Origin of the sequence: Methylobacterium cerastii (assembly GCF_022179125.1) — a bacterium.
GTDB lineage: Bacteria > Pseudomonadota > Alphaproteobacteria > Rhizobiales > Beijerinckiaceae > Methylobacterium > Methylobacterium cerastii.
Map to the genome: position 1 here is coordinate 1 of NZ_BPQG01000095.1, position 44,452 is coordinate 44,452.

The following is a 44,452-nucleotide window of genomic DNA, read 5'->3' on the forward strand; positions in this document are numbered from 1 at the left end:
CACCACCGGCGCATCGTTGACGCCGGTAATCACGAAAACGGCAGTCTGTGCGACTGGAGCCGCTATGCCGTCCGACACCGAATAAGTGACCGTTACAGCTTGTGTCTCGCCTCGTGCTAATGCCTGATAGGCAGCATTCGCAGGATCGATAGCAAAGGTCTTTGAGGATTCATCGTAAGTCACACCTGCGGGAAGAGATGACTGAATATTGACAATTGATAGAATCCCGTCATGGTCCGGATCAAAAGAATCCTGCAGTGCGTTTATTCTTACAACATTTCCGTCTTCAAAGCTTGCGGCAGAAACCGGGCCTCCCACTACTGGAGAGTCGTTTGCACCATATATCTGCGCGACAAATGTGGTCTCTGTTCCGTATGAGTTTAAAATAGTATAACTATCGTAGCCGATTTCTCCGGCACTTAAACCATTCATAGTATATGGATTTGTTTGGTATAAATACACTCCATTTGTGTAAAGATATAGATAACCAAACGTTCCTACTTTATAGGTGTAACCATCGGAAGAACTAATTCGGTCATATGTCTTTAAACTATACGGAGGTCCAAAATTGTTAGCATAAGATAGCCGATCAAAGACTGCGTCAAAGCCTTCAAATTTCGCTGTATCATAGTAGGTTACGTCAGCCATTTGTTATCTCAGCTAAAATACAGGACCGCAGCGTTCTTTCTATAGGGTTTTAAATTGCATCCTCAAATTGTCAGGAATGTGGCTATCACACGTTCCCCTGAGGTATGTTTTGAGCCTGTCAGCCAGTTTTCGCAGACGTGTCCTAACGCCAGTCCAGGGCGTTCCACTACGTGGAAATTGACCATGCCAGTTTTCTCAGATTTTTCGGTCTTTGTGATCACCAGCACATCCTGACGCAAGGTGACTCCCGGTTCCGGATACCGTGGAAGGATTGCCTCGAACGCGATTTCCCCGGCCCCAAGGCTCTAGAAGGCCCGTGCCGACGCCACTTTACCGCTTCCACTGCACCGAGGACGAGGCGAAGGCCGCGGAGTGACGGGCGCCACGGGGGTAGCTGTGCGCACCTCTGACCCGCGGCCGTTGAACGATTGTCAAACAGGCTCGGAGGCGGGCATGCGTTGTTCCATGGCGTGACAGCCTGCTGAGCGGCGAGGGTGGGTGGCAATGGCGATCAATCAGGATGCAGTGGAGCGGTTGGCAGAGGCGTCGGCTCTGCGGGTGCTCGTTCAGACTGTGGCGGTGCTCGTGTTCGAGCAGAGTGGCTTGTCACCGGATCGGGTGAAGGCGCTCGGGGAACGGCTAAGCGCCGATATGGGATCGGTCGAGGTCCCCGGCGCCAGCGTGGCCGACCTTGACGCAATCCGCGAAGCCAATGCGCAGGCGCTGGTGGCCGCGTTCGCGAGCGTTGCCGATGGTATGCAGGGCGGCGAGTCCGTCCGGGACGCCGAGTAGGGACGAGCGGCAATGATGACTGCAAAGGTGATCGGCGGTGTCGCGGCGATCTTTTCCGCGATGTGGTGGACGATGGCGGCCTTAGTGAACACGTCTTGGGCCCGCAGGCAGTTCGAAATCTCGGACTGGGGCGTCCTGCAGCTACAGGCGAAGTTCAACGCGTTGGCCGCGGGCGCCGCCGCTGTGGCGGCCATCGTTGCCTTCTGGACTTGAGGGGTAACTCTTGCTTGCGTACGCCGCGCCCGGCCCTGTCTCGGCGATCTCGATGACCTCCAGCGTGCGGGTGACGCCGACGGCGGCCATCTCGCGGGCCACCTCGCCGTGGAGCGTGTCGCGCTGGACGTGATGCTCGGCAGAGCACCGCCCGATTGGTCGGCCTGCACGGTCGAGGTCTACGACGCGTCGGGGCGGCATGTTGTGTCGAAGCCGTTCGCAGACGTGCTGACCGTCTGGCAGGCACGGCAGGGATGACGATGGCCGATCGCCGCCGTCCCACCTCCGGCGAGACCCATGGCATCACTGGCACCCATCCGACCCGCGCTCTCCGACGTCCAGGTCTGGCGCCACGCTCTGGAGGCCATGAAGGCGACAACAGCGCCTTGCCCGGCAATGGCGGGCCGACGAGGATGAGGCCGGGTTTGATGCCGCGCTAAGGCGGATTGCGCGGCCGAAGGCGCCTACCGAAATCTAACAGGGCTGATAGATCGGACCGCCATTGCAAGACCGCGTGCGGTCAGGATCAAGATTGAACGCAGTCGTTCGGCTTGAGCCCGTACCGGTGCCGGTCCGTGAGACGCACCCCGACGCGGCGCAGGCGAGGATGAGGATTGCGATCAGACTCTTGCGCATCATGCCCCCGCCTCTCTGACAAGCAAGGCGTCGCATCGGAATAGGGCGCAACTGTGCCGCCGAACCTCCATCGGAGGCCATATGCGTCAACGGTATAATCACCAAAGAAAAAGCCCGGCGCGGCGTGTGCCGGGCAGGCAAAAATAGCGCTCGGCGCTGACTTTCGAACCAATGCCCCCTGCAATCCGTTTCTGGCCGTTGGTCAAAGGATTGAAAAATATGAAGATGCTACGTGCTGTGCTGGCTGTAAGCCTGACGATCATCTGCTCGGTGGCGCCCGCTTCCGCACAGCCCTACGGCGGCCGGGATTACGGCTACGACCGTCGTGATGATGGCTACCGGGGTCGCGATCGCGGGTATGACGATCGAGGCCGCGGTGGTGGATATGGCTTCGATGAAGGCGAGTACCTTCGCTGTAACCCCGACGTCCGTCGTGCCGTAAACCGCGGGCAGATGGAGTCGGGGGCAGCGCACTACCGCACCTTCGGTCGGCGTGAGGGCCGGCGTTTGAGCTGCTGAGCTTTTAACGAAAAAGCCCCGCGCGGCGGATGCCGGCGGGGCTGAAGGTTGCCTTGGGAACATAGGGTAGACGCCTCAAGAATGGCGTTTCATCCCTCGGGTGGGGCTTGCCGAGTAGAGCTAGCTACGTGCTCACACCCCTTCGAAGGCATTCAGGACCATCGCGCCACCGAGCCACTCCGTCGCTTCATCCAGTGTTGGAAAGGCGTACTCGATCTCGGTGAAAGGCATCGGGCGGCGATCGGGCGTCACGTTGTCGAGCAACTCTGCGTGCCAGGCACGATGCCCGCCATCGGGCGAGACCTCGCGAACCACACTGCCGACGATGACGCCGTCGAGGACGAGGTCGTAGCTCCCGGCGGCGAGCCGGTGCAGCGTGTAGTTCATCGATGGCCCCCGAACGCTTCGCCGATCGATCGCGGCGCTTGGACGGCCGTGCGCACGAAGGCATCCGCGAACGGTGTCTCCGCGCGGCGCGCTGCGATGGCGCGGATCTGCTGGACGCTATCCGGCGCCGACAGGATGTCCGCCAGTGCCGCGTTGTTGCGCCCGAGGTAGGCACGCTTCGATGCGTCGCCGACGTTCGCCAGCAGGGAGCGGCCCTGCGTCTTCAGCGCCGTCATCGCCTGTTGCGGCAGGCTCTCACCGCCGATCTCCGCCCGGTACTGCGCATTGAAATCGGTCGGCGACCCCTGCGGCTTCCGGGTGCCCGTGGCGCGCAGGATCTGCATGAGGTCGTCGACCGCCGCAGGCGCGGCCGGGCTGTCCGGCAGGGCGCGCAGCACCGCGTCGAGGTTGGTCGCCTGCTGACGCGTCCCGGCGATGTCCTTGGCGAATTTCGCCCCGCCGCCCTGCGCCTCGCCGCCGACGAGCCGGCCCATGCTGGTGTCGGCCTGGTCGGCGAGCCGCTGCCGCACGAGCTGCGCCGTTCCCTGTGGCTCCTCGCGCGCCGTCCGCATGATGAGGTCGACGAGCTCGCGTTCGCCACCGACCCGAGGCTTGGAAGGCAGCACCATCCCGCCCGCGGCTTCTGTCGTTGCGGCGCGTGACAGGTCGCCGATCGCGCCCTGGCGCTGCGGCGCGAGCGCTTCGTCGGCCGCACGCACGCCCTGCAGGCGCCGCTGCAGGCCCGGTACCGTGTCGAGGACGTCGGACCGGTCGCGGATGCCGAGCGCCAGCGCATCGCCCGAAACCGTGCCGCGGGGGTCCGTCGCCGCGTCCAGCAGCTTCGTGCCGAGGTAGTTCTCGAACCCGGCACGCGCCTCCGGCGGCGCGACGGTGTTGAAGGTCCGCACCGCCGTCGGGCCGCCGGCCTCGATCGTCGGCGCCGAGCGCTCCGCTGGCAGGGTGAAGGCGCGGCCGAACTCGTCGCGCTCGATGACCTTGGCCAGCGCCTGGTTCTCGAAGGGACGTAGAGGCACACTCGCCGCCGCGAAGTTGCGCGTAGCCTCGGCATGCTCCGGCACCGCGGCGAGCGACTGGTCGAGGCGGTCGCGCACACCGATCAGCACGCGCTGTGCCGTGGGCTCGGCCTGCGAGATCAGGTCGCCGATCGCAGCGCGAGCTCCCTGAAGCCCCTCGACGCTCAGGTCGAGCTCCCGCGCACGGCCCGGCCCCGAGCGGGTCCACAGCGTGTTGCGCGCCGCGTTCAGCGCCTTCGCCACCGGCCCCTTCGCCGTCCGCAAGGCGTCGTCGATGTGCTCCACGACCGCGGAGGGGTTCGCCTGGCCGAACCGGACGTCCGGGATCTCCTCCCGCACCGTCGTCGACTTCACGTAGGGCTGCAGCGGCCCCTGCATCGCGCCGACCGTGCGCTCGTAGGCGTCGAGCGGGTCGGCGTGCTCGCCGCGGACGAGGGCGCCGAGGACGCGCGAGCGGATGTCCGGGTGCACCGTGTCGTAGTCGATGCCGGCGCGCCCGAGATCTTCCCGGAAGCGGCTGTCGGCGAGCGAGACGGCGGTGGCGTGCTCATCCGCCATCCGCCCGTTCAAGCCGCGCCCCACCGCCACCGCCTCGGCGCCGATCGGATAGGACGGCACGCCGCGGCGTTCGTTCGTGAGCTTGCGCATGAGCTCGCCTCGGATGTCCCGCGCCATGCCGCCGTCGGCGTCCGGCTTGAGATAGCCGTGCTCGATCAGGTGCTCGCGCCAGAAGCTGTCCAGCGGCTTGCCGCCCTCCCGCGCCACGTTCCCGGCGCCGGGGACGTTGAAGCGGTGGAAGTCCTGAGACCGCAGGTCGCCGTCGAGGGCGAGACCGCCGTTGCGCGCGATGAAGCGCGCGAGGCTCTCCGGCCCGGCGCCGGCGTTCGCCGGGTCGGCCTTCGTGATGCCTTCGAGCGGGCGCGGCGCGGCGTCGGTGAACTGCGGACGGCTGAACGCCGGGTAGGTCACCTGCGGGTCGCCGGGTCGCTCAACGGCAATCCTGCGTTCGATACCGATGCCTTCCGGCGCATTGTTGGCGGCAGCATAGTCCTGGTCAGCCAGCGCAGCGCGCATCCCCTCGCGGCCTCGGTAGACGTCGTGCAGACCATCCTGGATCACCGGGCCGGCCTGCGCCGGCGTCGTTCGCGGGCCGACCTGCCGCACGCTCTCGGCGAGCGCCCGCCCCTCGGGCGAGTTCGCGATGGAGCGGCGCGCGGCGTCGGCTGCCAGCGGCCCGAGCGTCGAGGGCTCCACGCTTTGCGGGGCGATCGTATCCAGCGTCCGGCCGGTCGCCGCCTGCACCTGCCCGGGGCGCGCCGCCATCATCTCGGCCAGCGCGGCCGACTGCGGCGAGCCCTCCACGAAGCGCTGCACATCGGCGAGCTTCGTGCCGTTGTTCGTGACGTGCTGCAGGACCTCCGGCCCCGTGAGCGGCACGCCGATCCGCTGGCCCGTCTGGGCGAGCGCCTCCGCCTGGTCGAACTGCGCCGGCGTCACGCGGGACGCCGCCGTTCCGATCGCCCGAGCCGGCGCGTCGGCGCGCGCCGCAACGGCCGCCGTCCCAACGTTGCCAGTGATCGCCGCCATCAGCCGGGCGTACGGCTCGGCCTCCGTCCCCTTCGTCGCCTGCCCGGCCGTCTCGGACAGCACCGCCGGGACGACGGTCTCAGCGACCTTGCGGACCACACCGCCCGGCCCGATGAGCGCGCCGGGGGCGAACTCCGCGACCGTCCGAGCGTACTCGCCCGGCACGGTCTCGGGCTGGTAGAGCGGCCCGGTCACCGCCTCGACGTGCCCGGTCAGGCTCTCGGGGGTAGGGAGAAACGGCACGTTGCGGATCTTCTCGGCCGCGTTCGGGAAGCCGAGCGCGTCCAGCGCCTTGCCGCCGAGGTAGCCGTCCACCTGCTGGATCATGCCCGGCAGCCCGAGGAATCCGGTGACGCCGTTCACCAGGCCCGTGACGATGCCGCCGCCGATATCCCCGGCCGCATCGTAGCGCGGCGCCGTGGCAGGCTTGTGGGCTGCTACCGGCGCAGCGGCGGCCACTCGGAAGTCGGCCCACGGATCGGTGGCCGAGGCAGCGCCCCTATCCCCCGGCGAAGAGGGGGTAGCGGGTGTCGGCGTGCGGAACTCAGCCCACGGATCGTCAGCCATTACGGGACCCTCCCGGTCGTGCCGTCAGGAAGAATGATCTCGGTTCCACTGGGGAGACGCCTAGCCTCCGCCGGCGACGAGACCTGCACGGGTGCGGCTGCCCGCGATACCGCGGCGCTCGATGCGCCTGGCGTGGACGACGTGGCGTCGGCGGTGCCGCCGGCGAAGCGAGCGAAGGGCGAGGACAGCGCGGCGATGCGCCGGTCGGCCTCGTACTTGTCGAGCGTCCCGGCCTGCGACTGCCGGGCGATCTCCGCCGCCTGCTGCTGCTGCCGCGCAGCGGCGCGCAGCGTCTCGACGATGATCCGGTTACCGCCGGGCGTATTGCCGAGGGACGGCAGGCTGTCGATGAAGTTCTTCAGCTCGCGATCCGACTGTGCGCCCGAACCCGGCACGCGCAGGCCCGGAGCGAGGCGCTGCACGATGGCGTTCGCCGCCTGCGCCTGGTCGAGCTTGCCGCCTGTCAGGGACGAGGCGACGTCGCCGAGGCCTAGATCCTGCGCGTACCTCGCTACCTGCAGCTTCCGATCAGCCAAGGCGCCCGTCGGCACATCCGAGAGCAGCCCTTCGAGGCGGTCGAGGTTGCCGTTCATCGCCCCGGCCGCCGCGCCGGCCTTCGCGATCTCGTCGTGACGGGTGGCGAGCGCCCGATCGCTGGTGTCCCGGTACGCGTCCGGTGTCGCGCCGCGCCCGTCGGCGGCGATCGCCGACGAGAGCTCGGCCACCCGCGGGTCGTTCGGGTCATGGGCCTGCAGCGCCGCGCGCTCGGCCTGCAGCCGCGAGACGTTCGAGGGCGCGACGGCCGCGGGCGCCGGCGCCTGCCCGATCGACTGCGGCGCCGTGGTGATGACAGGGCCGTTGGCACCCTGGACGCTCGGCGTCGGCGTGCTGCCGAAAACGATGGCCTGCCGCAGCTCGGGGGTCATGCGGCCATAATCGGCGGCCTTGGCCTGTTCGAGGCTCGGCGGGCTCTCGTTGCCCTGCAGCTCCCGGCCATCCGGCAACACGGATTTCTGATCCGGCTTCAGCGTGAACGCGCCGCTGACCGTCCGCGGTAGACCCGTCGCCGCCGACGTCTGCTGCGAGAGGTAGACGGTCTCGCCCTCCTTGGCAGTAACCGGCGCAGCGTAGGCAATGGCGAGCTTGCTCTGGTTGTCAGCGTTGTTGGTCTGAAGCGCCCGCGCGTTGTCGGCGGCGTTGGTCCGCAGCGTCGTTGCGTTGTTGGCGTTGACCGCTGTCATGCTCTGGTTCGGGCTATAGGCGCCGGCGATCCCAGCCCGGCGGTCAAACACCGTCGTGTCGAGGTTCGCGTCGCCGGCTTGGGCGTAGAGTTCAGCGATCCGCGAGGCGTTGGCCTTGTCGGTCGCGGCCTTCTGGTAGGCGTAGGTCTCCGCGCCCGTCGGCGGCGCGAACGCCTTGCCGAGGGCACCGAGCCCCTCGTTGAAGCTATCTGTGTTAATGGCGGGTCTGGGGACACGATAAGTCGGCATCGATCATCTCCGAAGTGGTCTCGGAACGGGGCGCTGACGCCCGCTCCACGCTCAGGGTTGGCCGGTGGCGGACGCCGCGCACCGCGATGGCTTCAAGCGAAGCGTCTTCGACCCGACTGGCGAGTTGAAGGATCAGCGCGACCAGGCCGCGCAGGAAATCGGGATGCCATTGGGTCCGGGCGTCGGCCGGCTCGGCCCAGAACCGCAGAAGATCGTCGAGGCAATCCGAGTTCGACGCCTGATCCTCAATGCTCGGCACGAGCATTGGGTTGGCAGCAGCGAGGGACCGTTCCGCGGCGTCGACCAGCGGCGCCAGGCGGCGATAATCCTCAGCGGGCAGGACGCCGGTCACAGCGCCCCGGCAGGCAGCCCGCATCGCCATAGCGAAGGCCGGCCCTGGATCGCGTGAGCCCGCTGCGCACTCGAACCCGTAGGCGGCGAGTTCGACCTGCTCGGCCACGGTCGTCATCGCGGCCCCTTCGGCGATCCGGGGAACAGAACGACCACACAGGAGGTGGGCGAGGGCAGCGTCGGGAGTAGCGGCAGAACCGCGTCAAGAGAGGCGCCGCGAAGCTTTCGATTGAGGTCGTTGGCGCGCCGCATGTTGATGATGTCGAACCAGAACATCGCGAGGACGGTGTCGCAACCGACGGGGACATGATCCCCGCGCCCCTCGTCGAGGGGGATCGCCCAACCGTTTGCTATGCCAAGAGCTGCGCGGTAGCCGAGCTCAATCTGTTCCGCCGAATACCGCAACGACAACAGGCGCTGGCTCGTCTTGTGAGCGGCGATCAGGTTGACCCTGAGCTGGTCACGATTGAACGCGTCGATGACCCTCGGATTTGCGCTCCGCCGCAGCGCCCCAAGGGCAAGTTCAAGGTTGAAGACGTGTTGTTCGTACGTCGACGCGTCGGCCGCTCTACGCATCTCCCAGAACGCGTCGAAGTAGTCTGGCGGCTGGTATTCATTGTCCGCGGGGTCGTGCATCACGTCGCCGATCAGTCTCGCCCAAGGATCAGGCCGGCGTCGTGCGCCACGGCCGGCAGCGCTGATGCGCGATCTCTTGGTTCGAACTACGGGCCTCGCGCCATCGAGCGTCGAGGAGGTGATGCGGCCGCCCGAGCTCCGCGCTTATCGGGACATGCGCAGACTAGCGAATTCCAAATGGACGATCAACGACTAACTGCAATGATCGGCATGTATTTTTATAGATTGATACGGTCTATCGGGCTTTTGGTGCCAATTTCATGCTCCGGACATCTTGTCCAAAATCTTTTCCGGGGCGCAATTTTGTACGAAGGGGTGCACCGGCTGCGACATTTTGGCCGAAGGTATACCGGGGGCGTGCCCAGGGTAGGGTGCCGGTCTGATGCCAGCGCGAAAGTCTGACGGGCCAGGCTATAACGATCAACGACTTAGTTTATTCAGCGTCTGACGCATCCGACAATCATCAGACTAGTTTTAGATAAGTCCCTGAAGGTGACAGACTCATTGTCCTTATGGATTATTCAATTGCCGACGAACCCCACGAGAATGCAACAATGCTCGAAATCTACACCCTCCCCGATGTGCGTCTTTACGCTATCAGCAACATCCTGGGCGCGGCGCTCGAAACGATCCTCACGAGCGAGGAGATCCCGGCGGAGCTTGGCGGTCGGCTCACTGGCCTCATCTCCGTCGCGCGAGCCGAGGCGATCCGGCTCTCGGACGAGCTGGACCCAACGGCCGTGACCATCCTGCCGCGAACACGCCTCACCTCCCTTGAGGGGAACGTCGTGGCCTTCCCGCGACAAGCCTATTGACGATCGTTCCGCGTCGTATCATTGTATGCAACGTCCGATGCACATAACGATACGGCGCGGAAAATGGCCAACGGTCGCTTCGTCTCCTACCTTCGCGTCAGCACCGATCGACAGGGCCGCTCAGGTCTCGGCCTTGAGGCGCAACGCGCCGCTGTGACGGATTACCTGAACGGCGGCGCGTGGTCGCTCGTCGCCGAGGTCGTTGAGATCGAAAGCGGTGCGAATGCCGACCGCCCCGAATTGGCGCGAGCTATGGCGCTCTGCCGAGCCCACCGCGCGACGCTCGTCGTTGCGAAGCTCGATCGGCTAGCGCGTGACGCGCATTTCCTTCTGGGCCTCGACAAGGCCGGCATCGACTTCGTTGCGTGCGACATGCCGTCGGCGAACCGCATGACGGTCGGGATCATGGCCGTGGTCGCCGAGGAGGAGCGGCGCATGATATCTGCTCGAACGAAGGCAGCGCTCGCCGCCGCGAAGGCACGCGGCCAGAAGCTCGGTGGCTTCCGCGGCAGGGCGGGAACGGCAGCGGATACAGCTCGCGCCCGGGAAGCCCGAGCCGGCAACGCCGACTCCCACGCCGAAGCCCTGTCGCCGATCATCGCCCGTATCGATCCCGCTGGCACGGCATCGCTGCGCACGGTCGCCGCGGCGCTTGAAGCCGAAGGCATTCCGACCCCGAGCGGTCGCGGGACTTGGACGCCGACCGCCGTGGCACGACTGAGGGCACGCCTGCAGCCATCCAGCACATAACCCGCCAGTCAGTCGAAGACGCCGTCGCCAGGCGCCTCATCGTCGGCCACTGGTGCGTCGAGGGCAGCGAGGAGGGCACGCGCCTGCTCAGCCCGCCGCGCCAGCTCCGCCCGAGACATGCTCGACAAGGGCGCTTCGGCCTCGTCGTCGGCTGCGCCTTCGAACACGCCTCCGATACGGCAGATGAGGTTCGCACCATCAAGGCGCTCGGCTGCCCGTGCCTTCTCATCTCGGCAGACCGCTAAGGCCGTGTCATACGCCGCCTCAAGACCCTCGGTCCGAGCACGCGCCCGAACGCGCTTCACGACTTCGCCGGCCGCAGCGGCAGGTTTGGCTCGCGTCATCTCGATCTCCTATCCAAAAACGCCGATCCCATCGCGTAGGGCAATCTGCAGCGGCGAGAGCTCAGGGGCTGCGCGGCGGAAGGCGTCGTCGACACCGTCCCGAGGCGTCCGTTTGACCGTGGTGGGTCGTGCCTTCCGGACCCGCGCATCCTCACCGTCGGAGGGCCGCGACTTGGCCATCAGATCCGCGAGCCACCGAGCGGCGTCGCGATCATGCCGGCGCCGTTGACGCTTCGTCGGGCTACCGGGCGTGTGCGAGGCCTGCCAGGCTTCGTATCGAGTCCGTTGCTCCGGCGTCATCGTCTCGACGCGGTCGACAGCCTCGCGCCGCCGGCGCTGCTTGTAAGCGTCGCTCCGCGGCTTGCCGGTCGGAACACCGCCTGGACAGGCCGGCGTGTGCCAGCCGAGCGGCCCGGCCCCTTTCGGTGTAGCGCCGCCGTGGAATTTACAACGGGTGCGGCCTTTGGCCGGCAGGAGCTTGCACGGCTCGCCAGTGGACTTCGCCCGGGCGCCGCACTTCGGCAGGCTGGCCCGGCTTGCGTTGACGGCACGTAGGGCTTGGCGGCCGATCTCTCGCGACGCATCCGAACGCGACCAAGCCGAGACCCGGCGCGGGTGCTTGTCCGGCCCCCGCCGTCGCGGAGCGCGCGGACGCTTGTCCGGTCCTCGCTTTCTCATAGCGAGCGCCCGTGAGGTATATCGGACCACATCCCCCATGGGGCGATCCGACGAGCCTCGGCGCCGACATTGCCGCATGTGCGCGCGCGGAGAGATCTCGACAGAAAATAGAAAAAATGCCGCTGATAATTAATTGATTTAAAAAGCAACCTGGATCTCGCGCACGCATGCGGCAATGTCGGCAAAACGAGCCGAAATCGCTCCAAAACCTGCCTCCGATGTGGTTCAACGCGCATCGGAAATTCTCCGGCGAGCCTCGATTGCGTCCTGCAGGCGCCTGCGCTCATGCGTCCGACGGGATTTTTCCCGTTCAGCCCGTTCGGCGAAGCGTTCGAAAATACGAGGATTGACCCGCCAACTTGTCGGACCTTCCGGCGAGGAGGCCGCGACGTTGACCCATCCGGCGGTTTCCAGATCTCGCATTGCGGCCATCGTGATCCGGCGATTGCCCTGCAGCGACCGCCGCGCCTTCTCGATTTCCCGGGGCGTCACATGCTCGATAGCGGCGCGGGTCAGCAGCCAGCCTGCGATCCATCGCGCCTCGGCGGTGCTCTCCGCCGGGTCGTGATACTCGGCGTAGAAGCGCCACGCGTGCCGGAGCAGGAAGAAGCAGAAGCGGGACGCCTTCGTCGCCGTCTCGGCCGACACCCGCGCACTGAGCGGTACGCACCCAACGAACGCCCAGGTTTCGAGGGCATGGAAGATCAGGAGGATGCGGGACATCAGCCCCTCCCACTTGGACACGTGGCCCTCCCACGCGGCCGAGCTGCCGGGCAGGCGCTGCAGCTTTCGGATCTCGGCCCAGGTCTCGGCCATGACCGTGTGCGCCTCGGCACTGAGCTGCACCGTCCCGCCGGACGACTTGTCTATGGCCGCGAGCGCGCGGATGGCGCTGGCGTACTCGCTGAGCGCTGCTTCGTCCGGGGGCATATCGAGGCTCAGCCGGTCTGCCTCGTCGTCGACCACGAATACGAAGCGCTGAAGCATGCCGTCGCTTCCGAGGTCGCGGGCCAGCGCGCGGATCTTCTCCGGTTGCGTCGAGGCGAGGAGCCCCATCAGCGCTGAGGTCGCGCGCACCGTCCCGCAGACCCGTTCCAGGCTAATGTCGCCGCCGTCGAGCAGCCGAAGCTGATGGCTCCGATCGCCGTCGCCGTTCCGCTTGTACGCCCCCATCGCGCCAAGGAACGACGCGAGCTCGTCCGGCGCCCGGATGATGCCGCGCGGGTTGTCGGCATGGATGCGAACCTGCTTCTCCAAGGTCGCGTCGTCGACCACGTGCTGCCGTGTGACCGGCCGTGAGTTTGTCGGCTGCGGCAGCGCCTTCCGGTGCTTCCGATCAGCCTCGGCAGTTTCCCATGCGTCGAGCGCCCGGCGGCCCGAAGCAAACAGCTCACGATCGATCACCTTCAGGGGCTCAAGCGCCGCGGCGATCAGCGGGGATTTCTTCCGGCCCGGCCGCGCCACGATGACAGCAGGAAAAGCCGCCGGCACCTTCCACCGATCGTCGAACCGCCGAGGTTGGATCGTCAGGGCGTTGCCAATGGCACCCCCGACGACCGTGATGGCCGCGATCGCGGCGAAGGCCTCTGGCACCCCCTTGCGCAGGGCCTCCGTCTTCACGAACCCCTCGATGACGCTCGGCAGGCACCCGGCAGGGGGTGTGGCCAGGTCGGCCGGATCGTCGTCACAGAACAGGTTGACGGGCTCGCCGAAGGCAGAGGCTTCGGTGCTCGGCGGCGCCCCGTCATCGTCCTCGATCACGTCGAAGTAGGCTTCGGGCCGATGCGGCGCGACCCGCTCCAATGCCCGCGCGATCGTCCGACCAAGGTACGCCAACGCTTGCGCGTCGCCGTGTTCGGCCTTCGCCTCGAACTTCTCGGGCGAGTAGGCCGCGATGACGGCCGCGACGTCTGCCATCTCGACGATGCCGGCGCGGACGCACTCGCTAGCGATGGCGAAATCGCGCTCGGACCGATCCGTCACCGGGCCGTCGGGCCACAGAAGGCGAGCGAATGCCGGCCGGGCGGCACAGGCTGCGGCGACCGTCTCAGCTAAGGCGGGGTCTAGGCGGTCAGGCTCGCCGAGGGCGTCCCACGCCGCCGATGGGTCGAAGTCCAAGGCACAGGTCGAAGCGGGCTCGACGGCGATCGGCGGCGCAATCCGAGCGAGCGCGGCAAGCGAGTACCGGCGCCCTGCGCCCATCACCCTGCCGCGGGTCGCAGCCGACACGCGCCCCTTCGCCCGCTTCTTCGCGTGCGGCAGGTTGATCGTGTGGGGGATGCGCAGGAGGTGCTCCACGCTCTGCACGGCATCGCCACCGAAGCGCCGAGCCAGCGCCTTGCCCTGCGCCTCGACGGCCGCGATGTTCTCCGGCGTGGCCGGGAGAGGTTCGGCGAACAGCCACACGGCCTGCACGCCGCCGCCGCTGTCTATGATGACGGACGGGCCGCTATCGTTGTCCTCGCCCCACGCTTCGAGCTGATTTAGCAGTCGTTGCCGCTCGATCGCGAACCCGCCAGGTGTGGCCTCCACAGCCGCGCCAGGATCGAGGTCGACAGGAATGCCGTGCAGGATCGCGACGTCCGACTTCAGGATGGTGCCAGCCTTCCCGCGCTGATCCGCCGGCGCGACCGGTTCGTTATGCCGGAAGTGCAGGTTGGCCACGCCTTGCCGGGCCGAGATCCACGCTGTGAGCTGCGCCCGCTCAGCGGGCAGCATGAAGGTGGCGCCGATCAGTGCTCCATCGGGCACAATGGCAGCGACCGCGATCCGTCCATTCGGACGCAACGTGCAGAGGAAGTCGACGGCTCTTGCCGTATCGTAGGGCAAACGCGAGCTGATTTGCTCATCGGCTGCGCAGTCGCTGTATTGCGGCGTCGGCTCGTCTGGATGTATATTCGGGCTCAGCATGAAAAGACTTTCGCCGGACGCCTGGCCACAGGCGCGAGGCACGCGAGGATGAGACGACGCGGCGGCTTTCCCGATGGCACGGGAGGGCCGCCGTCTCGGTTTCAGGCGTGGCTGGCAGTTCCTCGGGGCGATCGGTACGGGCGACGTCAGGCAGCGTGGCTAGAAAGCTCGGACGTCGAGGTGACACGGCGGCTCAATCGGCCCTGCACCCATGCTCGGCAGGCGCTCGGCGTGTAGAGCGGGAACCGGCCAAACTTCTGGTATTCCGGGCCGCCGCCAACGACTGCGAGCTTTGCCAGAGTGCTGGCGCAGCAGGAGACGCCGAAGGTCTCTCGGATGAACGAAGCCGCCTCGACGCGGCGCATCAGTCTTTCGGTATGGGCGGTCTCGGACATCGGCAGGTTCTCTCCGCAGGTTGCGCCGCCAAGGACGGTGCGGCGGGTTCCGTCAGATTGACCAGCATCGCCGGTAATCGCACCTTCCAAGTGCGCTCAATCGCGCTCACGATCTTTGAGCGCTCGGCGGATCGTGGCATCGCCGGCTTCCACACCTGCCGCTTGCAAGTGCGCTCTGATCTCGGCGTTTCGCCGCTTGGCTGGGTATCCAAGTGGCCACCGCCCCTCCGGCCACATGGTCGAAATGGCCTCGATCACCGCGCGCCGCCGGTCAGTTTTCGCTGCGCCCCCGGCCCCTCGGCTAGTCGCAGCGGGGGTCAACGACATTGCCCCCGGGAACGCACGTTCCACGTCCGCTGCGATCACCTCGACGTCGTACCAGCACCGTTGTGCCTCGCTTGTGCCTGCGAGAAAGCATTCCAGCCCTGGCGCATCCCTCTCGCCGTCTAGGTGGAGGTCTCGTGCTTCGATCGTGAGCGCCTGTCGATGGCTCGGCATCGCACCGTTCAGCGCCGGGCACCCATCGGCCCTGACCGTTCCGTCGGTGCCGCGCGCGTCGGTTGCGCTCCCGCGCGCCACGATGCGCTCGGCCAGCGGCTGCCAACCGTCACGTAGAAGCGTCCTGCCGTTGCTCTCAACCAGCCCGGTCCGAACGACCAGCGACATCGTTGTCCACGGCTCGCCAGCCGCGGCAGCACGGCCGATGTCGTCAACGAGCGATCCGTCGCGCGTGAAGACCCACGCGACAGCCTGCAACAGCGACCACCGCTCGGTCGGCAGGGTTGCGCTCATGCCGCCGCCACCACGTCGGCCTCGACAGCGCCGGCGAGCGACGCGGCGATCGTTTCGGACACGCGGTCGGCAGCAGCGACCAGCACAGCATCGAGGTGGTGGATGTAGCGGCTCGTCATGGTGCTGCCAGCGTGACCGAGCATCGCGCCGATCGTGCTGTCGCTGTAGCCGAGGTCGCCGGCTGTGCTGGCGAAGGAGTGACGCAGCGTGTGCGCACCGACGCCCGTCAGCCCTGCCCGCTTCCCGTAGCGCTCGATCGCATCAGGCGCACCGCCGAAGCCGCCCCTCCCCCGTGTGGATGGAAGGACGCACGCCCCGGGGCTGCGCTTTTGGATCTGCTCGAGCAGCCGAACAGCGGCGGCGCCGAGCGGCCGAACAGAACGGCCTTCCTTCGTATCGGCCAGGCGCAAGCAGGAGCCGGCGACGTCGACCTCGATCCACTGCAGGTTCGTGATCTCGCGCAGACGGCAGCCCGTCAGGCAGAGGAGCCGTATTGCATCGGTCGACTGCCAGCTCTCGCCTTCCCGGTCCGCGGCGGCGAGCACGCGGCCGAGCGATCCGAACTCGTCTGGCGTGAGCCGGCGATCCCGCTTCTTGTCCGCCGGGCGCCGCACGCCCTGCACCGGGTTTGAGGCGATGATCCCCTCCCCTATCGCGTAAGAGAGGATGCCACCGAGTAAGCCGGCTGTCCGAGCAGCCGCACCAGCGCCACCCTCGACGAGGACCACACCTCGCGCTTTGGTCTTGTAGGTCTTGCTGGTGCGGCCGGTCTGAACGTCCCGAACGAACCGCTGCACGTCCGAGCGCGTCAGATCCTGGACGAGCCGGTTGCCGAGCAGCGGCAGGATGTGGTGCACGATGCGCCCGCGATCCGAGACGAGCGTCGTGGCTTTCTTGGGCTTGCCGCCCCGGCCGAGCACAAGTCCGGCCTTCGTTGCATCGAGGTAGCGAGCGCAAAGCTGTGCGATCGTCAGCGCGCGCCGCTGTGTGGCCTTATCCTCGGCAGGGTCTTCGCCCTTTGCCACCCGCCCAAGAAGCGCGAGCGCTTCTTTCCGAGCTTGGTCCGGCGTCACCGGGCCGTGCAGCCCGATCGTGACCCGCCGGGAGCGCCCGGCGTTGCGGTACTGCACGAGGTAGCTGCGTCGGCCGGATGCAAGGATGCGCACCCCGAAGCCGGGGAGCTCGTCGCACCACAGGAAATAATCTTTGGGCCTGACTTCTGCCGCTTCGACCGTCCGCTTGGTCAGCTTCGCCATCACACCCATCCCGCTTCCGCGGAAGCACCACGGAAGCACCCGGCATCAATCACAGCGAATATCCCGCCATGGCCACCGATGGCTCATAGTGCCGTAAACCTACCGAATTCAGTGGCTTAGTAAAGCGCTGCAACTCGGGCGAACCGGCAGGAATGACCGGAAAATGCCTCCTGCCATCCCCTCGAAGGCGACGGTGGCGACGCGGGTGACCATGCGGAAGGGGGCCTTCGGCTCGACGGAAACTAAGCCTAGGCGGCCATCCCTAGCCTGACAACCTCGGGAACCGGTTCAGGAACCGGCTTCTGGCGCGGCTGTTCTCTGCCGGTCGACAACCACAAACGGAAACCGCTATGCGCCTGACATCCACCGCCCTCGCCCTCGTCTTCGCCGCCGGCCTGACCGGTGCCGCGCTGGCCGACGAGAAGCTGCCGCCGGACCAGCAGGCCAAGGTCGAGGCCATGCTCCGCCAAGAAGGCTTCACCAAGTGGAAGGAGATCGAGCTCGACGACGGCATGATCGAGGTCGACGACGCCGTCGACGGATCGGGCAAGCAGTTCGACCTCAAGCTCGATCCGAAGACGATGGCCATCGTCAAGCGCAAGGCCGAGTAGCGCAAGGCCGAGTAACGGGAGGGACGAAGCGGGCGCCGTGCGGCTCTGCCGACCGGCGCCCGATAGGCGGAAATCCGACGCTTGGTACCCATAGCCAAACGTCCGACAACGACCCTCAGCAGCCCTCCAGACCCCTTCGATCGACGACCGCATTCGGCGACACAGCGGTCGTTCGAAGTCCCGATGACGGCAGAGCGCTGGTCGGAGGGGGCTCGACCAGCGCACCAACCTGGAATGGCGATGGTCGATCAGGCCCGGTCGTCCAACTCCGGCACACCGCTCTGACGGTCGGCATAGGCGGCGAGGAAGGTCGGCCGCTGCTGCCAGCGCTTCCAGAATGCGTCGATGTGCTCGAAGCGTTCGTCCAGCGGCGTGGCGTTCACGGGGAATTTCGAGAAGGCGATCGCGGTCGCCATCGTGATGTCCGAGAAGGTCGGCGCTTCACCGCCGAGCAGCCATTCGCGCCCGTCCGACAGGTGCTGGTTCACCAGGCTCGCATGGGCCAGCGCTTCCTTGCGGCAATGCTCGCCCCAGGCCGGGTTGCTGGTGAGTTCGAGCTTTGGCCCCAGCCCCTGATGCAGGACGTGGAACGCGGTCACGATCCGGTAGAGGATGTGGACCCAGATGCGGTTGTCCCACATGGTGTCGAGGCCCTGCTCCAGGGGGCTATCACCCATGATCCGCCGACCGGGGAAGGCCTGATCGAGGTACCGGACGATGGCCGCCGTCTCCGAGATGACGCTTCCGTCCTCGAGTTTCAGCGTCGGCGTCTCGCCCCACGGGTTCATCTTCAGGTGCCGCCACTGCCGCTGCTCGCCGACCGGCGACATGTCGTAGACGCGCTCGTCGAACCGATCCGCGATGCCCTTCTCGTGCAGGAAGATGCGCAGGCGCTGTGGGTTGGGGAACGCCGAGGGCGAGGTGAAAAGCTGGAGCTTGGAGGCGGTTTGGCTGGTCATCTGACTCTCTCTGTCTGCCAGTAGGCAGACAGAGCGTTAGGCCTTCCTTTCCGAGCGGTCAACGCCTATCTGCCAACAGGCAGGTAATTTTCTTGCGGAGGATGGGCGCGATGAGTTCGGGGTATAAGGAGGCGATCCTTGCCGCTGCGAAGCGAACCGCCATGGCGCACGGCTACAGCGGATTGAATTTCCGCGATTTGGCAGCCGAGGTCGGGATCAAGGCCGCAAGCGTCTACTATCACTTCCCCGGCAAGGCCGAACTCGGAGCGGCGGTCGCGAAGCGTTATTGGGAAGACATCGCCACCGATCTCGAAGCCATCTCGGACGAAGCGGCCGACCCACTGGACGGACTGCGTCGGTATCCTGAGATTTTCCGGGTGTCTTTGCAGAACGACAACCGCATGTGCTTGTCCAGCTTCATGACGGCGGAATACGATGATCTACCCGATACCGTGAAACACGAGGTGCGCGCATTCGCCGACGTCAACGTCGCGTGGTTGAGCAAGTTGTTGACGGCGGCGAGTGTCGTGAAGGCGGCGGACAGCGAAGGCCGGGCTCGCGCCATCTACGCGGCCGTCGCGGGTGCTCAACTCATGGCGCGGGGCCGCGCCGATCTCCCGCTGTTCGACACCCTGATCGACAACTATCGCGCGGCCGGCCTCTTGCCTGCGTAGTTGTCCGTCCATTCTCGAAGAAAGCCCGCTCTGGATCGCGAAATAAGCGTTCAATGCTTAGTCTCTGAATTACCGCTTCCCACTCAAATTCTGTCGTAAGCCCTCATCCACCAGACGGGCTCGGGGCAGACCTCCCGATCTTCTGTAGTGGGCCGAAGACGAGCCCGCGGTGTCGCTCCCCCCGTCAGAGTGTGACCTTCACCGAACGGGCGCCGCCCGGCGTTCGGCGAAGGCCTCGGCGGTGGCGCGGATCACCTCGGCCGCGCGTTCCGCCCCGGCGCGATCCACGTCGAGGTGGGTGGTGACGCGGATCTGGCTGCCGATGGCGCGGATGCGGACGTCGTGCGCGAGGCAGGCCTCGGCGAAGGCCGGGGCGGTTACGCCGAGGCCGGAGACGCCGAAGCACAGGATGTTCGATTGCCCCGCGCTCGGGTCGAAGCTCAGGCCCGGCGCGTCGGCGATCGCGTCGTGGATCAGCCGGATGTGCGCGTTGTCGGTGCTCAACTGCGCGACGTGGTGGTCGAGGGCGTAGAGGCCGGCGGCGGCGATCACGCCGGATTGGCGCATGGCGCCGCCGAGCCGGTACTTCCAGCGCCAGGCCTCGACGACGAAATCGCGGGAGCCGCACAGAACCGCGCCGACCGGGCAGCCGAGGCCCTTGCTGAGGTCGAGCCAGACGCTGTCGAACCCTTGCGCGTAGTCCTTCGCCGCGATTCCGGTGGCGGCCACCGCGTTGAGCAGGCGGGCGCCGTCGATATGCGCCTTCAGGCCGTGGGCGCGGGCGATGTCGCGGATCGCCCGCATGTCGGCCAGCGCCCAGACCGAGCCGCCCGAGAAGCTGGTGGTCTGCTCGATGGAAACGAGGGCGGTGCGCGGCGCCGTGCGGGCCGGCGGCCGGATCGCCGCCGCGAACGCCTCGGGCGTGTAGAGTCCCGCCGGCGTCGGCAACGCCTTCACCGACACGCCGCCGATCGCGGCCGAGCCTGCGGCCTCGGTGTTGTAGATGTGGGACTGGTCGTCGACCACAATCTCGTCGCCGGCCCGGGTCTGAACCAGGATCGAGACGAGGTTGCACATCGTGCCGGACGGCATGAACACCCCGTCCTCCTGGCCGAGCAGGGCGGCGACCCGGTCGCAGAGCGCCCGCGTCGTCGGGTCGGAATCCGACTGCTCGTCGCCGACCACCGCGCGCGCCATCGCCTCGCGCATGCCCGGCGTCGGCCGCGTCTGGGTGTCGCTGTAGAGATCGATCGTCACGGGCAGGCTTGCCTCCGGTCGGCGTTGCGGCGCCATAGTGCATGGTCGCGCGGTCCCGCGAAAGCGCGGCGGGCACGCTTTCCATCAAAATGAATTTTGAATACGTTTAGCGGAGGCGACCGGAATCGGGCGTCGGGAGGGCTGAGCAGGTGGCGGTCGAGACGGCGCCCCAGGGTGCGAGACAGGACGTGCGGCAAGAGACGCGGCAAGGCGCATGGCAAGAGACGCGGGAAGGCGCACGGCAAGGCGCGCGCGTCGCCGGGCGGAACGGCGCCGGCCTGGCGCGGCGGCTGGCGGAGGCGTTGCAGGGCGAGGCCCGGTTCGACGCCTTCACGCGCGGGCGCTACGCGACGGACGCCTCGATCTACCAGATCGTGCCGGCCGGCGTGGTGCTGCCGAAGAGCGCCGCCGACATCGCCGCGACCCTGACGATCGCCGCCGAGCATGGGGTGCCGGTGATCATGCGGGGCGGCGGCACCTCGCAGAACGGGCAGCCGATCGGCTCGGGGCTGGTGGTCGACTGCTCGCGCCACTTCAATCGTCTCCGCGCCTACGACGCGCAGGCCGGCACCGTCACCGTCGAGCCGGGCATGGTGCTGGAGCGCCTGAACACCCGCGTGAAGGCCGACGGCTGGTTCTTCCCGGTGGAGCCCTCGACGGCGACCCGCTGCACCGTCGGCGGCATGGCCGGCAACAATTCCTGCGGCGCCCGCTCGCTGCGCTTCGGCAAGATGAGCGACAACGTGCTCGGCCTGGAGGCGCTGTTCCACGATGCGGAAGCCTTCGGCTTCGGGCTGACGGGCAACGAATCCGGCGGCGTCACCGGCTCGGCCCGCGCCGAAGACCTCGCGCGCCGCATGATGGCGCTCGCCGAGTCGGAGCGCGCGGAAATCCTGGCGAAGTATCCGAAGGTCCAGCGCCGGGTCGGCGGCTACAACCTCGACGCGCTGATCGAGGCGCGGCCGAACCTCGCCCACCTGCTGGTCGGCTCGGAGGGGACGCTGGCGGCGACGACCTCGGTGACGCTGCAGCTGTCCCGGCTGCCGGCGCACCGGGTGATGGGGGTGTGCCACTTCCCGTCGTTCCGCTCCGCGATGGAGACCACGCGCCACATCGTCGACCTCGACCCGGTGGCGGTGGAGCTCGTCGACAACAACGTGCTGGTGCTCGGCGCCGACATCCCGCTGTTTCGCGCGACGCTGGCCGACATCACCCGCGGCACGCCGAACTGCCTGCTGCTCGCCGAGTTCGCCGGCGAGGACCTCGCCGCGCTCGAGCGCGACCTCAAGCGCCTCGACGCCTGCATGGCCGACCACGGCTTCCCCGACGCGGTGGTCGAGATCCACGAGCCGTCGCGCCAGAAGTCGGTCTGGGAGGTGCGCGAAGCCTGCCTCAACATCATGATGTCGATGAAGGGGGACGCCAAGCCGGTCTCGTTCATCGAGGATTGCGCGGTGCCCCTCGAGCATCTGGCCGACTACACCGACGCCGTCACCGACGTGTTCACGAAGCACGGCACGCGCGGAACCTGGTACGCCCACGCCTCCGTCGGCTGCCTGCACGTCCGCCCGATCCTCGACATGAAGCTCGGCGGCGACGTCGCCAAGATGCGCGCCATCGCGGAGGAGACCTCCGAGCTGGTGCGCCGGTTCAAGGGCTCGTATTCCGGCGAGCACGGCGACGGCATCTCGCGCTCGGAATACATCGCGCCGCTGTTCGGGCCGCGCCTCGCCCGCGCGTTCGAGACCGTGAAGGACGCGTTCGACCCCGAGAACCGCCTGAACCCGGGCAAGATCGTGCGCCCGCTGTCGATGGACGACCGCGCGCTGATGCGGTTCGGGCCGGACTACCAGGTGGTCGCGCCGCGCGAGACCGCGCTCGACTGGCCCGAGGCCGGCGGCTTCGGCGGCGCCGTGGAGATGTGCAACAACAACGGCACCTGCCGGAAGCTCGCGGGCGGAGCGATGTGCCCGTCCTACCGCGTCACCCGCGAAGAGCAGCACCTGACGCGGGGCCGGGCGAACTCCCTGCGGCTGGCGATCTCGGGCCAGCTCGGCGAGGACGCGTTCACGTCGCCTGAGATGAAGCGCACGATGGACCTGTGCGTCTCGTGTAAGGCGTGCCGCCGCGAATGCCCGACCGGCGTCGACATGGCGCGGATGAAGGTCGAGTTCCTGCATCATTACCACGCCCGCCACGGCCTGCCGCTGAAGGACCGGCTGATCGGCGCGATGCCGCATTACGCCGGCGTCGCCGCGCGGCTGGCGCCGCTGCTGAACCTGCGCGACCGGGTGCCGGCGCTGGCGCGGATGTCCGAGCGCGTCGCGGGCCTCTCGGCGCGGCGCACGCTGCCGCGCTGGCGCCGTCCCTGGACGGAGGCCGGCGAGCCGGCCCACCCGCAGGACGTGGTGGGCGAGCACCGCGACGTGATCCTGTTCGGCGACACCTTCAACCGCGCCTTCGAGCGCGAGAACCTGGAGGCGGCCGAGCGGGTGCTCGCCGCCGCCGGCTACCGGCTGCACCGCGTCTTCCCGACCAAGGGCAAGCGCCCGCTCTGCTGCGGGCGGACGTGGCTCGCCTCGGGCCAGACCGACCGGGCGCGCGCCGAGGCGCGCCGGACGCTCGACGCGCTCCTGCCCTTCGTCCGGGCCGGCGCCCGCGTGGTCGGGCTCGAACCGTCCTGCCTCCTCACCTTCCGCGACGAGTTCGTCGCCCTGCTGCCCGGGGCGGACGCGAACCTGCTGGCCAAGCAGAGCCTGCTGATCGAGGAACTGCTCGCCGCCGACCTCAAGGCCGGGCTGATCGCGCCCGACTTCGCCGACCAGGGCGGCCGCGTCGCGCACCTGCACGGCCATTGCCACCAGAAATCCTTCGGCGCGATGGGCGCGGTGGAGAGCGTGCTGCGCAGCGTGCCGGGGCTCGACGTCCGGCCGATCGAATCGAGCTGTTGCGGCATGGCCGGCGCCTTCGGCTACGGGCCTGAGACGGTCGACACCTCGCTGGCGATGGCCGAGCTGTCGCTGTTTCCGGCGTTGCGCAAGGCCGGCCCCGACGACCTCGTCGTCGCCGACGGCACCAGCTGCCGCCACCAGATCCACGACGGGCTCGGGATGACGGCGGAACATGTGGTCAGGGTCCTCGACCGGGCCCTGGCGCCTCGACACTGATTTGGGAGGCGCCTAAACAGGGTCGGCCTCCTGCTCGGCAGCGATGAGCATCGAACGCATGAAATCGACCGCATGAACAAGATCGATCCCGGACTCGGCATCAATCGACGTTATCTTCACGACGAGGTGGCAGACCGGATTCGTGCGCTGATCCAATCCGGCGAGATGGAGCCGAAGGCCCGCGTCAACGAGGGCGAGCTGACCGAACGCTTCGGCATCTCGCGCACCCCCTTGCGCGAGGCGATCAAGATCCTCGCCACCGAAGGCCACCTCGAACTGCTGCCGAACCGCGGCGCCCGCGTCGCCAGCCTCTCGCAGGTCGAGATCGAGGAGATGATGGAGGTCATCGCCGGCCTCGAGGCGACGGCCGCCGACCTCGCCTGCCGCACCGTCACGGAGGACGAGGTCGCCGCGATCCAGGCCGACCACGACGCGATGGTGGCGATGTGGAAGGCGTCCGACGAGGCCGGGTACTTCCGCCTCAATCGCCAGATCCACGAGGCGATCATGGCGGCGAGCCGCAACGCGACGCTGTCGGGGATCTACCGCAGCCTGTCGGGCCGCATCCAGCGCTCGCGCTACTCCGCCCACCAGACGCCCGAGCAGTGGACCCGGGCGATCGAGGAGCACGAGCGGATGGTGGAGCTGCTGCGCGGCCGCGACGGCCCCGCGCTCTCGCACCTGATGCGCGAGCATATCCGCGGCAAGAAGCCGGTCATCGCAGCCAACTTCGGCGACGCCGCCGCCGAGCTGCCGGCGGACGCCGCCGGCTGACGATCAGTCGACGCGCCGCGTCTCGAACCAGAACGAGGCGCCGGGCAGGCCGGTGTCGTTCGGGTAGGTGAACGGGATGTCGAGGCCGCCGGCCGGCGCCGCGAACACGCGCTTCACCCGCGCCGCGAATTCCGGATCCTGGCACAGGTAGGTGACCGGCGCCGTGACCCGAAACGGCGGCCTTCCGCACATCAGCATCGCGGCGAGCAGGTATTGCTCGTTGTAGAGCCGGTGGTTCCAGGCGGTCGGGTAGTCGTCGGGAATGAAGATGTCGTGGATCTGCACGATCACGCCGGGCACCAGGCGCGGAAGGATCTCGAAGAAGAACACCACCACGTCCGAGTTGGCGAAGGCCCGGTGCGACCCGTCGAAGAACAGGACGTCGCCCGCCTGCAGCGTGTCGAACACCGTGAGGTCGCAGTCTTCGAGCGGCTGGCGGATCACCGCGTCGCAGATCCGGTCGATGTGCCGGCGCGGGTTGGGATCGATCGAGGTCATCCGGGTCGGGAGCGACAGCCGCTCCACCGTGCGGCGCGCGAAGCAGGTCGAGGTGCCCGAACCGATCTCGACGTAGCGGGCCGGCCGCTTCCAGGCGAGGAAGGTCATGAGCGCGGCGGCGTCCAGCGCCGTGAACCAAGTGTTGTTCCAGCACGGCGCGGTCGGGTCCGCAGGGTCGGGCGCGTGGGCGACGTCGTGGATCAGCGCAGCGTGATCCTCGAGCGCGGATACGAAGCGCGCGTAGTCCGGCCGCCCCTGGTCGAGCACCGCCCGCAGCCGGCTGTGCGGCGGCGTCTGCGGCTGCCAGCGCGCTTGCGGCATGACCGGATAGTAGTCGTGGACGGTGTGGCTCCACCGGAACGGATCGGTGCTCGCGCGGAAGATGTCGAGGCCGGCCTTCCGACCCGCGCTTTGAACCAACTGCTTGAGCATCGACGCCTCCGACCGGCCCATCCCGACGAGGCGGATCGTAGCAGCAAATACAATCTTGGGTTGAGTTGTTCTGCGTAGCGCTCTGCACCGATTGCAAACGCGGTGAACGGGATTCCCGCCTCAGGCGGCGTCGCCGAGCGAGCGCAGGCCGGCGACGAGGTCCGAGAAGCGGTCGCCCTGCACCACCACGTGCGTGCGCAGGCGTTCGGCCGCGGCCGCGTCGTCGCCGGCGAGGATCGCTGCGACGATGCCGGCATGTTCCGCCAGCGACTGGCCGAGGCGGTGGCGCGTCCGCAGCTGAAGGCGGCGATAGGGGGCCAGCCGCCGGCTCAGCAGGCGGGCCTGCTCGGCGAGGAAGGCGTTGCGGCAGGCGCCGTAGACCACGGCGTGAAACACTTGGTTCTCGGCGTAGTAGCCCTCGGTGTCGCCGGCCGCCGCCGACGCCTCGCAGGCCGCGAGCGCCGCCTTCAGCGCCGCCTCGTGGTCGGGGGTCAGGCGCCGCGCGGCGAAGCGCCCGCAGGCCGCCTCCAGTTCCGCCATGGTCTCGAACATCGCCAGCAGGTGCTGCGGCTCCGGCGCGCTGACGATCGTGCCCTTGCGCGGCTTGGTCTCGACGAGCCCGGTGACGGCCAGCTGCAGCAGCGCCTCGCGGATCGGCGTGCGCGACACCCCGAACCGCTCGGCGAGCATCACCTCGTCGAGGCGCGCGCCGACGGCAAGATGGCCGGCAACGATCTCATCCTCGATGGTCTGCCGCAGGCGCTGTGCCTGGCTCATCGCTGGACGCCTCCCGAGCGTGACGATTCCCGAGCGTGACGATTCCCGAGAACTCATTATGCAGGGGCGTTGACAAAATATACAAGAGCCCGTTCAATATATACCAAGCGTTGAATTCACTATATTGTGCAGCGCAAAAACAAGACAGTCGCGATTGTGCGACGCGGGAGAAACAGCATGACGCCGACCCGACGCGCCCTCCTCGCCGGCGGCCTCGCCGCACCCGCCCTCCTGCGCTTCGGCCTCGGCGCCGCCCAGGCCGCGACGGTGCTGAAGCTCTCCCACCAGTTCCCCGGCGGCACCATCGACGAAGGCGACTTCCGCGATCGCATGTGCCGCAAGCTCGCCAAGGCGGTCGGCGAGCGCTCGAAGGGCGCGCTCGAGGTGCAGGTCTATCCCGGCTCGTCGCTGATGAAGACCAACGCCCAGTTCGGCGCGATGCGCAAAGGCGCGCTCGACATGTCGCTCTACCCCTCGCCCTACGCCGGCGGCGAGATCCCCGAGTTGAACATCGGCCTGATGCCGGGGCTCGTGACCTCCTACGCGCAGGGCGTCGCCTGGAAGGCGGCTCCGGTCGGCCGCAAGCTCACCGAGATCCTCGACGCCAAGGGCATCGTCCTGGTCTCCTGGGTCTGGCAGGCGGGCGGCGTCGCCAGCCGCGAGCGCCCGCTCTACGCGCCGGCCGACGCCAAGGGCCTCAAGGTCCGCGGCGGCTCGCGTGAGATGGACCTGATGATGAAGCAGGCGGGCGCGGCCACCCTCTCGATCCCGTCGAGCGAATCCTACGCGGCGATGCAGACCGGCGCGTGCGACGCGGTCATCACCTCCTCCACCAGCCTGATCTCGTTCCGCCTGGAGGAGCTGTCGAAGGCGCTGACCTCGGGGCGCGAGCGCTCCTACTGGTTCATGCTCGAGCCGATCATGATGTCGAAGGCGATCTTCAGCGGGCTGCCGAAGGACCAGCAGGACCTGATCATGGCGGTCGGCGCCGAGCTCGAATCCTTCGGACAGGACGGCGCCAAGGCCGACGACACCCATGTCGAGCAGGTCTTCTCGAAGGCCGGCGCCAAGGTGCAGAACCTCGACGAGAAGACCATGGGGCAGTGGCGCGACATCGCCCGCGACACGGCGTGGAAGGACTACGCGGCCAAGAACGCGCAGTGCGCCGAGCTCCTCAAGCTGGCGGAGCAGGTCGCGTGAGCCACGCCTTCGACGCGGCCTCGGCCGCCTCCGAGAAGGCGGTCGCCGAGCCCCGGATCCCCGGCGCGCTCGGCGTCATGGACCGGGCGATGAAGCGCCTGAACGGGGTGATCATGGTGTTCGGCGGGCTCGCGCTCGTCGGCGCCTGCCTCGTGCTGAGCTACAGCGTGGTGATCCGCTACGTCCTGCACGAGCCGACCGACTGGCAGGACGAGATGGCCGTGTTCCTGATCGTCGGCGCGACCTTCTTCTCGGCCGCCGCCGTCCAGGCCAAGCGCGGCCACGTGGCGATCGAGGCGCTGACCGGGTTCCTGTCGCCGAAGGTCAACCGCGCCCGCCTGTTGATGGCGGACGTGATCAGCTTCGTCTTCGTGGTGTTCTTCGCCTGGAAGAGCTGGACGCTGTTCCACGAGGCTTACGTCGACGGCCAGGTCTCGCAATCGAGCTGGGGCCCGCCGCTGGCGATCCCCTACGCCCTGATGGCGGTCGGCATGAGCCTGCTCGGCATCCAGTTCGCCGTGCAGATCGTCCAGGCCCTCACCTACGGTCCGAACTCCGCCGGCTGGGTCGCCCCGAAGGTCGGCCTCGGCGCCGACCTGAACACAGACATGCACGGACGGCCGGACGTGACCCCGCGGGGCACGGACCCGATGGGCGACACCGTCGACACCGCGAGGATCACCCGATGAGCACCGCCGCGATCGGCTTCCTCTATGCCGGGGCGACCCTCTCGGCGATGCTGGCCGGCATCCCCATCGCCTTCGCGCTCGGCTTCGTCGCGCTGGCGTTCATGTTCGTCTTCATGCCGGCGGCTTCGCTCGATACCGTGGCGCAGAACGTCTACGAGGAGATGGCCTCGATCACCCTGCTCTCGATCCCGCTCTTCATCCTGAAGGGCGCGGCGATCGGGCGCTCGAAGGCGGGCCAGGACCTCTACTCGGCCATGCACGCCTGGATGCACCGCATCCCGGGGGGGCTGGGCATCGCCAACGTCTTCGCCTGCGCGCTGTTCGCCGCGATGGCGGGGTCCTCGCCCGCCACCTGCTCGGCCATCGGCTCGGCCGGCATCCCGGAGATGCGCAAGCGCGGCTACTCGCCGGGCTTCGCCGCCGGCATCATCGCGGCCGGCGGGACGCTCGGCATCCTGCTGCCGCCCTCGATCACCATGATCCTCTACGCGGTGGCCGCCGAGCAGTCGCTCGGGCGCCTGTTCCTGGCCGGCATCGGGCCGGGGCTGCTGCTGGTCGGGCTGTTCGCGGCCTGGGCGGTGTTCCGCTTCCGCGCCGAGTACGCCACCGCGAAGGCCGCCTACGAGCGCGGCGGCGTCCAGTCGCCGATCCTGGCGGACGACACCTACAGCATGCGCCAGCGCTTCGAGACGCTGCCGCGGGTGCTGCCCTTCGTGGTGCTGCTCACCGGCGTGATGGTCGCGCTCTACGGCGGCTACGCCACGCCCTCCGAGACGGCCGGCCTCGGCGGCCTGCTGGCGCTCGGCCTGATCGCGGTGATCTACGGCGTCTGGCGCCCGAAGGACGTCAGCCCGATCCTCACCGCGACGTTGCGCGAGTCGACCATGCTGATGCTGATCATCGGCATGTCGCTGCTCTACGCCTACGTGATGAGCTACCTGCACATCTCGCAGTCGGCGGCCGCCGCGATCGTGGCGATGCAGCTTTCCCCCTGGGTGCTGCTGGTGACGATCCTCGGGCTGGTGATCGGGCTCGGCTTCTTCCTGCCGCCGGTCTCGATCATCCTGATGACCGCGCCGATCATCCTGCCGCCGCTGAAGGCCGCGGGCTTCGACCTGGTCTGGTTCGGCGTGGTGATGACCATCACCATGGAGATGGGCCTGATCCACCCGCCGGTCGGGCTCAACATCTTCGTCATCAAGAACATCGCCCCCGACATCCCGCTCTCGGACATCATCTGGGGGACGCTCCCCTTCGTGGTGCTGATGGCGGTGGCGATCCTGATCCTGTGCCTCGTGCCGGGCATCGCCCTGTGGCTGCCCGACCTGCTGCTGCCGTCCACGCGGTAGCGCGCCCCTCCTCCCCTCTCCCCGCGGGCGGGGAGAGGCCCGGCTGCACCCCGTCGTGCAACCGGGGGAGCGGCGGCGTAGCCGAAGCGGTGGTGAGGGCGGTCGTGCGAGGTGGAAGGTGTCAGGCGTGGCGCAGGGAAAGGGCGCCCCTTCGCGCCGCTACCGCCCCTGCCAATCCGGCGCGCGCTTGCCCAAGAACGCTTCCATGCCCTCGCGAAAATCGCGGCTCATGTAGCAGCTGAGGATCAGGTCGTCGCCGGGCTGCGGCTCGCCCTCGGGGGCGGTGGCCTCTTCGGCGAGCCGGCGCAGGCCTTCCTTGGTGGCCTGCATCGTCAGGGGCGCGTGGCCGGCGACCAGCGTCGCCAGCTCGGTCGCGCGCGCGGCGAGCGCTGCGGCGTCCGCCACCACCTCGCCGACGAGGCCGATGGTCAGCGCCTCCTCGGCGCCGACGAGGCGGGCGGTGAAGATGATGTCCTTCACCCGCGCCGGGCCGATCAGGTCGGACAGCCGCTTGAGGTTGCCCTGAGACAGGCAGTTTCCGAGCGTGCGGGCGATCGGGAAGCCGAAGCGTGCGTCGCGCGTGGCGACGCGCAGGTCGCAGGCGGCGGCGATCGCCGCCCCTCCCCCCGTGCAGGCGCCCGCGATGGCGGCGATGGTCGGCACCCGCATCCGCTCCAGCGTGCCGAGCACCCGGTCCATGAAGCGCTCGTAGCCCAGCGCATCCTCCGCGGTCTCGAAGCTGCGGAACTGGGCGATGTCGGTGCCGGCGGCGAACGCCTTCTCGCCGGCCCCGGTGATGACCAGCGCCTTGACCGACACGTCCTCCTGGATCCGCAGGCACTGGGTCACCAGGCCTTCGTACATCGCGAAGGTCAGGGCGTTGCGGGCGTGCGGCCGGTTGAGGACGATGCGGGCGATGGCGCCGTCCTGGGAGACCAGCAGTTCATCGGTCGGGGCGGCGTCGCTCATGCTCGAAGTCCTCATCCAATCGTCACGCCGTCGTCTCGCCCACGACGCCCGCCGCGATCAAGCCGTCGATCGCCGCGTCGTCGTAGCCGGCCCCGCGCAGGATCGCGCGCGAGTGCTCGCCGAACAGCGGCGCCGGGCCGTGGACCTTGCCCGGCGTCGCCGAGAACTTCACCGGCAGGCCGAGCGTCGTCATCGACCCTGCCCGGGGGTGCTCGACCGAGACCACCATCTCGCGGGCCAGCGTGTGGGGATCGCGGTGCATCTGGTTCACGTCGAGCACCGGGCCGGCCGGCACGCCGCCGGCCTCCAGACGCGCGAGCCACGCCTCGGAGGTGTCGCCCCGGAAGTACGGCGCGAGCGCCTCGGCCAGCGCGAGGCGGTGCTCCATGCGTCCGGCGTTGAGCGAAAAGCGCGGGTCGGCGGCGAGCGTGTCGGCGCCGAGCACGTCGAGGAGGCGCAGCCAGTTGGTCTGGTTGGCCGCGCCGATGGTGATCCAACCGTCCTGCGTCTCGAAGGCCTCGTAGGGGGCGTTCAGCGGGTGGGCCGAGCCCATCGGCCCCGGCGCCACGCCGGTCGCCATGGCGATCGCCGACTGCCAGTACGTCAGGGTGATGCCGGCCTCGAACAGGGAGGTGTCGACCACCTGGCCCTGCCCGGTCTTGAGGCGGTGGGTGTAGGCGGCGAGCACCCCCATCGCCGCGAGGATGCCGGCGGTGATGTCGGTGACCGGCGGCCCGCACTTCATCGGCGGCTCGCCGGGCCCGGCGCCGGTGACGCTCATCAGCCCGCTCATGCCCTGCGCGACGAGGTCGAACCCGGCCCGCTCCGCGTAGGGGCCGGAGCGGCCGAAGCCCGAGAGCGAGCAGTAGACGAGCGCCGGATGGCGCGCGCGCAGGGCTTCGTAGCCGAGGCCGAGCTTCTCCATCGTGCCGGCGCGGTAGTTCTCGATCAGCACGTCGGCGTCGGCCAGCAGCCGGTGGAGCACCGCCTTGCCGGCCTCGCTCTTGAGGTCGAGGGCCAGCCCGCTCTTGCCGCGGTTCATCATCATGTAGGCGGCGCTCTCGCCGTGAAGCGACGGCGGCACCGAGCGCCGGGTGTCGTCGCCGCCGGGGATCTTCTCGACCTTGATCACCTCGGCACCCATGTCGCCGAGCATCAGGCCGCAGACCGGGCCCGCCATGATGTGGGCGAGCTCGATCACTCTTACGCCCGCAAGCGGGCCTTCGCGTCGTGCGTCCACCATCGCCATCCGCCTCAGCGCACCGGCGCGACCGCGACGGGCGGGATACCGCCGGCCTCGGCCGGCTCCACGAAGGGGCGCTCGGGGTGCATGGTGAAGGCGGTGGCGGCACCCAGCAGGCACAGGCCGATCGAGCCGGCGAACGGCAGCGTCCAATCGCCGGTCATGTCGACGATCAGGCCGAACACGATCGGCGAGACGATGGCGGCGATCGCCGAGCCGGTGTTCATCAGCCCGCTCGCGGTGCCGGCGAATTTCGGCGCGATGTCCATCGGCACCGACCAGATCGGGCCGATGACCAGCTCGGCGAAGAAGAAGCCCGAGGAGAGCAGCAGGGCGACATAGGTGAGGTCGCGGGTGAAGAACACGCCCGTCAGGCTCGCCGCGGCGCCGAGGAAGCCGACGACGATGATCGACAGCCGCGCGAGCTTGAGGTTGCCGGTCTTCTCGAAGATGCGGTCCGAGAGCACGCCGCCGAGCGTGTCGCCGACGACGCCGGCGAAGAACACGCCCGAGGCGAACAGCGCCGAGTTCTTCAGGTCGAGGCCGTAGCTCTGCTTGAAGAAGCTCGGCAGCCAGCCGAGGAACAGCCACAGGGTCCAGCCGTAGCAGAAGTAGGTGATGGTGACGGGCAGGATGCGCTTGGTCAGCGCGCCCCACGGCACCGACTGCTTCGCGCCGACCTTGCGCGGCGGCGGCAGCTGGTCGAGCTCGGCTTGGGTGATCGCCTTGTGGTCGGACGGGTCATCACGGAAATAGAGGTACCAGATCACGACCCAGACGAAGCTGATCGCGCCGAGGATGACGAAGCTCGAACGCCAGCCGAAATGGTAGATCAGGAAGGCGACGATCGGCGGCGCCACGGCGTTGCCGAGCCGCGCGAAGGCGTGGGTGATGCCCTGCGCGAAGCCGCGACGGCCCGGCGCCGTCCAGTTCTGCATGGCGCGGGTCGCGGTCGGGAAGGTCGCGCCCTCGCCGAAGCCCAGCAGCACGCGGGCGAGGAACAGGCTGACGAGGCCGCCGACGAAGCCGGTGAGGATCGTCGCCGTGGCCCAGATCAATCCGCAGACCAGGAGCGTGCTCCGCGCGCCGAACTTGTCGCCGACCGAGCCGCCGATCACCTGGAAGATCGCGTAGGGGTAGGCGAAGGCCGAGAGGATCAGGCCGAACTGCGTGTTCGACATGCCGAGATCCTTGATGATCACGGCGCCCGCGGTGGCGATGTTCACCCGGTCGAGATAGGTGATGAAGTACATCAGGCAGAGCAGGAACAGCACGCTGTTCGTGGCGCTCAGGCGCTTGATCATGGCGTCGATCCTCCGGCACGGCGTTCTTGCGCAGCGTTCTTGGCAGCCGCCTTGTGGCGGTCCGCGCCGTCAGCCTGGCCTCGGCGACCGGGTGCGGCGTTTCGCATTACGTATTCAGTACGCTCGGCCTATGCCGGAGTGCAACCACGGGTGTTAGGAATCAGGCGTTTTCCGCCCGCACGATCCGCCTGCACGGGTGGCGGGTCGGAAGCCGGGCTACGCCGGGCAAGCCTCGTTCGCATCCGGTCCATCAGGTCGCCGGACGAACGAAAACGGGGGCCGAAGCCCCCGTTTCCCGTTCGATCATGAGAGGCCGGTCAGGCCGTGACGGGACGCATTCCGCTGGCCTGGGCGGGCGTCGCTGAGGGATCGAGCACCTTGCCGCGCGGGCCGACCCAGGCGCCGACCCACTTGCGCTGCCACAGGAACAGGCAGCCGAGCACCACGGCGGCGAAGACCGCGTAGACGACGAAGCCGGTGGCGAAGGCGCCGGTGTACTGCTTCGAGAAGCCCATCACGTTCGGCAGAATCGCGCCGCCGAGCGCCCCGATCTCGCCGATCATCGAGCCCGACACCGCGGTGTTGGTGGGGTAGCGCAGCGGGACGAGCTGGAACAGGGCGCCGTTGCCGGCGCCGAGCGCCGCGAAGCACAGCATGAACAGGATCGTGGTGGCGGCCAGCGACGGGGTGGCGGTGAGCGCCAGGAACGAGGCGATCGAGGCGAGCAGGACCACCGACAGCACGGCGATGCCGCCGATCCGGTCGGCGAAGTAGCCGCCGAGGATGCGGATGCCCGAGCCCATGAAGGCCGCAAGCATGGTCAGGCGCCCGGCCTCGACCTTCGTGACCGCGAACTGCTCGTAGAAGAACGTCGGCAGGAAGTTCGACAGGCCGATGAAGCCGCCGAAGGTGATGACGTAGATCAGCGAGAAGGCCCAGCCGTCCTTGGTGAACAGGCAGGAGATGTGGTCCTTGAACGACTGGTGCTCGAGGTCCGGCGGTTCCTTGGCGAGCACGATCATCACGATCAGCGGGATGGCCATGACGCAGCCGGCGAAGCCGTAGACCGCCTGCCAGCCGTAGGCCTGGGCCAGCGGCGGCGCGAACAGCACCGCGAGCACGGTGCCGGAATTGCCGGCGCCGGCGATGCCCATGGCGAGGCCCTTGTGCTCCGGCGGGAACCAGCCCGAGCCGAGCGACAGGGCGACGCCGAACGAGGCGCCCGCGATGCCGAGCAGCACGCCCATGGCGAGCACGTCGTTGTAGGTCGAGATGAAGAAGAAGCCGTAGGCCATCGCGAGCATGATGACGCCCATCTCGGTGATGGCGGCGTTCTTCCGGCCGATATACTGGGCGAGGACGCCGAGCGGGAAGCGCATGATCGCGCCCGCGAGGATCGGCAGCGAGATCATGAACCCGGTCTGGGCCGGGGACAGCTTGTAGGTCTCGGTGATGAACGGCCCCATGGCGCCGTTCAGGACCCAGATCGCGAAGCAGAAGTCGAAGTAGAGGAAGGCGGCGAACAGCGTCGGGGGGTGTCCCGACTTCATTACGGTCTTGAAGGAGGCCATCGTGGGTGCTCGTCTTGATCGAGCGGGCGCCTTCGCGCCGCCGCTCATGCCGGAGGAACCGGACTCACACCGTCCGCTTTGCGAGGCTTCGTTGCCCAGCGTGCCGCGCGCCGCGCGGCGATCTCCGGAAAAGCAGCAAACGTGCCAGACGTGGCGGGGCGGCCTGGCCAGGCGCAGCCCCCCGTTGAAGGCCTGCGGCGCAGCCGACGAAGACTGAGGGAAACGGCCAAGCCGCGGGCACTGGATGCCGGGATTCGCGGCAACGATGCCTAGGCGGCATGCGGTCGGGCGCGGACGCCCAAACCGGAGGCAACCCGCGAGGCTCGACGAGCGAACGATTACAGAGGAGTCGATGACGGCTGCGTCAGTGGCAGGTGGTGATGGTCTTCACGATCCAGCCCTGCTCCGGCTGCCACAGCTTGCGCCGGGCGCGGGTGCAATCGGCTGGCGCGGTCCCGGAGGTCCACGCGCCCGTCGGCTCGGACGGCGGCGGCGGCTCGACGGTCTGGACCGGGCGCGGACGCTCCGGACGCCGCGCCGCCTCCCGTGCGGCTGCGGGCGTCGCGACGACGCAGGCGAGCGCCAGGAGCGACGCCGCGAGGCGCGCGCGCAAGTTCGAAGCGGATGTCACGGGGAGATGTCCGAAGATCGAGAGGGCTGCGATACTGTTGCCGTCAGGTCGGGCGACAAATCAATCGCCCCGTCGCAACTTGTCCCCGCTCTGCCGACGAGGACGGCACATGGTAAAGGCTTGCCGCCGCGACGCCGGCGGATTTCACGGGTCAGATTTCGGCCCGGCGGTTGCGCGACACTTGAGGTGTCGCGGCCGGGCCGCGCCCCGTTGAAGACCTCGGTCGACAGGGCAGCCACCGTTGCAAGGAATCGACGCCGCCCCAGGAAACGGATTCCGCAACGCGGCGAAGGATGACGCGACGGGCCGTGACTTGCTAAGCCTTGCCCGTCACCACCGGATCGCGGCCGCCTGCCGCTCGACCGCGTGACTCAAGGTTCCGTGCCGGCCCGTCGCCGGCCCGGGGACCTCGGATCAAGGACGTTTCGAACCGCCATGCCGAATACTTTGCGAAGCCTCCTGCTCGCCGGCGCGATGACCGGCCTCGCGAGCCTGTCCGCGACCGCACCCGTGCACGCCCAGGGACGGGGCGCCCTCGCGTCGAGCGCCATCGACGGCGTCGGCGACGACGACCGCCTGTTCCAGGACCAGTCCGGCGCGCTCTACCGCCTCCGCGGCGGCCGCTACGAGCCCTATGCCGGCCGCGTCGAGTTCGGCCGCGCCGTGCCCGACCGCGCCACGGCCTCGGAGCGCCGCCCCATCCCCGAGCGCCAGCAGCTCGCCGGGCGCCCGCCCGAGACCTTGCAGGAGAGCCCGGCCGACGCGCCCGCCGCGCCGCTCACCGTCGGCCCGAAGCCCGGCGCCAACCAGCTCTCCCCGGCGATGGCCGCGGCGATCAACCGGCCGGTCGACAACGGCCCGATCAACTACGACAAGGCCTACGGCGCGATCGCCGACGACGCGTTCCCGGTGGCGGCCTTCAACTGGAAGAAGGCCAACCCGGCGTTCTTGCGCCAGGAGATCGCCTATACCGGCCCCTACGAGCCCGGCACGATCGTGGTCGACCCGCGGGCGCACCAGCTCACCCTGGTCCAGGCGGACGGCCGGGCGCGGCGCTACGGCGTCGGCGTCGGCAAGCAGGGCTTCTCGTGGTCGGGCGCCGCGACGGTGAACCTGAAGCAGGCCTGGCCGGATTGGTACCCGCCGAAGGAGATGATCGCCCGCACGCCGCACCTGGCGCGCGAGGTCGACACGCTGCCGAGCGGCGTCGGCGTCCCCGGCGGCAACCGCAACCCGCTGGGCGCCCGCGCCATGTACCTGTGGCAGGGCAACAAGGACACGCTGTTCCGCATCCACGGCACGCTGGATCCGAACTCGATCGGCAAGAGCGTCTCGTCGGGCTGCATCCGCATGATCAACCAGGATGCGATCGACCTGTTCAGCCGCGTCAACGTCGGCACCAAGGTCGTCGTCCTGAACTGAGCAGGAATCGACCGCGCCGTCCGCGGGGGGAAGCCCCGGCGGACGGCGTTCGCGTTCGATCAGTCCGCGTTGCGCTCGGCGCGGCGGTGCTCGCCGAGGATGCGCCGCACCGTGCCGGTGGCCGAGCGGTAGACCACGGTCTCCGTCTCGATGACGCCGGGCTTGAAGCGCACGCCGCGCAGAAGCGCCCCGTCGGTGACGCCGGTCGCCGCGACGGTGACGTCGCCGCGGGCCAGATCCGTCAGCTCGTATTTCCGGTTCGGGTCGCCGATGCCCATGTCCTGCGCCCGCCGGCGCTTCTCCAGGGTGTCGAGGATTAGCCGGCCCTGCATCTGGCCGCCGATGCAGCGCAGCGCGCCGGCCGCGATCACGCCCTCGGGCGCCGCGCCGATCCCGAGATAGATGTCGACGCCGGTCTCGTCGGGCGAGTTGGTGAAGATGATCCCGGCGATGTCGCCGTCGGAGATCAGGCGGACGCCCGCCCCCGTGGCGCGGATCGCGGCGACGAGGTCGCCGTGCCGCGGCCGGTCGAGGACGATCGCGACGATCTGCGAGGTCGGCACGCCCTTGGCGCGGGCGAGCGCGGCGATGTTGTCGGCGGGGCTGGCGTCGAGGTCGACGAGGCCGGGCGGATAGCCGGGGCCGATCGCGATCTTCTGCATGTAGACGTCGGGGGCGGCGAGCAGCGAGCCGCGCTCGGCCATCGCCATGATCGCGATCGCGCCGGGCATGTCCTTGGCGCAGAGCGTCGTGCCCTCCAGCGGGTCGACCGCGAGGTCGACGCGGGGGCCGCCGCCGCTGCCGAGGCGCTCGCCGATGAACAGCATCGGCGCCCGGTCGCGCTCGCCCTCGCCGATCACCACGGTCCCGTCGATCGGCAGCGCGTTGAGCTCGGCCCGCATCGCGTCGACGGCGGCCTGGTCGGCGGCCTTCTCGTTGCCCTGCCCGCGCAGGGCCGCCGCCGCGATGGCCGCGCGCTCGGTCACGCGTGCGAGTTCGAGGGTGAGCGTGCGCGCGACGACGCTCCGCGAGCCCTGCATGAGCGCCTCGTCCATCGTTTCCCAAGCCCTTCCCGCGGCCCGAACGTTTTCGGTGCCCCTGCTCCTACAGCCTACCGCGGCTAGGATGCACGAAAATAACTTGGGTTTTCGATTTTGGGCGGGATCGGAACGATAGTGCCGTTCTGTTGGGCGCCGAACAGGCTTATTCGCGCTCGATCCGGATGAGCTGCGGCGCCTCGGCCAGCAGCCCGTCGCCGGCGATGGCGTCGAGGGCCGCGCGGATGTTCCCCTCCGTCGCCGCGTAGGTGATCAGCACCAGCGGCACCGGCTGGCCGGAGCGGCCCTTCGGATCGCTTTCCGCCATCTCGCTGGTGCGGCGCTGCAGGATGCTCTCCAGCGAAATCTCGCGCTCGGCCATGCGGGTGGCCACGCCCGCCGCGACGCCGGGCCGGTTGTGGACCGTGAGGCGGATGTAATAGCCGCCCTCGTGCCGCTGCATCTCGACCCGCTCGGCCGGGCGCAGGGACGCGGTCGGGCAGCCGAAGGTCGGGCGGCTCAGGCCGGCGGCGAGGTCGGCGATGTCGGCGACCACCGCGGAGGCGGTCGCCTCGCCGCCGGCGCCCGGGCCGATCAGGGTCAGCTCGCCGACGGCGTCGGCATCGATCGTCACCGCGTTGGTCACGCCCATCACCTGGGCGATGCTCGAGGATTTCGGCACCATGGTCGGGTGCACGCGCTGCTCGATCCCCGCCTCGGTCGCCTGCGCGACGCCGAGCAGCTTGATCCGGTAGCCGAGCTCCTCGGCCATCCGTAGGTCGAGGGGCTTCACCCCGGAGATGCCCTCCACCGAGACGCCCTCGGCGTCGATCGAGGTGCCGAAGGCGAGGCTCGTGAGGATCGCGAGCTTGTGGGCGGTGTCGAAACCCTCGACGTCGAAGGTCGGGTCGGCCTCGGCATAGCCCAGGGCCTGCGCGTCCTTGAGGCAGGCCTCGAAGGTCAGGCCCTCGCGCTCCATCCGGGTGAGGATGTAGTTGCAGGTGCCGTTCATGATTCCGTAGACGCGGCTCACGGCGTTGCCGGCCAGACCCTCTCGGATCGCCTTGATCACCGGGATGCCGCCCGCGACCGCCGCCTCGTAGGCGAGCGCGACGCCCGCGGTCTCGGCCGACTTCGCCAGCGCCGCGCCGTGGAGCGCCAGCAGCGCCTTGTTCGCGGTGACGACCGGCTTGCCGGCGGCGAGCGCGGCCTCGACCACGGCTTTGGCCGGCCCTTCCGAGCCGCCGATCAGCTCGACCACGCAGTCGACCTCGGCCGAGCGCGCCATCTCCACCGGATCGTCGAACCAGTGCAGCCCGGCGACGTCGAACCCGCGGTCGCGGGTGCGGTCGCGGGAGGAGACGGCGACGACGCGGATGTCGCGGCCGGTCGCGGCGGCGAGCGCGGCGGCCCGGCGCGCGACCATCCGGACGACGGCGGCGCCGACCGTGCCGAGACCGGCGACACCGAGGCGGAGGCTCTGGGACATGGTGGTTTTCGCAAGCCTTCTGCCCTGCGCCGTCGGCGGCCTGTCGGCCGGCGTGGACGAGCGCGGGGAACGCCGCGCGCCCCATCGGCTGCGGCGCCGCCCTTCTGCCTCGATTTGCCGGGAGGCGCAAGAAATCGGCCGGGCGCCGGGGCGCATCCCGAGGTTCCTCCGTCACCGCCGCGAAACCGCCTCGCGATGCCGGACGGCCGCGACGACCAAGCCGTAGAGCACCGCGGCGTTGAGGACGTGCCAGAGGAAGTGGGTGCCGACGGGCACGAGCGCGCAGACGCCCCGGTCGGCGGTGCGCAAGGCGAGCGAGACGGAAAACAGCGCCGCCAGCGCCACGACCCGCCGGCCGGTCGCGGCCGGGTCGTCCACGCCGCGGAGCCCGAGGGCGACGCCCACCAACGCCAGCACCGCCGGCAGGTAGTCGATCGAGCCGTTGGTGAGCACCTCGACCGAGCGGCCGGCGACGGCGTCGAGGGCCGGGACGAGCCCGAAGCCGAAGCCCGCGAAGGCCAGCGTCGCCGCCCATGCGGCGAACGGCCCGAATCGCAGGAACCGCACCATCGCCAGGTAGAAGTAGGCGTGGATGAACACGGCGATCGGCACGACGTCGGCGAGCATGGCCCAACGCACGGCGAGCGTGTGGAACAGGAACGACCCGATGCCGACGACCGCCGTCAGGAGCGCCAGCGCGACGCCGGCCCGGTCGTCCGCCGCGCGGGCGCGCCGATGGGCCGCGACGGCGGCGACGAGGAAGGCGGCGTTGGACAGGGCGTTGACCGGCTCCGCCCAGAACGCCGCGCCGCCCCGCTCGCAATAGGCGCCGATCGGTTCGAACCAGTCCACCGGCGGCCTCGTTGCGTGAGCGGGCGGCGACGCGCCCGGCCTTCCGCTTGTCAGGCCGGTGCGAAGGCCCGATGACGGGCTCCGCCCTCACAAGCCGCCAGACGACGGGCTTCGCCCTTCAGGACGCCAGACGACGGGCTCCGCCCTCCAGGACGCCAGCGATGCGCATCACCACGTGGAACGTCAATTCGATCAAGCAGCGGGTCGGGCACCTGCTCGCCTTCCTCGACGAGGCCAAGCCGGACGTGGTCTGCCTGCAGGAGCTGAAGTGCCAGGAGGAGGCGTTCCCGCGCGCCGAGATCGAGGCGGCCGGCTATGCCGTCGAGGCGGTGGGGCAGAAGGCCTATAACGGCGTCGCGCTGCTGGTCCGCGCGCCGCTGACCTACGATCCGGCCACCGTGCTGCGCGCGCTCCCGGGCGACGCCGAGGACGAGCAGGCCCGCTACGTCGAGGCGCTGGTCAGCGGGGACGGGGTCGCGCCGGTGCGGGTGGCCTCGATCTACCTGCCGAACGGCAACCCGGTGGCGAGCCCGAAATACCCCTACAAGCTCGCCTTCCTGGAGCGGCTGCGTCTTCACGCGATCGCGCGGATGCGCGAGGAGACCGCGCTGGTGCTCGCGGGCGACTACAACGTCATCCCCGAGCCGGAGGATGCGGCCGAGCCCACGGCCTGGGCAGACGACGCGCTCTACCTGCCGACCACGCGGGCGGCGTTCCGCGCGCTGCTGGCCGAAGGGTTGACCGACGCGGTTCGCGCCTGCGACCCGCGCCCCGGCCTCTACAGCTTCTGGGACTACCAGGCCGCCGCCTGGTCGCGGAACTTCGGCATTCGCATCGACCACCTCCTGCTCTCGCCGCAGGCCGCAGACCGGCTGGTCTCGGCCTCGGTGCAGAAGCACCTGCGCGGCCTGGAGAAGCCGTCGGACCACGTCCCCGTGACGGTGGAGCTGGCGGCGGGGTAGGCGCGCCGGCGTTGTCCACGCCTTTCGCGGCGACATAATCCCCGGCTCCGCAACAAAGTTATCCGGCTCAGGTTGTTCAGCGCCACCGGGAGACGCCGGCAGCCCTGGGACGACCGAGCATGGAACGACCGAATCAGATGAGCGGCGACGACGCCTTCGGCGAGGCCGAGACCGTGCCCGGACCAGCGCAGGATCAAAGGCAGGACAAGGACGGACGCGACGCGCACGAGGCGGCCGAAGAGGTCGTGCTGGAGCCGCTGGCCGACTATCCGCACATCGATCTGCGGACCGGCGGCGAGCCCTGGGACAAGCGCCGCGCCGCCGGCAAGCGCCTGCGCGAGGCCGTGCCGCACGAAGCCCACGCGGCCCTCGACCTTCCCTCCGACCGGCCGGACCCCGTCGACCTGATCGTGGGGGCGCACGAAGGCCGCCAGCCGAGGCTCGTCCCGTTGCGGGTGGCGCGAATGGCGAGCTCGCCCTTCGCGTTCCTGCGCGGCGCCGCCCACGTCATGGCCTGGGACCTCGCGCACGGCCCGCGCAGCGACATCAACGTGGTGATGAACGGCGACGCGCACATCTCGAACTTCGGCCTGTTCGGGACGCCGCAGGGCGACGTCGTGCTCGACCTCAACGACTTCGACGAGGTGACGATCGGCCCGTGGGAGTGGGACCTGAAACGGCTCGTCGCCAGCATCGAGGTCGCCGCCCGCGAGGATGCGGTTCCGGCCGAGGCGCGGCGGCAGGCGGTGATGGCGGCGGTCGGCGGCTACCAGCACACGATGCTGGACCTCGCGCCCCAGGGCTCGCTGGACGTCTGGCAGCAGGCGACCCGCGCCGACCGGCTCGACGTCTCGGGCGTCCGGATCGACGAGGCGTCGCAGGCGGTGGTGCGCAAGGCGGTGGAGAAGGCGCGCAAGAAGAACAACCAGAGCCTGCTCGCCCGCGTCGGCGAGCGCCGCGTCGACGGCGGCTGGCGCTTCCGCGAGGACGCGCCGATCCTCACCGGGGTCGACGACGAGACCCGCGAGGCGGTGATCACGGGGCTGGAGCACTACGCCGAGACGCTGCCGCGCGAGCGCCGGTTCATGCTGAGCCGCTACCACGTCGTCGACGTCGCCCACCGCGTCGTCGGGGTCGGCAGCGTCGGGACCCGCGCCTACGTGGCGCTGCTCTGCGGCAACTCCGACCAGGACGTGCTCTTCCTGCAGGTGAAGGAGGCCGTGCGCCCGGCCCACGCCCCCTACCTGCCCGGCATGCCCGAGCCCTATGCCAGCCACGAGGGCGAGCGGGTGATCTACGGCCAGCGCCTGCTACAGGGCGTCGGAGACCCGCTGCTCGGCTGGACCACGATCGAAGACCGCCCGTTCTACGTGCGGCAGATGAAGAACATGAAGGGCGAGATCCCGGTCTCGTGCATGACCGGGCAGCCGCTGCTGTACTTCTCCTGGGCCTACGGCGCGCTGCTCGCCCGCGCGCATGCCCGCACCGGCGACGCGGCCGCCATCGCCGGCTATTGCGGCAAGGACCGCCACGCGGACCTGCGCGAGGCCCTGGCCGACTGGGCGCACGCCTACGGCGACCAGAACGCGGCCGACTACGAGGCCTTCCTCGCCGCCATCGCGTCGGGCCGGCTCGAGGCGGCGGACGATCCCTGCCTCTGACTTGACGCGGCCAGCGCGGGGCCGGCCCCGGCGCTACCGCTTCATCAACCCGCCGAGCACGTTGCGCAGGATGGCGTTGCCGACTTGTGTGCCGACGCTGCGGGCCATCGAGCGCGCGGCGTTCGAAACGACCTGCTCGGCGAGGCTCTGCGGGGCCTTTCGGCCGGCCTTGGCGGCGGGCTTGCCGAAGACGCTGCCCACGATGCCGCCGAGCAGGCCGCCGAGGCCCCCCTCCGAAGCCTGCGCCGCCTCGGCCGGGGCGGCGTCGAGGTTCTTGCGCTTGGCGAGCATCTCGTAGGCGCTCTCGCTGTCGATCGCCTCGTCGTACTTGCCGCGCAGCGGGCTTTTGGCGATCAGGTCGGCGCGCTCGGCCGGCGTCAGCGGCCCGACGCGGCCCTGCGGCGGGGCGATCAGGGCGCGCTCGACCACCGACGGCGTGCCCTTCGGCTCCAGGAAGCTGACCAGGGCCTCGCCGACGCCGAGCTGGGTGATCGCCTCCGCCACGTCGAAGCCGGGGTTCTGCCGGAACGTCTCGGCGGCCGCCTTCACGGCCCGCTGGTCGCGGGGGGTGAAGGCGCGCAGCGCGTGCTGCACCCGGTTGCCGAGCTGGCCCAGCACCGTCTCCGGCACGTCGAGGGGGTTCTGCGTCACGAAGTAGACGCCGACGCCCTTCGAGCGGATCAGCCGCACCACCTGCTCGACCGCGTCCAGCAGCGCCTTCGGCGCATCGTTGAACAGCAGGTGCGCCTCATCGAAGAAGAACACCAGCTTCGGCTTCTCCAGGTCGCCGACCTCGGGCAGCTGCTCGAACAGCTCGGAGAGCATCCACAGCAGGAACGAGGCGTAGAGCCGGGGCCGCTGCATCAGCTTGTCGGCGGCCAGGATGTTGACGAACCCGCGCCCGTCGCGGTCGGTCCGCATGAAGTCTTCGAGGTTCAGGGCCGGCTCGCCGAAGAAGCGGTCGGCGTTCTGGTTCTCGAGCATCAGGAGCTGGCGCTGGATCGCGCCGACCGAGGCCGCCGAGACGTTGCCGTAGGTCCCCGAAATCGTCTTGAGGTTCTCCGAGCAGAAGGCCAGCAGCGCGCGCAGGTCCTTCAGATCGATCACCGGCCACTGGTTCTCGTCGGCGACGCGGAAGGCGATGTTGAGCACGCCCTCCTGCGTGTCGTTGAGTTCGAGGAGGCGTGCCAGCAGCAGCGGCCCCATCTCGGTCACGGTGCAGCGGATCGGGTGGCCCTGCTCGCCGAACAGGTCCCAGAACACCGTTGGAAAGCGGTCGGGCTCGTAGGCGATGCCGAGTTCCTCGGCGCGCTTGACGAAGACCGGCTTGGATTCGCCGGCCGCCGCCAGCCCCGACAGGTCGCCCTTCACGTCGGCCGCGAAGACCGGGACGCCGGCGTTCGAGAAGCCCTCGGCCATCACCTGCAGGGTGACGGTCTTGCCGGTGCCGGTCGCGCCGGCCACCAGACCGTGCCGGTTGGCGAGCTTGAGCGTCAGCACCTCCGGCTTCGGCGGCCCCGCTTTCTGGGGACTCTTTCCAACCAGGATGCTGCCGTCGCCCGCCATCCGCCCAATCCCCTTCGCGCCGATCGTCACGGTTATGGGCGCCGGAGCCCGGCTTTGCCAGATGCGCGGGCGTTCGGCTTGATTTCCGCGCGTCCAGGCCCGAATGACGAGGAAACACCCTCGGGAGCTGCCGACCATGGAAGAACTCATCGCCCGCGTGACCAACCGCACGGGCCTCGATGCCGCGACGGCGCAGACCGCGATCGGGCACATCCTGGCCTTCCTCCAGAAGGAAGGCCCCGCTACCGAGGTCAGCCAGCTGATGGCGTCGATGCCGGGCTCCGAGTCCCTGGTCGCCACCTCGAACGCCGAAGAGGGCGGCGGCGGGGGCCTGATGGGCATGCTCGGCGGCATGATGGGCGGCGGCGTGATGGCGCTCGGCCAGAAGCTGATGTCGGCCGGCGTGCCGATGGGCCAGATGCAGCCGCTCGGCCAGGAGCTGTTCGCCTACGGCCGCGAGAAGGCGGGCGAGGACGTGATGGGGCCGATCGTCGGCTCGGTCCCCGGCCTCAACCAGTTCGTCTGAGACCCGACGACCGGCGGCCTCGCGGGGCGTTT

Annotated in this window: 42 protein-coding genes; 16 read left to right on the plus strand and 26 right to left on the minus strand. The window is 68.9% G+C overall.

The features are described 5' to 3' along the window. Positions 1 to 648 (minus strand): VCBS domain-containing protein (locus MFF13_RS23565; RefSeq protein WP_238273088.1); only part of this gene is annotated, 648 nt, incomplete at its 3' end. Positions 649 to 1,152: 504 nt separating this feature from the next. Here MFF13_RS23565 and MFF13_RS23570 point away from each other — a divergent pair. Next, positions 1,153 to 1,440: a hypothetical protein gene (locus MFF13_RS23570; RefSeq protein WP_238273089.1), complete on the plus strand. Its 288-nt coding sequence runs from the start codon at positions 1,153 to 1,155 to the stop codon at positions 1,438 to 1,440. 12 nt (positions 1,441 to 1,452) lie between these two features. After that, positions 1,453 to 1,653 (plus strand): hypothetical protein, encoded by a 201-nt coding sequence (locus MFF13_RS23575; protein ID WP_238273090.1) that lies wholly within the window; start codon positions 1,453 to 1,455, stop codon positions 1,651 to 1,653. 734 nt (positions 1,654 to 2,387) lie between these two features. Here the strand turns inward: MFF13_RS23575 and MFF13_RS23580 are convergent. After that, a complete protein-coding gene (locus tag MFF13_RS23580) occupies positions 2,388 to 2,552 on the minus strand; it encodes a hypothetical protein (protein WP_238273110.1) in 165 nt (54 codons plus the stop codon). On the opposite strand from MFF13_RS23580, the gene MFF13_RS23585 reads away from it, so the two are divergent. Next, entirely contained in the window at positions 2,509 to 2,808 is a 300-nt protein-coding gene (locus MFF13_RS23585; RefSeq protein ID WP_238273091.1) for a hypothetical protein, read from the plus strand. The two genes, MFF13_RS23580 and MFF13_RS23585, sit on opposite strands and share 44 nt — an antisense overlap. Before the next feature lie 132 nt (positions 2,809 to 2,940). Here the strand turns inward: MFF13_RS23585 and MFF13_RS23590 are convergent, their stop codons facing one another. The 5 genes from MFF13_RS23590 to MFF13_RS23610 all read right to left on the minus strand — a co-directional run bounded on the left by MFF13_RS23590 (position 2,941) and on the right by MFF13_RS23610 (position 8,860). Next, a complete protein-coding gene (locus tag MFF13_RS23590) occupies positions 2,941 to 3,195 on the minus strand; it encodes a hypothetical protein (RefSeq protein WP_238273092.1) in 255 nt (84 codons plus the stop codon). Further along, positions 3,192 to 6,383 carry a hypothetical protein gene (locus MFF13_RS23595; RefSeq protein ID WP_238273093.1) on the minus strand — a complete coding sequence of 1,064 codons (3,192 nt, stop codon included), beginning with the start codon at positions 6,381 to 6,383 and terminating at the stop codon, positions 3,192 to 3,194. The genes MFF13_RS23590 and MFF13_RS23595 overlap by 4 nt, the downstream gene beginning before the upstream one ends. Beyond that, positions 6,383 to 7,675: a hypothetical protein gene (locus tag MFF13_RS23600; RefSeq protein WP_238273094.1), complete on the minus strand. Its 1,293-nt coding sequence runs from the start codon at positions 7,673 to 7,675 to the stop codon at positions 6,383 to 6,385. The genes MFF13_RS23595 and MFF13_RS23600 overlap by 1 nt, the downstream gene beginning before the upstream one ends. A 163-nt stretch (positions 7,676 to 7,838) precedes the next feature. Next, a complete protein-coding gene (locus MFF13_RS23605; RefSeq protein ID WP_238273095.1) occupies positions 7,839 to 8,342 on the minus strand; it encodes a hypothetical protein in 504 nt (167 codons plus the stop codon). Beyond that, entirely contained in the window at positions 8,339 to 8,860 is a 522-nt protein-coding gene (locus tag MFF13_RS23610; RefSeq protein WP_238273096.1) for a hypothetical protein, read from the minus strand. Before MFF13_RS23610 ends, MFF13_RS23605 begins: the two co-directional genes overlap by 4 nt. A gap of 554 nt (positions 8,861 to 9,414) precedes the next feature. Here MFF13_RS23610 and MFF13_RS23615 point away from each other — a divergent pair. Together MFF13_RS23615 and MFF13_RS23620 are read left to right on the plus strand one after the other, a co-directional pair. After that, positions 9,415 to 9,675: a hypothetical protein gene (locus MFF13_RS23615; RefSeq protein WP_238273097.1), complete on the plus strand. Its 261-nt coding sequence runs from the start codon at positions 9,415 to 9,417 to the stop codon at positions 9,673 to 9,675. A gap of 63 nt (positions 9,676 to 9,738) precedes the next feature. Further along, positions 9,739 to 10,425: a recombinase family protein gene (locus MFF13_RS23620; protein WP_238273098.1), complete on the plus strand. Its 687-nt coding sequence runs from the start codon at positions 9,739 to 9,741 to the stop codon at positions 10,423 to 10,425. Between the two features lie 8 nt (positions 10,426 to 10,433). Here MFF13_RS23620 and MFF13_RS23625 read toward each other — a convergent pair whose 3' ends face one another. From MFF13_RS23625 to MFF13_RS23645, 6 genes are all read right to left on the minus strand, one after another. Then, positions 10,434 to 10,769, minus strand: a complete 336-nt coding sequence (locus tag MFF13_RS23625) for a hypothetical protein (RefSeq protein WP_238273099.1) — start codon at positions 10,767 to 10,769, stop codon at positions 10,434 to 10,436. A 9-nt stretch (positions 10,770 to 10,778) separates the two neighbouring features. Continuing rightward, positions 10,779 to 11,525, minus strand: coding sequence for an HGGxSTG domain-containing protein (locus MFF13_RS26595; RefSeq protein WP_373322601.1), 747 nt, complete (start codon positions 11,523 to 11,525; stop codon positions 10,779 to 10,781). 147 nt (positions 11,526 to 11,672) lie between these two features. Beyond that, positions 11,673 to 14,357 (minus strand): DUF3987 domain-containing protein, encoded by a 2,685-nt coding sequence (locus MFF13_RS23630; RefSeq protein WP_238273100.1) that lies wholly within the window; start codon positions 14,355 to 14,357, stop codon positions 11,673 to 11,675. A gap of 146 nt (positions 14,358 to 14,503) precedes the next feature. After that, positions 14,504 to 14,752, minus strand: coding sequence for a hypothetical protein (locus MFF13_RS23635; protein ID WP_238273101.1), 249 nt, complete (start codon positions 14,750 to 14,752; stop codon positions 14,504 to 14,506). A gap of 96 nt (positions 14,753 to 14,848) precedes the next feature. Beyond that, entirely contained in the window at positions 14,849 to 15,544 is a 696-nt protein-coding gene (locus MFF13_RS23640) for a hypothetical protein (protein WP_238273102.1), read from the minus strand. After that, positions 15,541 to 16,800 carry a tyrosine-type recombinase/integrase gene (locus MFF13_RS23645; protein WP_238273103.1) on the minus strand — a complete coding sequence of 420 codons (1,260 nt, stop codon included), beginning with the start codon at positions 16,798 to 16,800 and terminating at the stop codon, positions 15,541 to 15,543. The genes MFF13_RS23640 and MFF13_RS23645 overlap by 4 nt, the downstream gene beginning before the upstream one ends. Positions 16,801 to 17,150: 350 nt before the next feature. Here MFF13_RS23645 and MFF13_RS23650 point away from each other — a divergent pair, with 350 nt between their 5' ends. Beyond that, positions 17,151 to 17,411, plus strand: coding sequence for a PepSY domain-containing protein (locus MFF13_RS23650; RefSeq protein WP_147828897.1), 261 nt, complete (start codon positions 17,151 to 17,153; stop codon positions 17,409 to 17,411). 248 nt (positions 17,412 to 17,659) lie between these two features. On the opposite strand, the gene MFF13_RS23655 is transcribed toward MFF13_RS23650, so the two are convergent. Beyond that, on the minus strand, positions 17,660 to 18,370 hold the full coding sequence (locus tag MFF13_RS23655) for a glutathione S-transferase family protein (protein WP_147750433.1): 711 nt from the start codon (positions 18,368 to 18,370) through the stop codon (positions 17,660 to 17,662). 110 nt (positions 18,371 to 18,480) lie between these two features. Here MFF13_RS23655 and MFF13_RS23660 point away from each other — a divergent pair, with 110 nt between their 5' ends. After that, entirely contained in the window at positions 18,481 to 19,044 is a 564-nt protein-coding gene (locus MFF13_RS23660) for a TetR/AcrR family transcriptional regulator (RefSeq protein ID WP_147762285.1), read from the plus strand. A gap of 198 nt (positions 19,045 to 19,242) precedes the next feature. Here MFF13_RS23660 and MFF13_RS23665 read toward each other — a convergent pair whose 3' ends face one another. Beyond that, the gene (locus MFF13_RS23665) at positions 19,243 to 20,337 is read right to left on the minus strand and encodes a threonine aldolase family protein (protein ID WP_147828899.1); all 1,095 of its coding nucleotides are present in this window, start codon (positions 20,335 to 20,337) and stop codon (positions 19,243 to 19,245) included. Positions 20,338 to 20,579: 242 nt separating this feature from the next. On the opposite strand from MFF13_RS23665, the gene MFF13_RS23670 reads away from it, so the two are divergent. After that, positions 20,580 to 23,468, plus strand: coding sequence for an FAD-binding and (Fe-S)-binding domain-containing protein (locus MFF13_RS23670; protein ID WP_238273109.1), 2,889 nt, complete (start codon positions 20,580 to 20,582; stop codon positions 23,466 to 23,468). A 72-nt stretch (positions 23,469 to 23,540) separates the two neighbouring features. Continuing rightward, positions 23,541 to 24,242: a GntR family transcriptional regulator gene (locus tag MFF13_RS23675; RefSeq protein WP_147828903.1), complete on the plus strand. Its 702-nt coding sequence runs from the start codon at positions 23,541 to 23,543 to the stop codon at positions 24,240 to 24,242. Between the two features lie 3 nt (positions 24,243 to 24,245). Here the strand turns inward: MFF13_RS23675 and MFF13_RS23680 are convergent, their stop codons facing one another. After that, positions 24,246 to 25,172, minus strand: coding sequence for a class I SAM-dependent methyltransferase (locus tag MFF13_RS23680; protein WP_147828905.1), 927 nt, complete (start codon positions 25,170 to 25,172; stop codon positions 24,246 to 24,248). 120 nt (positions 25,173 to 25,292) lie between these two features. Next, complete coding sequence (locus MFF13_RS23685) at positions 25,293 to 25,949, minus strand: GntR family transcriptional regulator (RefSeq protein ID WP_238273104.1); 657 nt, start codon at positions 25,947 to 25,949, stop codon at positions 25,293 to 25,295. 177 nt (positions 25,950 to 26,126) lie between these two features. Between MFF13_RS23685 and dctP the strand changes: the two genes are divergently transcribed. Genes dctP through MFF13_RS23700 form a run of 3 tightly spaced genes read left to right on the plus strand, consistent with a single transcriptional unit; the run spans position 26,127 to position 29,187 of the window. Next, positions 26,127 to 27,149, plus strand: a complete 1,023-nt coding sequence (gene dctP, locus MFF13_RS23690; RefSeq protein WP_147828909.1) for a TRAP transporter substrate-binding protein DctP — start codon at positions 26,127 to 26,129, stop codon at positions 27,147 to 27,149. Next, a complete protein-coding gene (locus MFF13_RS23695; protein WP_147828911.1) occupies positions 27,146 to 27,838 on the plus strand; it encodes a TRAP transporter small permease in 693 nt (230 codons plus the stop codon). The genes dctP and MFF13_RS23695 overlap by 4 nt, the downstream gene beginning before the upstream one ends. Beyond that, positions 27,835 to 29,187, plus strand: a complete 1,353-nt coding sequence (locus MFF13_RS23700) for a TRAP transporter large permease (RefSeq protein WP_147750442.1) — start codon at positions 27,835 to 27,837, stop codon at positions 29,185 to 29,187. Before MFF13_RS23695 ends, MFF13_RS23700 begins: the two co-directional genes overlap by 4 nt. 159 nt (positions 29,188 to 29,346) lie before the next feature. Here MFF13_RS23700 and MFF13_RS23705 read toward each other — a convergent pair whose 3' ends face one another. The 5 genes from MFF13_RS23705 to MFF13_RS23725 all read right to left on the minus strand — a co-directional run bounded on the left by MFF13_RS23705 (position 29,347) and on the right by MFF13_RS23725 (position 34,905). Beyond that, positions 29,347 to 30,156 (minus strand): enoyl-CoA hydratase/isomerase family protein, encoded by an 810-nt coding sequence (locus tag MFF13_RS23705; RefSeq protein WP_238273105.1) that lies wholly within the window; start codon positions 30,154 to 30,156, stop codon positions 29,347 to 29,349. A 22-nt stretch (positions 30,157 to 30,178) separates the two neighbouring features. Next, entirely contained in the window at positions 30,179 to 31,399 is a 1,221-nt protein-coding gene (locus tag MFF13_RS23710) for a CaiB/BaiF CoA transferase family protein (protein WP_147828915.1), read from the minus strand. Positions 31,400 to 31,410: 11 nt separating this feature from the next. Further along, entirely contained in the window at positions 31,411 to 32,703 is a 1,293-nt protein-coding gene (locus MFF13_RS23715; RefSeq protein ID WP_238273106.1) for an MFS transporter, read from the minus strand. A gap of 317 nt (positions 32,704 to 33,020) precedes the next feature. Further along, a complete protein-coding gene (locus MFF13_RS23720) occupies positions 33,021 to 34,274 on the minus strand; it encodes an MFS transporter (RefSeq protein WP_147828919.1) in 1,254 nt (417 codons plus the stop codon). Between the two features lie 364 nt (positions 34,275 to 34,638). Then, a complete protein-coding gene (locus MFF13_RS23725) occupies positions 34,639 to 34,905 on the minus strand; it encodes a hypothetical protein (RefSeq protein WP_147828921.1) in 267 nt (88 codons plus the stop codon). Positions 34,906 to 35,340: 435 nt separating this feature from the next. Between MFF13_RS23725 and MFF13_RS23730 the strand changes: the two genes are divergently transcribed. Further along, the gene (locus MFF13_RS23730) at positions 35,341 to 36,327 is read left to right on the plus strand and encodes a L,D-transpeptidase (protein WP_187273630.1); all 987 of its coding nucleotides are present in this window, start codon (positions 35,341 to 35,343) and stop codon (positions 36,325 to 36,327) included. A 59-nt stretch (positions 36,328 to 36,386) separates the two neighbouring features. Here the strand turns inward: MFF13_RS23730 and glpX are convergent, their stop codons facing one another. From glpX to MFF13_RS23745, 3 genes are all read right to left on the minus strand, one after another. Next, entirely contained in the window at positions 36,387 to 37,382 is a 996-nt protein-coding gene (glpX, locus tag MFF13_RS23735) for a class II fructose-bisphosphatase (RefSeq protein WP_147828923.1), read from the minus strand. A 148-nt stretch (positions 37,383 to 37,530) separates the two neighbouring features. After that, positions 37,531 to 38,853, minus strand: coding sequence for a homoserine dehydrogenase (locus MFF13_RS23740; protein WP_147828925.1), 1,323 nt, complete (start codon positions 38,851 to 38,853; stop codon positions 37,531 to 37,533). Positions 38,854 to 39,024: 171 nt separating this feature from the next. Continuing rightward, positions 39,025 to 39,705, minus strand: coding sequence for a ceramidase domain-containing protein (locus tag MFF13_RS23745; protein WP_238273107.1), 681 nt, complete (start codon positions 39,703 to 39,705; stop codon positions 39,025 to 39,027). 161 nt (positions 39,706 to 39,866) lie between these two features. Between MFF13_RS23745 and xth the strand changes: the two genes are divergently transcribed. Further along, entirely contained in the window at positions 39,867 to 40,667 is an 801-nt protein-coding gene (gene xth / locus MFF13_RS23750; RefSeq protein ID WP_147814174.1) for an exodeoxyribonuclease III, read from the plus strand. Positions 40,668 to 40,804: 137 nt separating this feature from the next. Then, positions 40,805 to 42,328 carry a DUF2252 domain-containing protein gene (locus MFF13_RS23755; RefSeq protein WP_238273108.1) on the plus strand — a complete coding sequence of 508 codons (1,524 nt, stop codon included), beginning with the start codon at positions 40,805 to 40,807 and terminating at the stop codon, positions 42,326 to 42,328. A 33-nt stretch (positions 42,329 to 42,361) separates the two neighbouring features. Here the strand turns inward: MFF13_RS23755 and MFF13_RS23760 are convergent, their stop codons facing one another. Further along, entirely contained in the window at positions 42,362 to 43,894 is a 1,533-nt protein-coding gene (locus MFF13_RS23760) for a helicase HerA-like domain-containing protein (RefSeq protein WP_147762298.1), read from the minus strand. 103 nt (positions 43,895 to 43,997) lie between these two features. On the opposite strand from MFF13_RS23760, the gene MFF13_RS23765 reads away from it, so the two are divergent. Then, entirely contained in the window at positions 43,998 to 44,420 is a 423-nt protein-coding gene (locus tag MFF13_RS23765; RefSeq protein WP_348644091.1) for a DUF2780 domain-containing protein, read from the plus strand. Positions 44,421 to 44,452 lie beyond the last annotated feature (32 nt).

What these genes read in the sequence shown, in the direction of transcription:
- MFF13_RS23570 (WP_238273089.1), top strand. Translation starts at nt 1,153, where the DNA reads ATGGCGATCAATCAGGATGCAGTGGAGCGGTTGGCAGAGGCGTCGGCT.
- MFF13_RS23575 (WP_238273090.1), top strand. Translation starts at nt 1,453, where the DNA reads ATGATGACTGCAAAGGTGATCGGCGGTGTCGCGGCGATCTTTTCCGCG.
- MFF13_RS23585 (WP_238273091.1), top strand. Translation starts at nt 2,509, where the DNA reads ATGAAGATGCTACGTGCTGTGCTGGCTGTAAGCCTGACGATCATCTGC.
- MFF13_RS23580 (WP_238273110.1), bottom strand. Translation starts at nt 2,552, where the DNA reads ATGATCGTCAGGCTTACAGCCAGCACAGCACGTAGCATCTTCATATTT.
- MFF13_RS23590 (WP_238273092.1), bottom strand. Translation starts at nt 3,195, where the DNA reads ATGAACTACACGCTGCACCGGCTCGCCGCCGGGAGCTACGACCTCGTC.
- MFF13_RS23595 (WP_238273093.1), bottom strand. Translation starts at nt 6,383, where the DNA reads ATGGCTGACGATCCGTGGGCTGAGTTCCGCACGCCGACACCCGCTACC.
- MFF13_RS23605 (WP_238273095.1), bottom strand. Translation starts at nt 8,342, where the DNA reads ATGACGACCGTGGCCGAGCAGGTCGAACTCGCCGCCTACGGGTTCGAG.
- MFF13_RS23610 (WP_238273096.1), bottom strand. Translation starts at nt 8,860, where the DNA reads ATGCACGACCCCGCGGACAATGAATACCAGCCGCCAGACTACTTCGAC.
- MFF13_RS23615 (WP_238273097.1), top strand. Translation starts at nt 9,415, where the DNA reads ATGCTCGAAATCTACACCCTCCCCGATGTGCGTCTTTACGCTATCAGC.
- MFF13_RS23620 (WP_238273098.1), top strand. Translation starts at nt 9,739, where the DNA reads ATGGCCAACGGTCGCTTCGTCTCCTACCTTCGCGTCAGCACCGATCGA.
- MFF13_RS23625 (WP_238273099.1), bottom strand. Translation starts at nt 10,769, where the DNA reads ATGACGCGAGCCAAACCTGCCGCTGCGGCCGGCGAAGTCGTGAAGCGC.
- MFF13_RS26595 (WP_373322601.1), bottom strand. Translation starts at nt 11,525, where the DNA reads ATGCGGCAATGTCGGCGCCGAGGCTCGTCGGATCGCCCCATGGGGGAT.
- MFF13_RS23630 (WP_238273100.1), bottom strand. Translation starts at nt 14,357, where the DNA reads ATGCTGAGCCCGAATATACATCCAGACGAGCCGACGCCGCAATACAGC.
- MFF13_RS23635 (WP_238273101.1), bottom strand. Translation starts at nt 14,752, where the DNA reads ATGTCCGAGACCGCCCATACCGAAAGACTGATGCGCCGCGTCGAGGCG.
- MFF13_RS23640 (WP_238273102.1), bottom strand. Translation starts at nt 15,544, where the DNA reads ATGAGCGCAACCCTGCCGACCGAGCGGTGGTCGCTGTTGCAGGCTGTC.
- MFF13_RS23645 (WP_238273103.1), bottom strand. Translation starts at nt 16,800, where the DNA reads ATGGCGAAGCTGACCAAGCGGACGGTCGAAGCGGCAGAAGTCAGGCCC.
- MFF13_RS23650 (WP_147828897.1), top strand. Translation starts at nt 17,151, where the DNA reads ATGCGCCTGACATCCACCGCCCTCGCCCTCGTCTTCGCCGCCGGCCTG.
- MFF13_RS23655 (WP_147750433.1), bottom strand. Translation starts at nt 18,370, where the DNA reads ATGACCAGCCAAACCGCCTCCAAGCTCCAGCTTTTCACCTCGCCCTCG.
- MFF13_RS23660 (WP_147762285.1), top strand. Translation starts at nt 18,481, where the DNA reads ATGAGTTCGGGGTATAAGGAGGCGATCCTTGCCGCTGCGAAGCGAACC.
- MFF13_RS23665 (WP_147828899.1), bottom strand. Translation starts at nt 20,337, where the DNA reads ATGGCGCCGCAACGCCGACCGGAGGCAAGCCTGCCCGTGACGATCGAT.
- MFF13_RS23675 (WP_147828903.1), top strand. Translation starts at nt 23,541, where the DNA reads ATGAACAAGATCGATCCCGGACTCGGCATCAATCGACGTTATCTTCAC.
- MFF13_RS23680 (WP_147828905.1), bottom strand. Translation starts at nt 25,172, where the DNA reads ATGCTCAAGCAGTTGGTTCAAAGCGCGGGTCGGAAGGCCGGCCTCGAC.
- MFF13_RS23685 (WP_238273104.1), bottom strand. Translation starts at nt 25,949, where the DNA reads ATGAGCCAGGCACAGCGCCTGCGGCAGACCATCGAGGATGAGATCGTT.
- dctP (WP_147828909.1), top strand. Translation starts at nt 26,127, where the DNA reads ATGACGCCGACCCGACGCGCCCTCCTCGCCGGCGGCCTCGCCGCACCC.
- MFF13_RS23700 (WP_147750442.1), top strand. Translation starts at nt 27,835, where the DNA reads ATGAGCACCGCCGCGATCGGCTTCCTCTATGCCGGGGCGACCCTCTCG.
- MFF13_RS23705 (WP_238273105.1), bottom strand. Translation starts at nt 30,156, where the DNA reads ATGAGCGACGCCGCCCCGACCGATGAACTGCTGGTCTCCCAGGACGGC.
- MFF13_RS23710 (WP_147828915.1), bottom strand. Translation starts at nt 31,399, where the DNA reads ATGGTGGACGCACGACGCGAAGGCCCGCTTGCGGGCGTAAGAGTGATC.
- MFF13_RS23715 (WP_238273106.1), bottom strand. Translation starts at nt 32,703, where the DNA reads ATGATCAAGCGCCTGAGCGCCACGAACAGCGTGCTGTTCCTGCTCTGC.
- MFF13_RS23720 (WP_147828919.1), bottom strand. Translation starts at nt 34,274, where the DNA reads ATGGCCTCCTTCAAGACCGTAATGAAGTCGGGACACCCCCCGACGCTG.
- MFF13_RS23730 (WP_187273630.1), top strand. Translation starts at nt 35,341, where the DNA reads ATGCCGAATACTTTGCGAAGCCTCCTGCTCGCCGGCGCGATGACCGGC.
- glpX (WP_147828923.1), bottom strand. Translation starts at nt 37,382, where the DNA reads ATGGACGAGGCGCTCATGCAGGGCTCGCGGAGCGTCGTCGCGCGCACG.
- MFF13_RS23740 (WP_147828925.1), bottom strand. Translation starts at nt 38,853, where the DNA reads ATGTCCCAGAGCCTCCGCCTCGGTGTCGCCGGTCTCGGCACGGTCGGC.
- xth (WP_147814174.1), top strand. Translation starts at nt 39,867, where the DNA reads ATGCGCATCACCACGTGGAACGTCAATTCGATCAAGCAGCGGGTCGGG.
- MFF13_RS23755 (WP_238273108.1), top strand. Translation starts at nt 40,805, where the DNA reads ATGAGCGGCGACGACGCCTTCGGCGAGGCCGAGACCGTGCCCGGACCA.
- MFF13_RS23760 (WP_147762298.1), bottom strand. Translation starts at nt 43,894, where the DNA reads ATGGCGGGCGACGGCAGCATCCTGGTTGGAAAGAGTCCCCAGAAAGCG.
- MFF13_RS23765 (WP_348644091.1), top strand. Translation starts at nt 43,998, where the DNA reads ATGACGAGGAAACACCCTCGGGAGCTGCCGACCATGGAAGAACTCATC.